The sequence below is a fragment of the uncultured Aureimonas sp. genome (genome assembly GCF_913775355.1).
Classification (GTDB): Bacteria; Pseudomonadota; Alphaproteobacteria; order Rhizobiales; family Rhizobiaceae; genus Aureimonas.
Genome location: NZ_CAJYIU010000324.1, coordinates 1 through 46713 on the forward strand (window position 1 = coordinate 1; position 46713 = coordinate 46713).

Genomic DNA, 46713 nt, shown 5'->3' on the forward strand with positions numbered 1-46713 from the left:
CTTCGGCATCGCCCTGGCACTCACCGGCGTGCGAATGGCCACGAAATAGGGCCGTCGGCCTGCCCGCAGATCAATGAGTTGCGAGCTGATAGAAAACGGGCCGGGTCTCGTGACGTCGCTCTGAGCGCATGCGTGAGGGTGACCACGTCCAGGATGTTCCGCGAGCGCGGAGTGTCTCCGCATATCGGATCCCCGAAGCTGGAAGTGCGTCCGAACTGGTAGGAAGGATAAACGAAACCACCGAGGCGGCGGCAGCTTCCGGCGCTGTTCGCCCGTAGAAATTGGGGTGGCGGAGAAGATGGGATACGCCCTTCCGCCAACTACTCATTAGAAACATTGACGAATTTCCGCTGAAAATCGCCTGTGCCCAAGCCTTGTACCCTTCCTGTACCCTTCTGGAAAGGGCGATTTATGATCTGTCGACGTTCATCGATTCTGTCGCGCGAAGTTGTGTCGAAGGACGGTGGACCTTGGTTGCACGCGAGCTTTTAAGACCGGCGAGGATTTCGGCAGTCTTTGCCACATCTAGTTGAGCCTTCGACTTCTTCGCAAGGAGATCGATACTCCGCTCTTCATCTTCCCGCGCTGATGGACCACCGTACATGAGAGCAATAAAAAGCTCACGGTCGAAATCTTCGGCCGATTTGTTCATTAAACATTTAGTAGAAGGAGCTTCAGAAATTGTTCTACAACCGGCAAATTCAATGTATCTCATTCTTTATTTAACCAATAAACGCAATATTAAATTACGATTAAGGTATATAGTCATCAAGGACAAAAGACTGTTCCCTGAAATTGGCAGGCATCGGCTCAAGGATTGGGGGGCGTGCTAGATTTCCCGAAATCGTCATATAACGATTGGGGAGGCGGTTACACTCAAAGGATGGATGAATATTGCTGTATCGACGTGCTGCTTTGTACTGAGATTTTCCGGTTCATGATTGATAGCGGACGGTTATAAGCGGATCAGTATCGATCCGAAATCTGGTCCCGACATCGTGTCTCTATCGCTGAAGAAAACAAGAGAACAGGCGGAATTGATTAGCGTCTCTTGCGTCCGAATGAACTCGAAAATACCCTTCCGTTCGATCCATTCCTTAAAATGCTCAGGAATGCCGGGGATCAGGTCGCCAATGTCGTGACTCACTAAGTCGCCTTGGCGGATAGCAGAACAATCAGAAAGCTTTGCAAATGTTTCCGCCTCTTCACTGGTCCAAACCGTGTTGTAGGGACGGAGATCATCGTCCAACGGATCGTACTCGTGTCTCATGAAATCACCGGGTATGACGTGTTGGTCTAGTAGCTTTCCAATTGCAATAAGGTCCATGGTGTCTCCTGTTCGTCCCACGGTATTTAGTGGGAATGATTAGGAGCGGACGGCTTACGGTTTAAAATGATCGACGTCAGAATGTTTTTCGCCTTATGAACTCCGGCCTCGCGAGTCTGAACTGTATGTTGTAACCATCTATTTTCATTCTGTATGCCTTGATATCAGCGTCGAGTTCGTCAATTACCCGCCGAATGTGTAGGGCTACCGACGAATCAACTTTAACGCCAATGTACACTGATGAGATGGCTGCGGGATAACGGTAAGTAACCCTTCCTTGCTTATTTGAGAATAGCCGCCACTCCCGTTCTGATAGCCATCTAGGGTTTTTCGTTGAAAGTGTAGTTTTGGCAGCTTTAGTGAAATCAGTTGTTTTTGCCATTAAAAGCGGAGCTTGATCCGAATAATTCATTCTGACAAAAGAGCTTCCTTTCGAAAGACATTTCATTAATGTGCGAAACTTGTATGAAATACAAATCCCATTGAATTTGTTGGCATAGTGCGCCCACATTGTATCGTTTTTATGCGACTCGGAAAACGACGCTACTCCCAGCTTTCCCATAGATTGAAACAGTTTGTCATCGTATTTTTCATATAGCTCTTCATCGTCTGAAAGAAGCGACGACGGGCGTACAAGCCCTTCCATTGCATCATTAAGTGCGTTGAAGTTTCCGCACCAAATATAATTACGCTGAAGGGCATCAATTTCCTGCTTCACAATATCGCTATTGATATCGGAATCTAGCGGACGATACCTGTAAAGCCTGCTTGGTACGGAAGGCGTCTCAATCTCAGCGGCCATAGGTGATCATCCCTATCGTAGGTCATAGTAGCGTAGTTGGGCAGCTAGAGAACTGTCCACCCCTTAGTTAGCAATCCGAGCGCAGCGGTCACGAACGCCAGTAATCCAGTCGCCTTCTGTATCGGTTTCTGTACCGGCTCTGGCGTCGGTGCATGGTAGTGTTTATGAATAATGTTGATGGTATGAGCAGTGTAGTTCGTTGTCGTCGTCATCGGTTCTCCTAATGGCGGTTTTATACCATATAGGGAGCGTCTAGCCGGGCGATGGCGCTGGCGCTGGTTCATTACGGCATCCCCTCTAGAGTGACGTTAGTTCATAGACGTACTAAATGCGGCGTTTCGATCCAACTACCAATGCTAGGGGACAGATATCCACATCTGGGAAATCTGTTACTTTATCAGCGTCGGCGTTTTGGGCTGTAACGTTCAATAGATCGCGGAAATGCAGGGTTCTGCATTGGACGAGATATCCACAGGATCGTTCCCAAGGTAAGAACATCCAATCGTCTTGAGGCTGGATCATCGGCTCGCGAGCCTGACCCACTCGCGCATGTCGGGGAGGTCCGTCTTGAAGACGATGGCCAAAGCGATGGCGAGCGCAGCCAGAACAGGCACAAGCCCTCGTGCGCGGATACGCATTCCGAACAGGCTTAGTTCAAACTCGTTGGGATCATCTGGCGTCATGACGGCTGCCCTTCAAAATCGGGCCGTCTTCGAACAAGAAGCATTGGGGAAGCTTGGATACACCCGGACTGAAATTGGCTGCGGATAGCCGGGGAAGCTGGGGATCGCGGCAGGGCGAGCATGGACGGCGCTCCAATTGGAATTTAGGCCGTCTCCTATGAATTACCATTTCGGCGCGGAGTCTAGTCTGATGGACTGTGTCAACACCCCGGAGCCGGTGTAGGCGACGGGGTGGGGGATCACCGGCTAGCCAACCTGATCCATTCCCGCATGTCCGGTAGGTCCGTTTTCAGGACAATGGCGAGCGCGATCACTAGCGCCACGAGGACCGCTAACCGCCCCTTGCCCCAGACCTTCGGAGGCCACAGGGAGAACTCAAATTCTGGATCGTTCGGGCTCATGACGGCTCCCCTTTAAAATCGGGCCGTCTCCCATAGAGTAGGTGAACGCCCACCTTGCAAGGACTTTTTGTTTTCGGCTGAACTGTACAAACGTTTTGCGAAAATGGACGATGGCTGCGGAGGATCAGAGGAGGGGAGGCCGTTAGGCTGTCTTTGGTCTCCCGTAGAGGACATGCGATCTCAACAGGCGAGATTTTGCATCCGACAGGAAGCGGACGATGGGGAAAACGACTAAAAGGCACTTTTTCGAGACCATCGCGCCACTCTTGCACACGGTCACAGAAAGGTTTTTTGACTATCTGTCATGGTTGGTAGTCTTGCTAGGTATTGATTACCTATACAAGCAGACGGGTAGCGTCGTACTTCATACGCTGCATCTCGTCGGCAGTACACTATGGATGTTTTCACTTATATTGCAGACCTTCTCCCTGACCTATTCCGTTAAGCTTGATGCTGACACCCCTAGTAGTCATAAACTCACAGTCGAAATCATTCAGTACCTAATTTTCATCACAATGCTGTATGGTTTTTGGGAGTACTGGAAGAACCCAATTGACCTGTCAGAGCCACTGTCCAAACTGCTGGATCGACAAGGCTAGGCCGTTTTCTCAAATGCATAAGAATTTCCGAGCCAACCTCATCAAGATAGCGATCCGAGAAGGGGGGGGAGGGCACCCCTCGGACCCTGCCCGGTCGGTCGAGCGGGATCGTCGGCTTAACGGTCGGGCTGACCGTGCCGGGACGATGGGGCGGATGATCGGGGATGATGGCCGAGGCTCTTCGCCTTCATGCTGATCATGTTGTCTCACAATCCGAACTGTCTTGCAAGGGTAAACCGTAGCGAGACAACATGATGAGGCAGATATAGCGTCTCATATAAGTCTCTTGACGATATACGAGACACATGCGATACACGGTCTAGAACCTAACGAGACAGTGTGCCATGAAGACCTATGGATATGCTCGCGTATCGTCCACGGACCAAGACCTTACCATTCAGCGTGAGGCCCTGATCAAAGCTGGATGCGATATGGTCAGGGAAGAGAAGGCGTCAGGAACGTCCCGCAACGGTCGGGCTGAGCTAGAGGCCCTTCTGACGTTCATGCGCTCTGGCGATACCCTGATGGTCACGAGAATAGACCGTCTCGCACGTTCCATCGCGGACCTTGCCGGGATCGTCCGAGAGCTAGAGACGATGGGCGTGGCTCTCAAGGCTACGGAACAGCCTATCGATACCAGCACACCGGCAGGGCGTGCCTTCCTACAGATGCTTGGCGTCTTCGCTGAATTCGAAACGGCCATCCGTCGAGAGCGTCAGCTTGAAGGTATTGCGAAGGCCAAGGCAGAGGGTGCCTACAAAGGTCGGAAGCCAACGATCCAGACTAACGAGGTTCGGAAGCTATCGGCCGAAGGGCTGGGAGGGACTGAGATCGCAAAGCGTCTGGGGATCGGTCGAGCCAGTGTCTACCGCATCCTTGGCCAGACTGCCGGTTGATGGTCGGCTAAAGGGTATCGCAATAATCAATCGCAGGAAAAACGAAACGCGTTTTCCCCGAAGGCGGCTCCTGGCGCGCTAAAAGTGGGCAGCTAGCAATCTAGCTATGCAACTGAAGCAATGGTTAGAATGCTGATTTATTTGGAAAGCTGACCTTCAACCGGGAATTGTAGTCCTTTTTGAGCGACATGGAATCGCTTGGGAGAACACAATGCATCGCACGCTTGCCGACCTGTTGGCTGGACTCACTTCAATCTCTGCATTCGTCATGATCGTTGTGGCTATGGCGTTCGGCTATGCAACAATGGATATTCCGGGACTCATAATGGGTCTGCTTGGTGGCCTTGTCGTCGCCGCCGTGATGTGCGGAACCATAAGCCTCCTCGTTCTCATCGAGCGTCATCTTCGTGAGCTTGCCGAAGGTATCCGCCCGGAGGCTGCAAGGTCTGCACCTGTTAGCCGGGCTCGCATGGATTCGGCGGCAGGGCGTATCGAGCCCGCGTTGCGCTGATCTAGCCGACCTTCATTCCTTACCGTAAGCTCACGGAAGTTGCCCTGAATGGACGATCTCCCGTGAAGCCGCTCATCGCTCTTTCTGCCTTCCTGCTTTCGGTAACGCCGGGCTTCGCTCAGACAGCCGAAGAGACCGTTGCATTCATGCTCGACCGCATGGAAGACGGTGCAGTTCTCGACGAGAACATGACTGCCCCTGTTAAAATCGTTTCCACATCGCCAGCAAAGTATGAGCTTGCGTTCAAGCAAGGTGTGGCAACCATCGAATACAAAAAACTCGATGATTGCAGATACGATCTCCAGTTCGAAGGCGGCGGTCACCAAACTGCTATACGGGTAGACTTCACCCGTATGACTGAGCCGAAGTACGAATACAGTTATGATATTCGGAAGCTTAAGCTGATGAAAAGGAAGCCGTCTGGCATTAAATGCGAAACCTTGAAAGGTGATACGCCTTGCGGACAAGATCAAGAGGTATGGTATACAGAGGATAAGGTTGAATTTGCGAGAATCAAGAAGGCTTTTGCGTACTTCTCTCAGAACTTTTGCAAGCCGCGAGCCTTCTAGTCCCCCGGATGACGCCACATGATCCGAGCACCTTCCATCATGAGCATACGGCGCTCTGGATAGAGTTCCTTGGCCACGTCGAAGGCGTGTTCCGCGATGTAGATATCATTGAAGGTGGCCATGATCCGGCTGATCCCGATCATCAGTCGTAGCTCATCGATATCATCCCATTCGAGCCGATACCGGCCCATGCCATCGAACAGCTTAACCGGCGCTCTCTCTGGCGGCATGACATGCGTTCCCATTTCGTTCTCACGAGCGATCTAGCGTGAGTCGGCAGGAACGGAGAGAGATTGCGCCTGCGGCATTTGAGAGCCGGGAAGGGGATCAGAACTTCGAGCAGTTTCCGATTGATGTTCTCACACTGTCGTTCTGCCCGTTCACAAAGCCGAACGATTGGTTTTTAATGAAACGCCCCGTATTCCGGTTCGCCGTAAAGTAATATCCATTTCGGTCACTACAGGTTATAACATCACCGTTAAACGGACTGACGTTGCATCCGTAATATTCTTTCGTCCCTCTTTGATTGACAATTGCGCCAGCCTCGGTGAACTGTAGCGTGAACTTCCCCGATGCGAAGGTTGAACGACTATACGTGCTTCCTTCAGCGTCAAACCCATTGGCACTCTCTTCTACACAATACAGAACGCTTTCCTGAGCGTCTGATCCATTGTTAATCTTAGAATCTTGCGCCTGTGCGTGGATCGTCCCAGCCACCATCACCAACGCTACCCAAGCCAGTCTCATGGTCTCTTCCTACGATCCCGCGTCATGTTTGCGTCATGGCTAGCATATGGCGAGGAAATTGTAAGACGGCGCATTTTAGGGCTTACGCTTCTCGGATTATTGAAGGCACAACTATCTAGTTGATGATCAGCGGATATGGCTTGAGATATGAGTTGAGGATGACTTGCGATATCGAGTCCTAATGAATGGCGAAGCAAGAGACGAGTTGAGGAACTAAGACACGAGCTTGCGAGTGGTCGTTCCGATAACGAGTCAATGACCGACACGGAATGAACGGAATGAGGCGAATGAGGCGAAGCCGAATGAAAGTGAGTGAAACGAACGCAGCCGAATGGAGTGGTAGAGCGAAGCGAGATGACGTGATTGGTCTACGTCTTCTCTGTTGTGATAACGCTGTAGCGTTTGTGTCATAGAAAGAGAGGCGGCAACTCCTTTCACTTCGCTCATTCAGCTTCGCCTCATTCGTTTCGTTCTCAGTCGTGCCTTCTGAGCTTAAGGCTTCGCCACACATGGCGTGGCTGCGCCTATCGCTCGGATTTGGGTTGATTTCGTTTTGTGAATGGAATCCATGTCTTTGTCAGTTGATGCCATTTCACAGCAATTAATTGTAAGACTGCATTTATCTAATAAAGATACGAGGTCTTAGAATTAAATGTAAGACAGAGTATATATGATAATAATGCGCCGTCTTACATTTAATATTTCGAAATTACACTTTCTTGGGTCTGCCTCGGCTGCGAGTGCTGCCGCGCTCTGCCTTTGTTTTCGCGTAATAGTCGGCGTTTATCTCGGATCGGGTCTTAGCCGTACCTGTCACCTTCGGCCCTGACTTCTGTCTGTTCGTGCGCTGATTGGTGCCGATATCGACATGGTTCAGCGTCACGAGACCGGCGCAACCGTAGCCGCTACGCTCAAGGAAATCCTTCAGGAATGTGGCCTGCGTCTTGTCGTAGACGGTGACTGTCACGTCCTGCGTGTTGATGGGATCACGCAGCGAAGACCGCAAAACGATTTGAACGAGGTCTTCCCGTTCCCGATCACGAGCTACGATCTCGCGCGCCTCTTCCGTGTGCAGGCCGGTGAGCTTGCTGATGGTGCCGACTTCCTCATTCGAGCCCTTGGCCGTGTACAGGATCGAGACCTTATCGCAGTGACGAAGGCTGTTGAGCCCGGCCACCTTTGGGGAATGGCGCTCCCCGTCGATCTTGACCTTCGGCGTGAACTTCACGTTCGCAACCCAATAGTGATGGGTCTTGCTGCCCATGTTGTAAGCGATCCAAGCCGCTGCCGCGTCCCGGTATGCCTTCCCTTCGTCGGTGGCGAAGAATGCGCTTGTGGCCTGATGCTCGTCCGTAAAGAAATTGATCGTCACCTTGCGGGGAAGCCATACGGGAGTCTGTCCCGCGAGGCGCATCGAGACGAATTGGATTTGGGGGAAAAGTTCGGTGTGGATGCGGTGGTTTAGACGCTCGTCAAAGGCGTTCGCCACGATCCGCACCCGCTTGTAGGCGCTCAGTGCGAGTAGGTTCCACTGATCGAACCACGTCCACCGTTTCCCGGCCTTCACGCCTTCCCAATCCGGTTCCGTCGTGAGGACCGTGGAATGTTCGGTGAGGCGGCGAAACTCAGCCATGTCGCTTATCTGCGTGTCGGCGCGATAGTCGTTTACCGAAGGCGCACCTGGGTAGGGCTGGATACGGGAAAGCTCGCCTTCGAATGGGCTGAGGCTGTAGAATTCGCGGAAGTGCCCGACTGAGGCGCGGCTGTTCCACGTCTCGGACGTGAACATCACCGGGTCTTCATCGATGACGATTTCCCAGCCGTCGAAAGCTGAATGATCCGAGAGCATCATCCCCTTGTGCGTGATGATCGCGACCACGTGGTCAACGTTGGCGTAGAGCTTGGGAAGCTCGGCTATTTGGGTCGAGACTGAGGACGTGGCGTGCTTCGCCTGCTTGGCGTCTGAGACGATGGCGACAACGATAGGGGCGGGGAGACCGGCATTCTGTGCCGCGTCGAGGATCAGACGCTTGCGGTCTTTGATTACCTCCCTGCGATCCACGGCGTAAACGTAGCGCCCACGGTTCTCGCCAATGTCTTTGGTCATTTGTGTGGTCTTACCGGCTCCACACTGTGCGGCGGAATATTCTACCTTCATGCTACCCGCGAGTGTATTTTCGATTCTGGCGTTCAGAAACCGTCTCTTCCAAACCTCAATAAAGAATAAGAAGTGCCTTCACTATCAAAGGTCCTTATCCTGAGTTCGTCGATACCCGTTCGTTTATAGGCAAGTATACCATATATGCGCCGTAGTTCTATAAAATCTGAAACGTCATCTTCGTTTTCGATTAAAGCTACGAAGTCATGGGTCGATACTGCATCGAGGCAACTGTTGTGAACGTCAAGCCGCCAACAAACCTCTAGCACCGAGATGTGTGCGCTGAGTCGTTCGATCTGCGTCGTTCTCGATGCTGCTCCAAATGCTCCTAATATTATCGACATAGACTCTATTCCATCCCGTCTTGTACATTCTTTCGCTCATATGCTTCAGGGGAAGCTATGTCAAACAAAAAAGTTCTAGTAAAAATAATTTAGATGCTGTAAAACCGCTTAATGACGCTCACTGATGTGGTAGATTTTCTTCTGCAGATTTGCAATCTCAAATAAAAGAGAGATTCCTATCTACAAATTTTGATGTTATTGGTTTTATTAAGTGATCGCGTGATTATCTCGCCAATCGGGATCGTCGGATAAACGATGGAATCAACGATGCCCTTCCATCGTTCCTGTATGTCGTGAGAGCCATAATCTTCGTGAGTGTCATTCACTCCCGCCGAATGCCCTGTGAGTCGCCGTTGATCGTAATCGCTAGCGTTCTGCGCTCTCATCATATCAACGAACGAGTGACGAGTTGAATGGAAAACGAGCGTCGGATCGGACAGGCCGATATAGGTTAGGTGCTTCCCAATATCTTTTGAAAGCTGATGCGTCAGCTTGTGCTTCTTATTAATCTTCAATTCGGCGAAAAGCTGACCAGATGCGTTATCGATCTGCCGTCTTGCGAAGTCTAGAAAGCCAAGGTTGATCAGCGTTTGACTGATGGGAATTTGACGCTTCGTAGGATTGTTTTTCAGTCTGCGGCGTCGAACGCCATCCTTCCATTCGCGAATATCAATGTACGGAATCGGTGCATCAGCTTTAATGTCGCTTGGCCTGAGCGCGCCGATTTCTTCCAGCCGCATCCCCGTGTAAACGCCGAGAACGAAGCTCCAATAGAGCGCATCTTGAACGACGATATCACCGGCAGTGGCGCGGGGCAGGGGCTTGAGCCCTGCGCATCCCATATAGATCGGACCACTGAACAACGTGGCCAATTCGTCTGGGGTGAAAGGCCGTCTTACCTCTTCGTCATCTTCGATGTGATCAAACACCGGTTCAGCACCATCGAACGGATTGAACGGTATCTGACGAAGCTTTGCAGCTTGACCGAACACCGGTCTCAAGATCGCGTAATGTTTCGATATGGTCTTCCCGTGAAATGGCTTGAAGTCAGTTCCTTCCCGGCTCTTCACCACTTGCGGTATGGTCATGAGCTTTTCGGCGTTGGTCACACGAGCCGGGTACTTCGCTAGAAGGTCGAAGAAATTGAGAACGTGATCGCGCTTCACCTGTATGATCGGGATATCCCCGACACATTCCACAAACCGTTTCAGGTATAGCTCAACGTCGGCACGCGAGCCCTCATCGCCACGGTAGGTCCGAAGATAGTCCGTCCGCAGTTCGGTGATGGTCGGCCCAACGTCCTCTATCGATTCAACGGGTGAGGGGAGGGCCGCGACAACGGCAGGCTGACTGACCGTGGCGAACGGATCGGCAGGAGGCTGATAAGCCGTCTTCGCGTCCGACACATGCCCGACCAAGGCCGTCCATGGTCGAGTGGGATCGATGATGATGGCTTCCCGTTCCGCGATGCTCGCGCGTTCCAGCCGGGCGAACGTCTTCCAGTGTCGGTCGATATGCGGGGACTCAGGATCAATGTGCAGTCCTGACCGCCTCAGGGCGTCCACCATGCGCTTCCGTGTAAAATCCGGTGCGGGAGCCCAATGGTCCACATATGCGCTTCCTAGGTCTTCCTTGAGCCTAGAAACGGTGTTCCCATCGGTGACGGCAATGAGTCGCATCCTCTGATCCGCAGAGGATCGAATCGGCGCGACTCCAAGCTCGGATGTGAAATCGCGTGCCACCGTCTCGTGGTAGGTTACGAGCCCGGCGACAAAGACGGCTTCGGGGACCGTAACGAACGTGTGGAGCGGCTTGGTATCGCGAACGGCCACATAATCGCGCCACGTCTTGTAGCCCTCATCCATGGCGCGGATGCCTTCCGCGATCATTTCGCGGTGCTCAGCCAACATTTTGTCGCGAATTTTCACGGCTAACCGGTCTTCGGTCGTGCCGGTCTGCACGTGCCATTGCTGACATTCGAAGAATTCAGTCAGTCCCGCTGGCCGCTTCGGAACGCGCATCTGGAAGCGGTAATAGCCGCTCGAAAGCCGCTCAAGGTAGTTCGGGGATTTTGCCATCTGTACCCGTCCTGTACCCCATTTTGGGTACATCAAAAGCCTTGTATCTCAGGGCTTTCAGCGGTTTCAATGGCTTGAAGGGTACTGGCGGAGAAGATGGGATTCGAACCCACGATACCGTTCCCGGTATACTCCCTTAGCAGGGGAGCGCCTTCGACCACTCGGCCACCTCTCCGACGCGGTTGGGAGTATCGGAAGCCCGGGCAATGTTCAAGGGGCTAACGTCCGTCCGCATCGGAGCGGATCGTTCGGCCCAAGCGCTGGTTACCATACGGCAACTTCCGAGCCATCCCGTTCGAATTGCACAGGTAATCGCATTGTGGGGCGGCAGCGCCCGCGATAGGTATGCCTGAACTGAACCTTGTCCCGAAAGGATGCGTGTCGCGATGATCAGACGGAAAGGGCCGATCTTGGCGGTCGCTGTGATCGCTGCTTTTGCCCTCGGCTGGTATCGTGGCCTATTCGGCGTCGAGCCCGTGCCGCAGACGGAGGCGCCGCGATCGGTCATCCCGAATGGAGCGACGCCGAGCAGCCCAGCGCCGGAGGTATCGGCCTCCAACGCGGAAGGCACCCTTGCGGCATCCGGAAATGACTCGCAGGCGACCCGCGAGACGGCGAGCGGAGCGGCAATCGCTCCCAACGCTCCTGCAGGCGTGCATTCGACTGATTCCCAGCCGCAGCCGCCGAGCACCGCGAACGGTCCGTCCTCCGCCGCCACCGCGCCAGGATTCGACGTCGTGCGCGTCGAGCCGGACGGCTCGACGGTCGTAGCCGGCAAGGGGAAGGCGAACGAGGCCATCGCGCTGACGGATGGGACGCGCACGCTCGGCGAAGCCCGGACGGATGCCAACGGCGATTTCGTCATGTCGCTGTCACTGCCGCAGGGAAGCCACCGGCTCCAGCTCGCGCAGCGCGACGACACGGTTTCGGACGACGCGGCCGTGGTCAACGTGCCGCCGACCGGGAAGCCGGACGAACTCCTCGTCATGATGCAGCGTCCCGGCGAGGCCAGCGAGATCATCCAGCGTCCGTCGGAGCAGGCCGCCGCGCCGGCGACGCCGGAAGCCGCCTCTCCGGCCGTGAAAACGCCTGCTGATACCCAAGAGCCCGCGGACACCCTCGTGGCTCCGGCTCCGGCCCCCTCGAAGGTCGCCGGCAAGCCGGACACCGCAGTGCAGAAGCTTGGGGTCGATGCGGTCGAGATCGAGGGTGATCGGCTGTTCGTTGCCGGCTCGGCCAAGGAGCGGACGACGGTTCGCGTCTACCTCGACGATCAGCCGATCGCCGAGGCCACGAGCGGGGCCGGCGAGCGCTACATCGCCGATGCCCGAGCCGACGTCGCCGTCGGCGAACACACGATCCGCGTCGACGCCCTCGATGCGACGGGCCGTGTTGTCGGTCGCGTGGAGGTCCCGTTCCAGCGGCCAGAAGGGAACGCGATGGCCGCGATCGCGGCGGCGCCGAAGCCCGAAGGCGCGGACACCGCTGCGCCGGGCTCGAACGCGGCGGATGCTCCGGCTTCGCCGTCGTCCGGCATCGCACCGGGCGGAATGGCGTCGGTGAAGCCGACCCCGACGTCTCCGAGCGCGACGGAATCGACCAGTCAGCTGTCTTCATCGAATTCGCCTGCCGCTCCGCCGGCGGCGCCGTCCGCGCCCTCGATCGAGTCGAGTCAGCAGGCCGATGGTATGCCCCCGAATGGCGCGGCAGCGCCGACCGGCCAAGCGGCAAGGGGTTCGGAACCTCCGACCGTTCGTCAGGCGCCGCTGGAGGCCGCGGCGTCGCGCGTCATCATCCGTCGCGGCGATACGCTCTGGGGCATTTCGCGCGAGACCTACGGCCGCGGCAGCCGATACACGGTGATCTACCTCGCCAACGGCGACCAAATCCGCGACCCCGACCGCATCTATCCAGGACAGGTGTTCCGCGTTCCTGATGCCGCCAGTACCGCCGAGCCGCCGCGGGGCTGACGGACCGTCTCCGCCGGACCGCGTCTTCGACAGGTACGTTGGGGTGGTCCTGCGGCGGGAGGAGGGATAGAAGCGTTCCAAAACGGCGGCCGCCTCCGGCCGGTCGCCTACCGCGATGGAACGCCACGATCTTGTCCCAGACATCCAAGCCCGCCGCCACCGGCGAAGGTCGCGTCATGTGGCGCACGCTGAAAAGCCTCTGGCCTTACATGTGGCCGGAAGGTCGGCCCGATCTTCGCGCCCGCGTCGTCTGGGCGAGCTTCTATCTGGTGCTCGCCAAGCTTCTGACGGTCGGCATCCCGTACTTCTTCAAGTGGGCGACCGACGCCCTCGACGGCAGCCATACGGCGCAGGACTGGCTGCCGCTCGTGCTGACCGGGGCGGTGACGCTGGTCGTCGCCTACAACGTCGCGCGCGTCGTGTCGGTGGCGCTCAACCAGCTGCGCGATTCGCTCTTTGCCAGCGTCGGGCAGCATGCGGTCCGCGTCCTCGCCTTCAAGACCTTCGTCCACATGCACCAGCTGTCGCTGCGCTTTCATCTGGAGCGGCGGACGGGCGGCTTGAGCCGCATCATCGAGCGCGGCACCAAGGGCATCGAGACGATCGTGCGCTTCACGATCCTCAACACGGTGCCGACGATCCTCGAATTCGCGCTGACGGCGGCGATCTTCGGTTTCAGCTACGGGTGGCGCTACCTCGTCGTCGTCGCGCTGACGGTGTTCGCCTACGGCTGGTTCACGATCAAGGCGAGCGACTGGCGCATCGCGATCCGCCGCGAGATGAACGACTCCGACACCGAGGCGAACACCAAGGCGATCGACTCCCTCCTGAACTTCGAAACGGTGAAGTATTTCGGGAACGAGACCATGGAGGCCGAGCGGTTTGACCGCTCCATTGCGCGCTACGAGAAGGCGGCGACGCAGACCTGGACCTCGCTCGGCTGGCTGAACTTCGGGCAGGGCGTCATCTTTTCCGCCGGCATGGGCGTCACGATGGTCATGTCCGCCCTGGAGGTGCGGGCGGGCACGCAGACGCTCGGCGACTTCGTCTTCATCAACGCGATGCTGATGCAGCTCTCGGTGCCGCTCAACTTCATCGGCTTCGTCTACCGCGAGATCCGGCAGGGTCTCACCGACATGGAGGAGATGTTCCGTCTCCTGCGAATCCGCGAGGAGGTTCGCGACCGGGACGGCGCGCCGGACCTTATGGTCGGCGAGGGGGCGATCCGCTTCGAGGATGTGCACTTCAGCTATGATCCCGAGCGGCCGATCCTGAAGGGTGTGAGCTTCGAGGTGCCGGCCGGCAAGTCGGTGGCGATCGTCGGCCCGTCGGGTGCCGGCAAGTCGACGATCTCGCGGCTCCTATTCCGCTTCTACGACGTCCAGTCCGGCCGCATCACGATCGACGGGCAGGACATCGCGGCGGTCCGGCAGGCGAGCGTGCGCGCCGCGATCGGCATCGTCCCCCAGGATACCGTCCTCTTCAACGACACGATCGCCTACAATATCCGCTATGGCCGAACGGAAGCGGCCGAGGACGAGGTGAAGCAGGCCGCGGCGCTGGCGCAGGTCGCCCACTTCATCGAGGCGCTGCCGGACGGTTACGGCACGATGGTGGGCGAGCGCGGGCTCAAGCTGTCGGGCGGCGAGAAGCAGCGTGTCGCGATCGCCCGCACGATCCTGAAGAGCCCGCCGATCCTCGTCCTCGACGAGGCGACGTCCGCGCTCGACACCCATACCGAGCAGGAAATCCAGAGCGCGCTTCAGCTCGTGTCGCGCCAGCGCACGACACTGACCATCGCCCATCGGCTGTCGACGATCATCGATGCGGATGAAATCATCGTGCTCCGGTCCGGCGTGATCGTGGAGCGTGGGTCGCATCGCGCGCTCCTGGCGGCTGGCGGGCTCTACGCCGAGATGTGGACGATGCAGCGCGAGGCGAGCGAGGCAGAGGAGGCGTTGCGCCGCGCCCGCGAGGCGGATGCACTCGGCGTCATCGAGCGTCGCCGCCCGGCCGGGGTCGAGTAGGGCGCGCCATGCGGCGTTGAGACCCAAGCGGTTTACCCCTATGTGTCGGGGCCGGCCGCATTTTCGGCACTGAAAAGGATTCCCGTCTCGATGGATATGATCGCCTCGATCCGAAACGTCTTCGTTCCGATCCATCGGGCCGGCTATCCGTTCATCGCCGGCTTCTTCGTCGCCTCCGTGCTCCTCGGCCTTCTCTGGGAGCCGCTGCTCTGGATCGGCTTCATCCTCACCGTCTGGTGCACCTACTTCTTCCGCGATCCGCCGCGCACGACGCCGGTCGGCGAGGACCTCGTCGTCAGCCCCGCGGATGGCAAGGTGTCGCTCGTCGGGCTGGTGCGTCCGCCGGCCGATCTCGGCCTCGGCGACGAGCCGTTGCTGCGCATCTCGATCTTCATGAACGTGTTCGACTGCCACGTGAACCGCGCGCCGGTTCGCGGACGCATCGACCGGATCATCTACAAGGAAGGCCTCTTCAAGAACGCCGAGCTCGACAAGGCGAGCGAAGTCAACGAGCGTTCGGGGATGGTCATCGCCAACTCGCACGGCGAGGTCGGCGTCGTGCAGATCGCCGGCGCCGTCGCCCGTCGCATCGTCGTATTCTCGCGGGCCGGCGAGCATCTGGAGACGGGCGAGCGCTTCGGGCTCATCCGCTTCGGCTCGCGCCTCGACATCTACCTGCCGGACGGTGCCGTGCCGCGCGTCGCCGAAGGACAGAAGGCGGTGGCTGGCGAGACGGTGATCGCCGAATACGGGGCCGGCCACCCGGCCTGGACCTTCCGGCGGGACTAAGGCGATGGCCGAGCCGATCGCACCGCCGCCCGCCGCGTCCTCGCGCATCACCATCCGGCAGATCCTGCCGAACCTCGTCACCATCCTGTCGATCTGCGCCGGGGTGACCGGCATCCGCTTCGCCTTCGAGGGCCGCTTCGAACTCGCCGTCGGGCTGGTGTTGGGGGCGGCGTTCCTCGACGGCATCGACGGGCGCATCGCGCGTCTCGTGAACGGCCAGAGCCGGTTCGGCGCCGAGATGGACTCGCTCGCCGACATCGTCAATTTCGGGGTCGCGCCGGCTCTCCTCCTCTACGCCTACACGCTGCACGATGTCGGATCGTTCGGCTGGATCTGCGCGCTCCTCTACATCTCGGGCTGCGCGCTCCGCCTCGCGCGCTTCAACACGATGCTGGACGAGCCCAACAAGCCGGCCTGGAAAAGCGCCTACTTCACCGGCATCCCGTCGCCGGCCGGGGCCGGCCTCGCGCTGTTTCCGGTCTATCTCGGGTTCACCTCGAACGTCGCCCTGCCGGACATCACACCGGCCGCCGCGGCGATCTACCTCGTCGTCGTCGGCGTGCTGATGGCGAGCCACATCCCTACCTACTCCGGCAAGACGATCAGCATCCCGCTTCGCCGCGAATACGTCGCGCCCGCGGTGCTGGTCGTCGTCCTCTATATCGGGCTTCTCCTCAGCTTCTTCTGGGAGACGCTGACCTTTACGGCGATCGCCTACTACGCGACGATCCCGTTCTCCATCCGCTCCTATCGCGCGCAGGCGCGGCGGACGAGCGTCTAGAGGCCCTGACGAGATGGCCAAGCAGTTCGAACGCATTGAGCCCGCGCACCGCGAGATGATGGGTCGCCAGGCGATCTTCTTCGTCGGATCGGCGGCGGGGGACAGCCGCGTCAACATCTCGCCGCGCTCGACTACCCACTTCCATGTGCTGGATGACCGGTCGGTCGCCTATCTCGACCTGACCGGCAGCGGCAGCGAGACGGCGGCGCATGCGAAGGCCGGCGGGCGCGCCACGGTGATGTTCTGCAATTTCGACGGTGCGCCGCAGATCCTGCGTCTCTATGGGCGGCCGCGGATCGATTTTCGCGGCTCCGAGTCGTATGCAGCCTTTCTCGCCGAGCACTATCCGCACGGGGAGCCGGTCGGGGCCCGGCAAGTCGTGACGATCGATCTCGATCTTGTCCAGACCTCGTGCGGCTTCGCCGTTCCGCTCTTCCAGCATGTCGGCGAGCGCCCCGTCCTCGACCGCTGGGCCGAGGCGAAGGGCGAGGAAGGGCTCGTCGCCTATCGCCGCGAGAAGAACACGGTCAGCATCGACGGTCTGCCGACAGGCCTCGACGAGGCCTGACCCAAGTCAGTCGGGCATGTGATAGGTCATGAACCGGTTCTGCCTGACGTCGAACAGCCGGCCGGTCTCGGTGCAGGACGGATAGGCGAGCGGCAGGATGCGCGCGGCGACGTCGGACGGCGTCGGCAGCGTGTCCGGGTCCTCGCCGGGCATCGCGAGCGCGCGCATCGCCGTGCGTGTGCCGCCGGGGTTCACCAGATTGACGCGGAGCGCAAGGTTCTGCGTCTCGGCGGCCCAGGAGCGACCGAGAGCTTCAAGCGCCGCCTTCGTGGCTGCGTAGAGTCCCCAATACGCCTTGCAGGAATGCGCCGCCCCCGAGGACAGGAGGATCGCCCGTCCGGCATCGGCAGCACGCAGGAGCGGGTCGACCGTGCGGATCAGGCGCCAGGCGGACGTGACGTTGATCGCCATCGTGCGGTCGAACGTCTTCGCCTCAATGTGACCGATCGGGCTCAGCGTCCCGAGTGCGCCGGCATTGACGACGAGCACGTCGAGCTTGCCCCAGCGCTCGTGGATTGCAGCTCCCAGCCGGTCGACGCCGGGACCGTCGGTCAGATCGAGCGGGACGAGAGTGGCCAATCCGCCGGCCTTCCGGATCTCGTCATCCAGTTCCTCGAGCCCTCCGACGGTGCGAGCGACGGCGACGACATGCGCACCCTCGGCCGCCAACTGCTTGGCCAGATGATAGCCGATACCGCGCGAGGCACCGGAGACGAGCGCGACGCGCCCTTCGAGCTGGCCGGACATGCTGGGAACTCCTGACACGGGAAAAGGGCGGGCGGGCAGGCGGCTCAGCCGCTCGCCATCACCGCGAGACGGTGGACGTTGCTCGCCGCTTCCTTGTCCTGGAGGCGGGTCGGGTAGTCGCCCGTGAAATAGTGGTCGGTGAACTGCGGCCGGGCCGCGTCGCGATCCACGCCGCCGACGGCGCGGTAGAGACCGTCGAGCGACAGGAAGGCGAGCGAGTCCGCTCCGATGAAGCGGCACATCGCGCCGAGCGAATCGTGCTGGTTCGCCAGCAGCTTCTCGGCGTCGGGCGTATCGATGCCGTAGAAATCGGGGAAGTAGATCATCGGGCTGGCGACCCGAATGTGGACCTCGCGCGCGCCGGCATCGCGGATCATCTGGACGATTTTCACCGACGTCGTTCCACGGACGATGGAATCGTCGACGAGCACGACACGCTTGCCCTCGATCATCGCGCGGTTCGCCGAGTGCTTCAGTTTCACACCAAAGGCGCGGATCTGCTGGGTCGGCTCGATGAAGGTGCGGCCGACATAGTGGTTGCGGATGATGCCGTATTCGAACGGGATGCCGCTCGCCTGCGCGAAGCCGAGGGCGGCGGGCGTCCCACCGTCCGGCACCGGCACGACCACGTCGGCCTCGACCGGCGCCTCGGTCGCGAGGTTCACGCCCATGTTCTTGCGCGCGACATAGACGCTGCGACCGCCCACGACCGAGTCGGGCCGGGCGAAATAGACGTATTCGAAGAGGCACAGGCGCTCGGGCGGCGGGGAGGGCGCCTTGCGCGCGTCGATCGTGATCGAGCCGTCGGGCTGAATCTCGCAGATCACGACCTCGCCGTTCTCGACGTCGCGCACGTATTTCGCGCCGATGATATCGAGCGCGCAGGTCTCGGAGCAGAAGATCGGCTTGCCGTCGAGTTCGCCCATCACGAGCGGGCGGATGCCGATCGGATCGCGCGCGGCAATCAGCTTCGTGCGGGTCAGCGCCAGCATCGAGTAGCCGCCCTCGACCTTTCGGATCGCATCAATGAAGCGGTCGGAAGAGGACGAGTGCTTGGAACGGGCGATGAGATGAAGCACCACCTCGGTATCGGACGTCGACTGGCAGATGGCGCCGTCGGCGATGAGCTGGCGGCGCAGCGTCAGGCCGTTGGTGAAGTTCCCGTTGTGGGCGACGGCGATGCCGCCGACCTCAAGCTCGGCGAACAGTGGCTGGACGTTGCGCAGCGCGACTTCGCCGGTCGTGGAGTAACGCGTGTGACCGATGGCGACGAAGCCCGGCAGTTTCGCCAGCGTCGCGGGATCGGTGTAATGGTCCCCGACGAGGCCCATGCGCTTTTCGGTGTGGAACTGCTGCCCGTCGAACGTGACGATACCGGCCGCTTCCTGACCGCGATGCTGCAGCGCGTGGAGCCCGAGGGCCGTCAGCGTCGCCGCGTCCGGGTGTCCGAGAATGCCGAACACGCCGCACTCCTCGTGCAGCGTGTCGCCGTCGAGTTCGTCGAAGGAGAGCTTGGTCATCTCACACCCGTTCTGGCCGCTTCCGGCCCGCTGCCCGGTTCCGCCCGGCATATGGGAACGGCGACCGGATTTCGCGAACAAAAATGCGATCGGCGCGATCGCATCGCGCCGACCCCGCTGTTCTCCCTCCCGACCGGCGGCGTCGGCCGCCGGCCATCAGTTCGCCGGTGCTTCCGCCGGCTGGTCTTCGCTGTCACGGATCGCATCTTCGATCGATCCGGGCTGCTCGGCTGCCGGATTCTCGCCGGCCGGAGCGCCGTCGACCGCCGGGGCCGGGGTGCCGAAGCGATCGCGGATCGTCTCCTGCGGATCGTCGGGCAGAGCGCTCACGAGGCGGTTGCCGAGTTCGTCGAGGAACGGCTTGGAGCGGGCCTGTGCCACCCAGGGCGGCTGGTTGCCGGACTGCGGCGGCGTCAGCCAGTTGAAGAACACCATGGCGACCACGACGAGCAGCAGGCCGCGCGCCGCGCCGAAAAGGAAGCCGAGCGTACGGTCGATCGCGCCGATACGCGAATCGATGATGAAATCGGCGATCTTCAGCGTAATGAAGGACACGACGATCAGCGTGCCGAAGAAGATGGCCGCGGCCGAGGCCACCAGTGCGATCTTCTCATTGTGGATGTATTTCGACATGAACGGCGTCAGCCGCTCGTAGAAGGCGTAGGCGGCCGCGGCAGCCGCGACCCAGCTCAGAACCGACAGGATCTCGCGCGAGAACCCGCGGACCATCGCCAGAAGCCCGGATACGAGCATGATGGCGATCAGGATCGCATCCAGCAGGGTGACGGTCATTCGTTTTCCGGTCTGGCTTCCATCGGGCGGCACGGCCGACGCCCGTTACCCGTGTCTTACACTGCGAAGACAGTGGAAAATCAAGTCTCCGATTGAAGCTGGCGTCCAGCCACCCGTGCCACGAGGTGCGGCAGGCTCTCGATCTCGTGCGCCGCGACCTCCCGGTTCCGAGGAAGATCGGCGCTCGCCGAGGGGAGGACCGACTGGCGGAACCCGAGCTTCTCCGCTTCCTTCAAACGCTGTCCCGCATGGGCGACCGGACGCACGGACCCGGACAGGCTGATCTCGCCGAAATAGACGCAGTCGGTCGGAAGCGGCTGGCCGGACAGCGACGATACGAGCGCCGCCGCAACCGCGAGATCGGCCGCCGGTTCCTGAATGCGATAACCGCCGGCGACGTTGAGGTAGACGTCGTGCTGCCCGAGGCGGACGCCGCAATGCGCCTCCAGAACCGCCAGCACCATCGCGAGCCGCGGCTGGTCCCATCCGAGGACCGAGCGGCGGGGCGTGCCGAGCGTCGAGGGTGCGACGAGCGCCTGGATCTCGACGAGCACCGGGCGTGTGCCTTCCATGCCGGCGAAGACGGCGGCGCCCGGCGCCTGCTCGTTTCGCTCTCCGAGGAAGAGTTCGGACGGGTTCTGGACCTCGCGCAGGCCGATGTCGCTCATCTCGAAGACGCCGATCTCGTCGGTCGGTCCGAAGCGGTTCTTGACGGTGCGCAGGATGCGGTAGTGATGGCCCCCTTCGCCCTCGAAGTAGAGAACGGCGTCCACCATGTGCTCGACGACGCGGGGCCCCGCGATCTGGCCCTCCTTCGTCACGTGACCGACGAGGATCACCGCCGCGCCGCTCGACTTAGCGTAGCGGATCAACGCCTGGCTACCGGCGCGCACCTGCGTCACGGTTCCGGGGGCCGATTCCGCCATGTCGGTCCAGACCGTCTGGATCGAGTCGATGATCACGAGATCGGGGCGCTTGTCCTGCGCGAGCGTCGCGAGAATGTCCTCGATGTTGGTCTCGGCCATGAGCTGGACGCTGGTGTCGGCGGCCTTCAGACGCTGGGCGCGCAGGCGCACCTGCGCCACCGCCTCTTCGCCAGAGACGTAGATCACCTTGTGCCCGCCGCGCGCGAGCGCCGCGGCCGCCTGCATCAGAAGCGTCGACTTGCCGATACCGGGATCGCCACCGACGAGGAGGGCGGAGCCGCGAACGAAGCCGCCGCCCGTCACACGGTCCAGTTCCGCGATGCCCGACACGATCCGCGGCGCCTCCTCGGTCTCGCCCGACAGCGGCATGAGGGCCGCCGGGCGCCCCTTGCGCTTGGAGCGCAGCGGCCCGCCGCCGATCCCGTTGGTGTCGCTCTCCTCGACGATCGTGTTCCATTCGCCGCAAGCTTCGCACTTGCCCTGCCAGCGGGTGAACACCGAACCGCAGTTCTGGCAGATGAAGGTGGTCTTGTTCTTGGCCATGGGCACCGCGACGTAATCGATGCCCCGTAGATGGCATGAGAACAAACGGGAAACAAGCGTCAGCGCACGGTCGGCAGCGTGTCGTGCGCCTCGTTCGAAACGCATGGCTGCATCGCTGCTTGCGCAGGGAACGGTCTCTGGAAGGTGTCGTTCTGGCACGGTCAACGGAAGAGCCGCAGCCGGCGCCGGAGTATGTGATGACCACGATCTCTCAACTGATGATCCAGACCCTCGCCGAGGCCGGCGTCAAACGCATCTGGGGGGTGACCGGCGACAGTCTGAACGCGCTGACCGCCGCGCAGGCGAAGGACGGCCGTATCGACTTCCTCCACGTGCGGCACGAGGAGGCCGCCGCCTTCGCTGCGGGAGCCGATGCGACCGCGACGGGCAACCTCGCGGTCTGCGCCGGCAGCTGCGGGCCCGGCAATCTTCACCTCATCAACGGCCTCTACGACTGCCAGCGCAATCACGTGCCGGTCCTTGCCATCGCGGCCCAGATCCCGTCGAGCGAGATCGGCCTAGGCTACTTCCAGGAGACCCATCCGACCGAGCTGTTCCGAGAGTGCAGCCATTTCTGCGAGCTGGTGAGCAACCCCCGCCAGATGCCGGAAGTGCTGCACCGCGCGATGCGCACGGCGATCGCGCGCAAGGGCGTGGCGGTGATCGTCCTGCCCGGCGACGTTTCGATGCTGGACATCGAAGGCGAGGTGCCTCCGTTCGCCGCCCCCATACCCGCACGCCGCCTGCCCGACGAGGCGGCGCTGGCGCAAGCGGCCGCACTCATCAACCTGTCGGAGCGGGTGACGATCCTGGCGGGCGCCGGAACGGCCGGGGCGCACGACGCGGTCGTCGCCCTGGCCGATCGGCTGGCCGCGCCGATCGTCCATGCCTATCGCGGCAAGGAGCACATGGAATGGGACAACCCGTTCGATGTCGGGATGACCGGGCTCATCGGTTTCTCGTCGGGCTATCATGCCCTGATGGAGTGCGACGTGCTCCTGATGCTCGGCACCGACTTTCCCTATCGCAACTTCTATCCCAAAGGCGCCAAAGTCATTCAGGTCGACACGGACCCATCGGCGCTGGGCCGTCGCGTCCCGCTCGATCTGGCTGTCGAGGCCGATGCGGGTGAATTCGCTTCCGCGCTGGCCGGCAGGATCGCAATGGGCCGCGACCGGGCGTTCCTCGACGCCGCGCTCGCCCACTATCGAAAGGCGCGCGAAGGACTGGACGATCTCGCGACGCCGCGCGGAGATTACAAGCCGCTGCATCCCCAATATGTCGCGCGGCTCGTCAGCGACCTCGCCAGCGAGGATGCGATCGTCACCGCCGACGTCGGAACGCCCTCGGTCTGGGCTGCGCGCTACCTCAGGATGAACGGACGCCGCCGCCTGATCGGCTCCTTCAACCATGGCTCGATGGCCAACGCCTTGCCGCAGGCCCTTGGCGCGCAGGCGGCCTTTCCGGATCGGCAGGTCGTATCCCTCTCGGGTGATGGCGGACTCGCGATGCTGATGGGCGAACTCCTGACGGCGGTCCAGATGAAGCTGCCGGTCAAGATCGTCGTCTTCAACAACGGCTCGCTCGGGTTCGTCGAGATGGAGCAGAAGGCGGCGGGTTACCTGCCGACCTATGTCGATCTCCAGAACCCGGATTTCGCAGCGATGGCGCAGACGATCGGCCTGTACGGCATCCGCGTGTCGGACTCGGATGCGCTGGAACCGGCGCTCCGCGAAGCCTTCGCGTATGACGGGCCCGCGCTCGTCGACGTCGTGACGGCGCGGCAGGAGCTCTCGCTTCCGCCGAAGATCCAAGCGGAGCAGGCGAAGGGCTTCAGCCTCTACATGCTTCGCGCCATCATGTCCGGGCGCGGCGACGAGGTCGTCGAACTCGCCACGACGAACCTTCTTCGCTGACCGATCAAGCCGCCTGCGACGAGTGTCGCGGGCGGCCCGCCTACTCGTAGCGCTCGGGCAGGTGGCTTTCCTCGGCGAGATCAGTGAAGCGCGTGAACTCGGCCTGGAAAGCCAGCTGTGCGGCGCCCGTCGGTCCGTGGCGCTGCTTGGCGATGATCACTTCCGCCTTGCCGCGGGCTTCGTTCATCTCCTGCTGCCACTTCATGTGCTCGTCGGTGCCGAGCTTCGGCTCCTTCGCCTGCAGGTAGTATTCCTCGCGATAGACGAACATCACGACGTCCGCGTCCTGCTCGATCGAGCCGGATTCGCGAAGGTCGGACAGCTGCGGGCGCTTGTCGTCGCGGTTCTCGACCTGGCGCGACAGCTGCGAGAGGGCGATGATCGGGACGTGCAGTTCCTTCGCCAGCGCCTTCAGCCCGGTCGTGATCTCGGTGATCTCCTGCACGCGGTTGCCGGCGGTCTTGGCCGAGCCCTGCATCAGCTGAACGTAGTCGATGACCATCACGTCGAGGCCGCGCTGACGCTTGAGGCGCCGGGCGCGCGCCGCGAGCTGGGCGATCGAGATGCCGCCCGTCTGGTCGATGTAGAGCGGCGCCTTCTGCATCATCTCGGTGCAGGCGACGAGCTTGGAGTATTCGGCGTCGGTGATCGAGCCGCGACGGATCTTCGAGGACGAGACCTCCGACTGCTCGGAGATAATACGCGTCGCCAGCTGTTCGGCCGACATTTCCAGCGAGAAGAATCCGACGACGCCGCCGTTTGCCGCCTTGAACGAGCCGTCCGCCTGCTCGGCGGGCTCGTAGGCGGCCGCGATGTTGAAGGCGATGTTGGTCACCAGCGACGTCTTGCCCATCGCGGGACGCCCGGCGAGGATGATGAGATCGGAATGCTGGAGGCCGCCGAGACGGCGGTCCAGCTCGCGGATGCCGGTCGAGATGCCCGACAGGCCGCCGTCGCGGTCCTTGGCGGCGCCCGCCATTTCGATGGCCAGCGCCATCGCGTCCTCGAACGACTGGAAGCCGCCGTCGTAGCGGCCCGTCTCAGCCAGCGAGAAGAGGGCCTTTTCGGCGTCCTCAATCTGCTCCTTCGGCTCGGCGTCCACCGGCGCGTCGAAGGCGGCGTTGACCATGTCCTCGCCGATGCGGATCAGCGAGCGGCGCAGCGCCATGTCGTAGACGGCGCGGCCGTAGTCGTTGGTGTTGATGATCGTCGTCGCCTCGGCCGCGAGCCGGGCGAGATACTGCGCGACCGTCATGTCGCCGATGCGGTCGTTCGCCGGAAGAAACGTCTTCAGCGTCACGGGCGTCGCGATCTTGCCCATGCGGATCATTGCCGAGCCCTTGGAGAAGATCTCCCGGTGGATCGGCTCGTAGAAGTGCTCGGGCTTCAGGTAGTCGTGGACGATGTAATAGGCGTCGTTGTTCACCAGGATGGCGCCGAGAAGCGCCTGTTCGGCTTCGATGTTGGCCGGCGCCTCGCGGTAGAGCGGCGCCTCCTCCTCGAATTTGCGTGCGGCTTCCGCCATCGCTCGACCTCGTCGGATTGGGTAAACATTCCTCTTATCCGAGTTGGGCGTTCCGGGCCAACGGTTCGAGAGCGAGGACCGGAAAAAGCACGGCGCGCAGTGGATGGCCTCGGGAAAGCCGGTGGACAAGCTGTGGATGAGCTCGCCCGCTAAACGGCCTCAGGAACGAGAAAGGGGCCTCCGGCCAAAGCCGGAAACCCCTCTTTTTGCAACGAGCTGCAGTGGGCCGTTCGCCCGCCGCTTGAGACTTATCAGCCGCGGTCGTCCTCGTCCTCGGCGCCTTCCTCGAAGAACTCGCCACCGCCGGGAACCACGGCATCCTCGTTCTCGCCGTAGATCGCGTCGGCCGAGTTGAGCTTCTCGCCCTTGGCCTGGCGCTCAGCCTCTTCCTGCGAACGGGCGACGTTGACCTCGATCGTGACCTGCACCTCGGCGTGGAGGTTGAGCTTCACGGTGTGGAGGCCGATCGCCTTGATCGGAACATTCAGCTCCACCGAGTTGCGGTTCACGTTGTAGCCCTGCTCCTTCAGGATGTCGGCGATGTCACGCGCCGAGACAGAACCGTAGAGCTGACCGGTCTCGCCGGCCGAGCGGACGATCACGAGGCGCAGGCCGTCGAGCTGATCGGCAACGCTCTGGGCTTCCGAACGACGCTCGTCGTTGCGGGCGATGAGCGAGGCCTTCTGCGACTCGAACTTGGCGCGGTTCGCCTCGTTGGCGCGGAGCGCGCGACCGGTCGGGAGGAGGTAGTTGCGGGCAAAGCCGTCGCGCACGCGCACGGTGTCGCCAAGGCCGCCGAGGCGGGCGATACGCTCGAGAAGGATGACTTCCATGGTCTTTTTCCTTTGGTAAGTGGTCAGGTTTGCGAAAAATTGGGCCGCCGGTGCCGGGCCGTGTCGAACAGGCCGAGGACCAGGAAGGCCAGAAGCGGGAAGGTCAGAAGAAAGATCGCGCCGTAGGCCGAGAACAGGATCAGGCCGCGCGCGGGCTTCTCGCGCGTCCGGCGATGCATCGCGGCAAGACCGACCAGCGTGAACCCGGTCCCGAAGGCACCCGCCACCACGGCTCCCAGCACACCGGGCGTGCCCGAGAGAAACGAGGCGGCGAGCCCCACGGCGAAGATCGGCAGCGCCGCGCGAGGCAGCGACGTCGTTGCCGGAATGTCGTCCTTCGGACGCGGCAGACGGCCGCTGAGGCGAGTGACGGCGGCCGCGACGTAGAGGCAGGCGACCAGGGCGAGGACCGTGATCAGGGGTTGCAGGAACGGGATCGCCGACACGACGAAGCGGACGAAGGCCCGCAGCTGCTGCGGATCGCTGATCGGGCTGTCAGGCTGCGACGACAGCGCCTCCGTGACGGCGGTCTCCAGGCCGGCAGCATCATAATTCAGGAGCAGGCCGAGGATGACGCAGGTCACCGCGGCGATGGCGAGAATGGCGAAGAGCAGGCGCGGAAGCGGATACCAGTCGAGCCCCTTGCCGTCGTCGCGGGGGCGCGCGAGGCCCGCCATATGCCCGATCGCGGCTGCCGGCAGAGCCGAGCCGAGAAGCATCGTGAGGCCGGACAGGAACGTGCCCATGAACGCCGCGATCGCGACCGCCGAAGTCGCGGCTGCGATGAAGCCGGCGCGGCTGCCCCAGCCGAGGCTTGCGATGAAAATGGGGATGGGAGCCGCGAGAGCCAGCACCACGGCGCCCGGCGACTGGGTGACCAGTCCGGCGAACAGAAGAGCCGCGGCAACGCCGGCGACCAATCCGATGGGGAGGGCTGTGAATGGCATGGGCTCGTTTCGCTGTCCTGCCTGCGGCAGTTAGGGGACCGATCGCCCCAACTCGGCTCTTGGAATCCCATCGATTCCACCGGTGCCGAACGCGGTGAAACAGGGAAGGCGACGGGCCTGAAGGTCCGCCGCCCGATCTCTGATGAGGGCGCCTGCGAGAAGGCGCCCCGCCGTCCTTATTTCAGGACGTAGGGCAGGAGCCCGAGGAAGCGGGCGCGCTTGATCGCCTGGGCGAGGGCGCGCTGGTTCTTCTGCGAAACCGCCGTGATGCGCGACGGAACGATCTTGCCGCGCTCGGAGATGTAGCGCTGCAGGAGACGGACGTCCTTGTAGTCGATCTTCGGCGAGTCGCCCGACGCGAACGGGTCGGACTTGCGACGACGATGGAATGGACGGCGCGTGGGGAGCTGGGCGATGTCGACCATTACGCGGCCTCCTCGTTGCGCGGACGGCGCGGACGATCATCGTCCTCACGACGCGGGCGATCCTCGCGGCGGGGGCGATCGCCACCGTCACGGTCGCCGCGACGCGGACGGTCGTCGCGCTTCTGCATCATCGCGGACTGACCCTCGTCGTGCTCTTCGACGCGGATCGTCATGTAACGCAGGATGTCCTCGTTGAAGCGCATCTGGCGCTCCATTTCGTCGACGGCCGCGGACGGCGCATCGATGTTCATCAGCGTGTAGTACGCCTTCCGGTTCTTCTTGATCCGGTAGGTGAGGGTCTTCAGACCCCAATTCTCGACCTTGCCGACCTTGCCGCCATTGGCCTCGATCACGCCGCGGTACTGATCCACGAGCGCCTCGACCTGCTGGCCGCTGATGTCCTGTCGGGCAAGGAAAACGTGCTCGTAAAGAGCCATGGCGTTTGCCTTTCCATCGGTTGCGCATTTGCCCGGCGACAGCGGCTAAGCCTCTGCGACTCTCCTGGTGGCCGTAACGGCCGAAGGCGGAAAGGCGCGTCGATAGAGACGGTCGAGAGCGGGAACACGGGAAGTCGGACAGGGTACGAACCCGAACCAGCGGTTCCGATACGAACCGCCTTCCGTTCAGCCCCCGGCTAACGCACGGGCAATGACGGTGCACGCCATAGACGAGGACGGCCCGGATGGCAAGCCGCAACCGGCGCGGATCAACCGAGGCCCGCGTCGGCGCAGGGGTTGACGGTCGCCGAGGTCGGCTCTGCGCTGCCGGCGAAGTAGGGCCCCTGCGCTCGCATGCGTCCGAAGCGTCGCAGGGCGCGCCATTGACGATCGGTCTCGATCCCGTCGGCCGACATCTCGATCCCGAGGCGCTGGCAGAGCGTCCAGACCGCTCCCATCATCGCCTCGGCGTCCGCGTCGCCGAGAATGCGCGCCGCAAGGTTGCGGTCGAGCTTCAGCCGCGCGACGCCCAGCGAGCGGAGATAGCCGAGGTCGGGCCGCCCGGCGCCGAAGCCGATGATGACGATCCGCACGCCCGTTTCCGTCAGGCGCCGGATCGCGGGCGTCAGCGCATCGCAGGACGCCAGGACGGCGCTTTCCACGACCTGCAGTTCGAGCCGATCCGGCGACAGTCCGCAGTCCGCCAAGACCCGTAGGGCGGCCTCGACGAGGTCGGGATTCTTCAACGTCGCGGCGTCGACCGTCACCGCCACGTGGCGACAGGTGCTGCCCGCCGGGTGGCGCTCGACGAACCGCGAGACCGCATGGCGAACCGACCAGAGATCCAAGAGATACGACAGGCCGGCTTCCCCGGCCAGCGCCCTCAGATCCTCGGCAGCGAGCGTCTGGCCGGTCCTTGCGTTCGTCCAGCTCAGGTCGGCTTCGACGCTCTCGTTCTCACCGGATACGCTGTCGTGCTGCGCCTCGAAGCGCAGTTCGATGGCATCGTTCGCCATCGCGACGATCAGATCCGCCTGCAGAAGGCGCTGGTCGAGCATGGATTGCTCGCGGAGGGGGTCGAAGCAGGCGACATCGCCGCGCCCCTGATGCTTGACGTCGTAGAGGGCGATGTCGGAGGCGCGATGGAGTGCGTCCCGGCGGGTGCCGTCGAGCGGCGCAGAGGCGATGCCGACCGAGCAGCCGATCGTGATCCGGTGACCGAGAACGGACATCGGCTCGCCGACCGTCTCGACGATCTGGCGTCCCACCTCGACGGCCGTCTCTCGGGACAGTCCGTCCAGCATCACGAAGAACTCGTCGCCCCCGAAGCGGAAGACCTGGCCGGCATCGCCGACCGCCATGCGGATGCGCTCGGCCGCCTGCCGCAACACCAGATCGCCCATCGCGTGGCCGTGCTGATCGTTGACCTCCTTGAAGCGGTCGAGATCAAGGGCCAGCGCGTGGATATAGGCTTCCCCCGCGGAGAGCCGCTCCTCCACCGCATCCCATACGGACTGGAGAAGGGTACGGTTGCCGAGCCGTGTCAAAGGGTCGTGATGCGCCAGAAACTCCGCATGTTCGGTGGCGCGCTTCAGTTCGGTGATGTCGGTTAGGCTGACGACGAAGTCGGGCTCGTCGGCTCTCGCCAGTTCCGCGACGCTCACCATCACCTGTCGATGGCTGTCCATGCCCGCGACGATGGCCTCGAAGCGATGCCCTTGGCGCAGGTTGTCCTCCAGGTCCGTGCCGTCCGTCGGGCAGAACGTCTCGGCGAGGCAGGACAGCGCAGCGGTTCCGCCGAACAGGCTCGCAGCGGCTTCGTTGGCGAAGAGAAAGGATGCGTCGCGACGCAGGACGAGCACGCCAACCGGAACGGTGGAAAGGATTTCGAAGTCGCGGTGAGTGGTCGGGGCCGATACAAGACCGCGACCATCCCGCCCGGTGTGATCCGTGCGTTCCGTCACTCGATTCGCTCCCTGCTTCATGTTTGTCGCGCCGAGGGACTGCGCCCTCGGTCCGGTCACTAAAGGTCTCGGCGACCGGTTTTGTGCCAACGACTGCCGCAGCGTAAGGGTGCCAGGGTTTCCGAGGTCTTAACGCCGCGACGAGCGTTCCGTGCGCAGCCAAGCGTGAATGCGCCCCGCGACGGGGCGCATCGCCTTGACAGGCCGCGCCCGTCTCCTCACTACGCGACATTCGAACGAAGTGGGAGAAAGCGATGACGCTCGCGGTTGTTTTTCCGGGACAGGGAAGCCAGGCCGTCGGAATGGGCCGTGAACTCGCGGATGCCTTTCCCGAAAGCCGTCGCGTCTTCGAGGAAGTGGACGAGGCGCTCGGCGAGAAGCTGAGCGATGTCATCTGGAACGGCCCGGAAGACAAGCTGACCCTCACCGCCAACGCCCAGCCGGCGCTGATGGCCGTATCGCTTGCGGCTATGCGGGCGATGGAGGCCCGCGGGTTCGATCTGGGTCGCTCCGCCGAGTTCGTCGCCGGCCATTCGCTCGGAGAATACTCTGCGCTCGCCGCCGCAGGTTCGCTGTCGATCGCCGACGCCGCGCGACTCCTGCGGATCCGCGGTGATGCGATGCAGGCCGCCGTCGCCCCCGGCGAAGGAGCGATGGCCGCCATTCTCGGACTGGACCACGAGACGCTGCAGTCCGTCTGCGCGGAGGCCGGGCAGGGCGGCGTCTGCCAGATCGCCAACGACAACGGCGGGGGACAGATCGTCATCTCCGGCACGAAGGCGGCGGTCGAGCGCGCGATGGAGGCTGCGCAGGCCGCCGGCGCCAAGCGCGCGATCGCCCTGTCGGTGTCGGCCCCGTTCCACTCGATGCTCATGCAGCCGGCCGCCGACAAGATGCGGGAGGCGCTCGCCACGGCGACGCTCGTCTCGCCGCGGGTTCCGCTCGTCGCCAACGTCCTCGCCTCGGCGATCTCCGACCCGGAGGAAATCCGGACGCATCTCGTCGAGCAGGTGACGGGTCAGGTGCGGTGGCGCGAAAGCATGACCTATGTCGCCGACGGCGGCGTCGATCTCCTGTTCGAGGTCGGCAGCGGCAAGGTCCTGTCGGGTCTCGCCAAGCGCATCGATTCGCGTCTGTCGGCCGTCAGCGTCGGCAAGCCGGCCGACATCGAGCCGGCGCTGTCGCGCCTCGCCTGACATTCTCCAACGCAAGGAAGCGGCACATGTTCGATCTTTCCGGCCGCAAGGCCCTCGTCACGGGCGCCAGCGGCGGCATCGGCGAATCCATCGCGCGCACGCTCCATCAGGCCGGCGCGACCGTCGGGCTTCACGGCACGCGTCGTGAGAAGCTCGATGAACTCGCTGGCTCGCTCGGCGAGCGCGTCCATGTGTTTCCGGCGGACCTCGGCAGTCGCGAAGGGCAGAGCGGTCTTGCCGAAGCCGCCGACAAGGAACTCGGCGGTGTCGACATCCTCGTCAACAATGCCGGCATCACCAAGGACGGGCTGTTCGTCCGTATGTCGGACGACGACTGGGACCGCGTCCTCGAGGTCGACCTGACGGCCGTCTTCCGTCTCACACGCGCGCTGACCCATCAGATGATGCGTCGCCGCTACGGCCGGATCGTCAACATCACCTCGATCGTCGGCGTCACCGGCAACCCGGGCCAGACCAACTACTGCGCGGCGAAGGCCGGCATGATCGGCTTCTCGAAGTCGCTCGCCCAGGAAATCGCGTCGCGCAACGTGACCGTGAACTGTATCGCGCCGGGCTTCATCGAAAGCGCCATGACCGGCAAGCTCAACGAGAAGCAGACGGAAGCGATCATGGGGGCGATCCCCATGCGCCGCATGGGCCAGCCGTCCGAGATCGCGGCGGCGGCGCTCTATCTCGCGTCGGAGCAGGCGGCCTACGTGACGGGCCAGACGCTGCACGTCAACGGCGGCATGGCGATGATCTGAACCCGGCTTGGCCAGCGCGCTTTCGCCATGCTAAGCCGCAGGTCTCGCCGATCTACCGAATCCGCCCACATCTGGCAGATGGGGCTCGGATCAGCACTGGCGGGGTAACGCTTGATTAACGGGACCCCGGCGGCTAACGAAACGGCGAAAGCCATCTCAACAGAGGAATGACCATGAGCGATACCGCTGAACGGGTGAAGAAGATCGTCGTCGAGCACCTGGGCGTCGAGCAGGAGAAGGTCACCGAGAACGCTTCGTTCATCGACGACCTCGGTGCCGACAGCCTCGACACGGTCGAGCTCGTCATGGCGTTCGAAGAAGAGTTCGGCGTCGAGATTCCGGACGATGCGGCCGAGACGATCCTCACGGTCGGCGACGCCGTGAAGTTCATCGAGAAGAACCAGGCCTGAGATCGGCGGGCGGGCTAAGCCCGCCCTTCATTTTAAGAGTTCGGAATGAGACGAGTCGTCATCACCGGCGTCGGAATGGTCAGCCCTCTCGGGGCGGGCGTCGATGTGACATGGAAGCGTCTGCTGGAGGGCCGCAGCGCGGCTCGCCGGGTCGAGAGTTTCGACGTCTCGGACTTGCCCTGTCAGATCGCATGCCAGATCCCGCGCGGTGACGGCTCCGACGGCACGTTCAACGCCGATCTCTGGATGGAGCCGAAGGAGCAGCGCAAGGTTGACGATTTCATCGTCTACGCCGTAGCCGCTGCTGCCGAAGCCCTCGACGATGCCGACTGGCATCCCGAAAGCTACGACGACCAGTGCGCCACCGGCGTTCTGATCGGATCGGGCATCGGCGGTCTCGAAGGCATCGAGCGCCATTCGCTGATCCTGGCCGAGAAGGGCCCGCGACGGATCAGCCCCTTCTTCATTCCGGGCAGCCTCATCAACCTCGCGTCGGGCCACGTCTCGATCCGCAACGGGTTGAAGGGTCCGAACCATTCCGTCGTCACCGCCTGCTCGACCGGCGCTCATGCGATCGGCGACGCAGCGCGCCTCGTGATGCTCGGCGACGCGGATGTGATGGTCGCTGGCGGAGCCGAATCCCCGGTCGGGCGCCTGTCGCTCGCGGGTTTCGCGGCCTGCCGCGCCCTCTCCACCAGCTACAACGACGACCCGACGGCCGCTTCGCGCCCCTACGACAAGGGCCGCGACGGGTTCGTCATGGGCGAGGGTGCCGGTATCGTCGTTCTCGAGGAACTCGAGCACGCCCGCGCGCGCGGTGCCCGCATCTATGCCGAGGTCATCGGTTACGGCCTCTCCGGTGACGCGCACCACATCACGGCACCGGCCGAAGACGGTGACGGCGCCTATCGCTGCATGAAGGCCGCGCTGAAGCGCGCCGGCATCACCGCCGATCAGATCGACTACATCAATGCGCATGGCACCTCGACGCCGCTCGGCGACGAGATCGAGCTACGCGCGATCGAGCGCCTCGTCGGCGACGCCGCGTCGACGATCGCCATGTCCTCGACGAAGTCCGCGATCGGGCATCTTCTCGGCGCCGCGGGCGCCGTGGAGGCGATCTTCGCCACGCTCGCGATCCGCGACAACGTCGCTCCGCCGACTCTCAACCTCGCCGATCCGTCGGTCGAGACCAAGATCGATCTCGTCCCGCTGAAGAAGCGCGAGAAGCAGATCGATATCGCCCTGTCGAACTCGTTCGGGTTCGGCGGCACCAACGCATCGGTGGTCCTGCGGCGCTTCGAAAGCTGAAGCCTACGGGCTTTCGCCACATTCGAATGTTGCTACCTGCTGAGTGATACCGGCAGTCGGGCGGCTGCGTCCGCCGGTGGTCTGGCCGGGCGGGCGCGAAGGACGGGCGCTCACCTGCAACTGGTACAGGGAGGTCCGCCGTGACCCATGGTTTCGACGAACAGCTTCCGCCAGCCGGCGAGGAGCCGACCCGCCGCACCAAACCGAAGCGCCGATCGCGCCATGCGCGGAACGGCTTCGTCATCCTGATGAACTTCGGGTTCAGCCTCGCGCTGCTGGCGGCGATTGCGGGCGGACTGGTCTTCTACTGGGGCAAGCAGACCTTCGACAGCACAGGGCCACTGAAGACCGAGGCGACCTATCTCGTCAATCGCGGGGCAGGGCTGGAGAGCATTGCGGCCGGCTTGGAGCGCGCCGGCATCGTCAGCGACGCCCAGGTCTTCGAGTACGGCGTGCGCGTCGCCTCCATGGAGGGCTTAAGCGGTCGCGGCGATACCGGCATTCGAGCCGGCGAGTACGCCTTCGCCCCCGGCTCCAGCATGCGCGACGTGATGGACACCCTTCGCAGCGGCAATTCCATCCAGCACGCCGTGACGATCCCAGAGGGCTGGACGATCCAGCAGATCTACGCCCGCCTCGAGTCCGATCCGGTGCTGGTGGGCGACATGCCTCCGATGGTCGCCGAGGGAACGCTCCTGCCGGAGACCTACACGTTCACGCGCGGCATGACCCGCGCCGCGATGGTCGATCGCATGAAGGAAGCGCAGTCGGAACTCGTCGAAGAGATCTGGAAGGGCCGTCAGGATGACCTTCCGGTCAAGGACATCGGCGAGTTCGTAACGCTGGCCTCCATCGTCGAGAAGGAAACCGGCATCGCGTCAGAGCGTCCGCATGTGGCCTCGGTGTTCATCAATCGTCTGCGCGAAGGCATGCGGCTGCAATCCGATCCGACGATCATCTACGGGGTCTGGGGCGGGGCCGGCAAACCGTCGGACGAGCCGATCCGCCAGTCGCACATCGCCAGCAACAGCCCCTACAACACCTATGTGATCCGCGGCCTTCCGCCCGGCCCGATCGCCAATCCCGGGCGGGCGTCGCTGGAAGCGGTCGCGCATCCGCTGGACACCAAGGACCTGTATTTCGTGGCGGACGGCACAGGCGGCCATGCCTTCGCCCGCACGCTGAACGAGCACAACGCCAACGTTCGGCGCTACCGCGACATCGAGCGCGCCGCCGCGGCGGGGCGGGCCGACGCCGCCTCGCCGGACGACCCTGCCGTTGCACAGTGAAGCCGCAGTGAGCCGGACCCGGCGGATCGAGGAGCGTTGTTGAGCGGATGCCGGTGAACAGCATGACCGGGTTCGCCCGTGTGGAGGGCGCGACCGCGGGAGCGGACTTCGTTTGGGAACTGCGCTCCGTCAACGGCAAGACGCTGGAAGTCCGTCTGCGTCTCCCGCCGGGGTTCGAGGGGATCGAGGCGGAGGTCCGCCGCATCGTGGGCAGCCGTCTCGGCCGAGGCAATGTTCAGGTTTCGCTCAGTGTCCGCCGGGCAGCCGACGAAGCGCTGCCGTTCGTCATCCATCGCGAGATGCTGGACGCCGTGCTGCGGCTATCGGGGGAGCTCGTCCGGGACGGGCACGCGACGCTGCCGTCCGCCGACGGCCTGCTGGCTCTGCGCGGCGTCATCGACGTGGCCGAGCGCGTGCCCAGTCCCGAGGACGACGCACTGCGCCAGCGCGATATCCTTGCAGCCCTCGAAGACGCCGTGGAGCGTCTCGTCGTGTCCCGCGCTGGAGAAGGGCGGCAGCTGCAGTCGATCCTGGAAGATCGCCTTCGCGAAATCGGGCGCCTCGTTGAAGACGCCGAGAATGATCCGAGCCGTCGGATGGACGTCATCCGCGATCGCCTCGCCCGTCAGGTGGCCGAACTGACGGAGGCCGCCGGCTCGCTCGATCCGGCGCGGCTTCATGCCGAAGCCGCCTTGATCGCCACGAGAGCCGATATCCGCGAGGAACTCGACCGATTGAGGGCCCATCTGCACGCGGCGCACGAGCTTTTGGCGCAGGACGCGCCGATCGGCCGCCGCTTCGACTTCCTGGCGCAGGAATTTAACCGGGAATCGAATACGGTGTGCTCCAAGTCCAATGCGGCTTCGTTGACCGCCATCGGCCTTCAGTTGAAGGTCGTCGTCGACCAGTTGCGCGAACAGGTTCAGAACATCGAATGAAACTTCAGGCCGACATCGAGTCCCCCATCCGGATCGCCAGGCGCGGGCTCATGCTCGTCATTTCGTCGCCGTCCGGAGCCGGGAAGTCGACCATCGCCCGCAGCCTTCTCGAGCAGGACACCCGCTTCTCCCTGTCCGTCAGCGTGACGACCCGCACGCGCCGCCCGAGCGAGATCGACGGCGTGCATTATCACTTCATCTCGCGTGACGAGTTCTTCCGCCTTCGCGATGGCGACGCGTTGCTCGAGTGGGCCGAGGTCCACGGCAATCTCTACGGAACCCCGCGCGAGGCCGCCGAGAGGGCAATGCGGGACGGGCGCGACATGTTGTTCGACATCGATTGGCAGGGCGCGCTTCAGCTGCAGGAAAAGGCGAAGGCCGATATCGTGTCGATCTTCATCCTGCCGCCGTCGATGGAAGAGTTGAAGTCGCGCCTTCTGCGTCGCGCCGAAGACTCGAGCGAGACGATCGCCATGCGCCTGCGCAACGCGAAGGTCGAGATCGAGCGGTGGCGGGACTACGAATATGTCGTGATCAACGACGATCTCAACCGTGCCTTCTCCGCCGTGCAGTCGATCGTCAACGCCGAGCGTCTGCGCCGGGACCGGCGCCCGGGCCTCTTCGACTTCACCTCGGTTCTTCTCGAACAGGCGTCCGCCGATATCGGCAAACTCGACGGGATCTGATCCCGTCAGCCGGCCAGTGCGTTGGCGAGGCGAACGAACTCCTCGACCGACAGCGTTTCGGCCCGCCGCGTCGGGTCGATGCCCGCGCGGTTCAAAAGCGCCTCTCCGCCGATCGGCTTGACGCTCTGCCGGAGCATCTTCCGGCGCTGGCCGAAGGCGGCGGCCGTGACACGCTCGATGTCGGCAAGACGGGCGGAAAGCGGAGCCGCTTTCGGTACGATGCGGACGATCGCCGACGTCACCTTCGGGGGCGGCGTGAACGCCTCGCGCGAGACATCGAAGAGAATCTCCGCGTTGCAACGCCATCCGCACAGGACGCCGAGGCGCCCGTAGTGATCGTCGTCCGGCCCGGCCACGATCCGCTCGGCGACCTCCTTCTGGAACATCAGCGTCAGGTCGGTCCAGCGCGGGGGCCAGGCGGGACCCGTGATCCAGTTCAAGAGGAGCTGCGTGCCGACATTGTAGGGCAGGTTGGCGACGATCTTGAACGGACCGTCGGTCAGGTCCGCCGGATCGATCGCCAGCGCATCGCCTTCGATGACGTGAAGGCGACCGGGGTAGTGGGCAGCAATCGCCTCCAGCGCCGGGATGCAGCGCGGGTCCTTCTCGATCGCGATGACCTTGCCCGCGCCGTGCGCGAGGAGCGCGCGCGTCAGCCCACCGGGACCCGGCCCCACCTCCACCACGGTCGTGCCTTCCAGCGGCGCGGCCTGCCGGGCAATGCGCCCGGTCAGATTGAGATCGAGGAGAAAGTTCTGGCCGAGCGCCTTACGCGGATCGAGCCCGTGCGCCTCCAGCACCTCGCGGAGCGGCGGCAAACCGTCGAACGCGACGCTCAAGCTGCCGCGTCCTCGACCGCAGCGCCATTTCCCGCCATTCGGCCCGCGAGACGAAGGGCCGCGATGAAGCTGTTCGGCCGCGCCGTGCCGGTCCCCGCCAGATCGGCTGCCGTTCCGTGGTCGGGCGACGTCCGGATGATGGGAAGTCCGAGGGTCACGTTGACGGTCTCGTCGAAGGCGAGGGTCTTGGCGGGGATGAGGGCCTGGTCGTGATACATGCAGACGGCGACGTCGTAACGCGCGCGGGCTTCCGGGTGGAACATCGTATCGCCCGGCAACGGGCCGACGACGTCGAACCCTTCCGTGCGCAGGATCTCGACCGCAGGGCGAATGACGTTCTCGTCCTCGCGACCGATCGCACCCCGCTCGCCCGCGTGCGGATTGAGGCCTGACAACGCGAGGCGCGGACGCTCCAGTCCGAAGCGGACGCTGAGGTCACGGGCCACGATGCGGGCGGTCGACAGGATGAGTTCAGAGGTCAGCGTCGCCGGCACGTCGGCCAGCGGGATATGGATCGTGACTGGCACGCAGGAGAGGTCCGGGCCCGTCAGGAGCATGACGGGCTGGCACGCCCGGCCTGTCAGGCTCGTGCAGAGATCGGCCAGGTATTCCGTATGGCCCGGATGGCGGAAGCCGGCGTCGTAGAGCGCCTTCTTGTCGATCGGGTTGGTGACGATGGCCGCAGCGGCGCCGTCGAGAACGAGTCGCGTCGCCCGGTCGATCGCCTCGATCGTGCCGGCCGCGTTGGCGGGATCGGGGCGGCCCGGCGCTTCGGAATGCGGGTTGACGAGCGGCAGGATGTCGAGGAACCCCCCGTCGGCGCCGCACTCGGCCGGGCTGCCGATGGTCCGCACCTGAACGTCGAGGGCGAGGCGCTCCGCGCGTCGCGCGACCATCTCGGGATCGGCGATTAGAAAGAAGCGGGGGAGGCCGAGGGACTGGCGGCGCTGAAAGGCCGCCAGCGTGATGTCGACGCCGACACCGGAGGGCTCGCCGACCGATACGGCCAGCGGAAGGGAAGCGAGCGCGGAGGACACGTCAGCGACGGACGATCGTCGCCTTGTCCTTCAGCTTGTTCAGGTAGTCCTTGTCGGGCTCCTTCTTGCCCATGGCAGCGAGGTCCTTCTCCTGGAACACCATCGCAGCCACCTGATCGTCGGACACGGTCCGCGTGTCGCAGACGCCGATCAGTTCGACGCCGCGCTCGGTCGCCTGCGGCTTGGTCGCGCGGCCGCGGCTCGTGTTCATGATGTCGTCCTTCCAGCGCGGCGGAAGCTCCGGCTCGGCGACACGGCCGAGATCGCGAACGGTCACGTCGCGCAGGCCGCGCGCGGTCTCGTAGGTCGCCTGGCAATTGGTGAAGCGCTGGCGAAGGTTATTAGCCTCCGACATGCGACGGTCAAGCTGCGCGCCGCGCTTGTCGTTGGGGACGACGAAGATCACCTGCTGGAGCGAGTATTCGGTGACCTTGGGCTTCGCGCCGCCTTCCTTCAGCATGCGCGCGACGACATCCTGCTCGGACAGCCGCTCGGTCTGGCGGACATTGGCGATCACCGCCTGGCCCCAGCCCATCTGGACGCGGATATAGTCCTTGAAGCCCTTGGCGGAGAAGCCCGCGCGCGACAGGACTTCAGCCAGCTGGGCTTCGGTGAGCTTGTTGTCCTTGGCGAAGCGGCCGAAGGCCTCGTCGATCGCCGCGTCGGGAATGTTGATGCGGCGTCGTGCGATTTCCTGACGCTTGATCGCCTCGTCGATCAGCTCGTTCGTGGCCGCCTCGGTCCCGCCCGGCGCCCGGCGCAGCTTGAGGAACGCCGCGCGCTGCTGGATCTGGTAGGTGGTGATCGGCTGCTTGTTGACCACCACCTTGATCTCGGACTCGGCCATGCTGGGCGAGGAGAACGTGGCGGTCGCGGCCAGCGCGAGGGGCGAGGCGAGCAGCGAACAGACCGCAAGTCGGACGGTGAAGTTGCGTGCGATCATGGTCTCTCGTGTCTCCCGATTCCCGCCAGCGTGCCCAACGGCCTTCGCGCTCGACGCATGGCTAGCGTCGAGCTTTGGCGAAACGATGGTCTTCTAGCCGCAATCAGCCGCCGCTTCCAAGCCCGAAACCGAAATCTGCGTCGACAAGCGTGCGCAGCGCAAGCTTGAACATCAGCTTCGACTCCGACGACTGGAGGTTGTAGCGGTCGTTCGTGTTCTGGTACTCGGCGATGAGGCTAAAGCACTCGTCGGCATAGCCGACGCCGAAGGACCGGTTGATCACCGCCTTGTTCTCGATGTCGTAGGAGAACGAGCCGAACGTACGGATCTGATCGGTGACCTTCAGCGACGCGGACGTCGTGACCTGATGACGATCCTGCGGGAAGCTGTAGATCGGCTGGGCACCGATCAGCGAGTAGGTCACCGCAGTGTCGAGGCGGCCGACGGTGACGCCGGCCATCACATCGGCACGGTTCACGTCGAGCGTCTTCTCGTCGAAGCGGCCCTGCGCGCCGAGGCTGACGCCGTAGGGCGTCGAGAGCGCGACGGCCGACACGTAGTCCGAGCGGTCGGTCTCAAGGCCGGATTCGAAGCCGACGAGCGCGTAGTCGATCTGCGCGTAGGGGTTGTCGCCGGCGATGTGGAACGACTGGCCGATCAGGGCATCGAGCGAGTAGCCGGCGCCGAAGACGCCACTGTACTGGACGCCGACATTGGCGCGCGTGCCGCCCTCGATGCGGTCGTAGCCCGAGAACTTGTCCTCGTCGAAGAGATTGGCCGCATTGAAGACGAGGCTCTGGGCGTCCTCGTTGGGCAGTCGGCCCGCGTCCATCTCGTTCGGGCGGACAAGCAGCTGCGCGATCGGGGTAATGACGTGCTGCGTGTTCGCGGTTTCGATCAGGTAGGGGTAGCGGGCTTCCAGCCCGGCCGTCGCCATCGCGCGGCCACCGGCCTCGTCCACTTCTACGCCGCCGAGACCGAACGCCGTGCCGTTGGCGTAGCCGATCTGGCTCATGTCGGCGCGGTAGAGATCGCCGCGGCCGGAAAGCGAGGGGGTGATCTGTAGACCACCGTCGGTCGTGTAAGTCCGGCGCCAGCGGGCGTCGAAGGTCGCGCGCGAATAGTCGCCTTCCAGCCCGTTGCGCCGAAAATAGTCGGTGCGGAACGGGAAGCCGTTGCCCTGCTCGCAGATGCCCGAGACGGTGAACTCGCTCTGGCAGATCAGAAGGAAACCGGGGCTCGACGCGTTCCGCGTGAGGTTCGTGACGTTGACGTTGTACTCGAGCTGGCCGCCGAGAACCGGGTTCTCCTCGATCCGCTGATAGTCGAGCGTCGGCCAGACATAGGGCTGGACGCGGTCGGTCAGCGTGTTCTCGGTCTGGACGTCGAATTTCTGGCCGCGCAGGTCGAAGAAGCTCTGGTCGCCGAGCCCGGTCAGATAGACCTCGGACGTGCGATAGATCTGCGAAAAGTTCTGGATCTCATAAACGTTCGAGAAGTTCGGGTCGGTTTGGGCGAGAATGTCCCAGCCGAACGTCCAGCGATCGTTGAGGGCGAAGCGCCCGGTCGTGCCGACCATGCCACGGGCATCGTCCACCGGATCGGCGAAGCTCGTGACGTTGTCCGACCGGAAATCGCCGAAGCGCTCGGGGTTGGCCTGGCTGATGCCGGCCGTTTGCAGGGTGATGTAGCCGTTCTCGAAGGCCTTGCGGTATTCGGCCTCGGCGAGGAAGCCCTGCTTGGTGAAGTAGGTGCCGGCGATCGTGGCGTCGGACGAATCGTCGATCGCGAAATAGTAGGGTATGCGAACGCCGAAGCCGGTCTTGTCGGAGGACTTGAACGCGGGGGCAAGAAGGCCGCTCTGCCGCTTCACGGTGGGGTCCGGCGAGGCGAAGTAGGGGAGGTAGGCAAGCGGCTTTCCGAACAGCTCGAAGCGCGCGCCGTAGTATCGGATGACCTTGGCGTTCTGATCCCAGACGATGCGACGCGCCTTCACCTGCCACAGGGGCGGGCGATCGGGGTGCTTCTCGCAGGCTTCGCAGGCCGTGTAGACGCCGCGCTCGAACGTCGTCACCGCGCCGTCGCGGCGGACCGCCTGGCCGGCAGCGAAGCGGGTGTTGTCCGGCGTCTCGATGCGGAGCGCCTGAACGAATCCGTTCGCGAAGTCGTCGGTCACGTCGATGGAGTCGGCATAGATCCGGTTGCCGGTCGGCTCGATCAGTTCGACGTCGCCCGAGGCCACGAGCCTCCGGCTAGCCTGATCGTAGACGATGTCCTTCGCCACGAGCTTGTAGGGGCCGTAGTCGATTTGGACGCCACCGGCGGCCCGAACGACCTGGCGGTCGCTGTCGTAGGTGACGGTGTCGGCTTCCAGGAACAGCTGCGTTCCCTCGGGCACCGACACGGAGCCGCCGAGCTGCCCGAGCGAAGCCTGCGCCAGCGCAGGCGAAGCTGAGGCGAGGGCGGCCACGGCCACACCCGCCAACAGAGCGCCCTTCGCCTTCGACCAGCCCCCGGTCTCGGCACGGCGCGGGTTCCCCCTCGCTGTCATACTAACCATCCTCCTGATGGAGCAGGATCGTCGTCCCGAACAATCCTGCCGCCACGACCGGGAACCACGCCGCGATGACGGGCGGAACCACGGAATTGCTTCCCAGCGCCTGCGCGAGGAAAGTAACGACGTAAAGCACGAAGCCGGCCGCGATACCACTGACGATCATGCGTCCGGACTGGCCGATGCGCGTGTAACGCACAGCCACTGTTGCGGCGACCAGCACCATCGCGACGAACAGCGCAGGCCTTGCGATCAAGGCGTTCAGCCGCATCGCGAAGGCATCCGCATTGTAGCCGAGACTGCGGGCGACCTCGATCTTGGGCGCAAGTTCCCAGATGGAGATCGTCTCGGGATCGGCGAGCCGCTGCTCGATGTATTCGGGCAGGAGTGTCGTCGGGATCACACGCTCGCCTTCGTTGACGGGCGGCGATCCGATTCGGGTCACGCTGGCGTCCTCGATGTGCCAGGCGCCGTCCCGCAGGTGGGCGACCGGCGCGTCGATGCGCTCGCGCACCACGCCCTCGCCATCGAGCAGGAACGCCGTCACGCTGCCGAGGGTCGCGCCGCGATCGGCCACGACCTTCGCGCCGATGATCGATTCGACGCCTTTGCCGCTCTGGCGCAGCCAGGGTGCGCGCTCGGTCGTCGTCTGCATCGAGCCGGCGTTCTCGGTCTGAAGCTGCGCGGCCTTGCCCTGCGCGAAGGAGGCGAGGGGGTTGTAGATCGCGACCGACACGACGCCGATAAGGAAGGCGCCGGCGATGAACGGCGCCAGCATCTGCCAGACCGACACGCCCGCCGCACGGGCGACCACGAGCTCCATCTTCCGGTTCAGCGACACCAGCGTGAAGATCGCCGAGAACAGGACGATGAACGGGAACGCCTGCTCGATGAAGGCGGGAACGCGCAGCGCCGAGATCGTCGCGATCGTGTCGAAGCCGACGTCGCCGGGAAGACCGCGGCGACTGACCTCGATCATGTCGACGAGGTAGACGAGCGCGAACACGGCCACGAAGGTCGACAGGAAGCTGACCAGGAAGCGGCGGAGGAAATAGAGGTTCAGCGTCCACCGCGTCATGCGCCGGCCGCCTTTCCGGTCCGGCTGCTTGGGACGAGGCGCCGGAGGTGGGCACCGATCCAGAGCATGGCCTCGCTCACGGCCCGCACGGCCCGTGTCTCGCTGACGTTGACGTTGCGCCACAGGAGCACGAGGTCGAGCGCGATCGCGCCGAGCGGCAGGCCGTAGGCCAGCGCCACGTAGCGCGGGTCGTCGCTGACCAGCGAGAGAGCGACGAAGCCACCAGCCTTGAGAAGAAGCGATCCGCCGAGCCCGAGCGCCATCGCCGGGCCCGGACCCTGACGGTTGGTACGCGGGTGCCCCGCGACGATCAGCGCCCAGAGTGCGAAGGCAATGGGATAGAGCCAGTCCGTGCGGCGTTGCGCGAGTTCTTCGGTGAAGCGGTTCGGATGGAGCTGGTAGACCCGATCGTTGGGGTCGGGGTTGAGAAGTTCGCGCGTCGAGCGCTCGGACATGCGCACCCAGTCGCGCGTTTCGACCGGACGCAGATTGGCGAGGTCGAAGGCGTAGGTCTGGAACTCGATGATCGAGACCGAGCCGTCGCCGTTGCGCTTGCGATGGAGCTGTCCGTCGTCGAGGACGAGATAGGACTGCCCCTCGCGCTCCACGATCGACGCTTCGCGAGCGAAATAGGTGAGGTCGAGCGTCGGGTCGCGCGTGTCGGCGAGGAAGAGGCCGCGCACGTTCGGGCCGCGGGCCTCGTCGATGCTCATGATCAGCCCGTCCTGCACCTGCTCGAAGCGTCCGGGCTGGAGGAAGAGGCTGATCGCGTCGGCGTTGATGGAGCGGATGCCGTTCTGGAACGCGCTGGAGGCGGCGGGGCCGACGACGTGGGAATTGAACAGGATCAGCCCGGCCGCGGCAGCCGCGAGAATCAGGATCGGCTTGGTGATGACGCTCCGCGAGCCGCCGGACGCCGCGATCACCGCGCGCTCGGAGTCGGCGTTCAGCGAATTCAGCGTTTGCACCGCGCCGATCAGCAGCGCGAAGGGCAGGACCCCGGCTGCGAGATCCGGCATCAGCATCAGCGCAATCCAGAAGATGTCGCCCGCAGCCGTCGCCGTCGTGCGCACGATGTCGAGACGCTGCAGGACCTGCACGATCCAGACGATCAGAACGAGCGCCGTGAGCGAGCCGGCCGTGTAGGCCAGAGCTCTGCGGAAGATGTATCGTTCGATCAGCTTCATGCCGTGGTCGTCTCGACAGTCCCGTTCAAACCGCCGTTCTCCGGCGCGGTACCGAACCGCTCGGTTCGACATACTAGGCCGCCGTAGACTGAGCCAGCTTGGCTAAAGAAGGGCGAACAAACATGGTTAACGCTTTGTCGCTCCCAGCACGACCCTTGCAATGCAACACTCCGTCACCAGAATGACGACCGAATCCCCTAGCGCCGGGGCACAGGTCTTGGCGCCTCGATAGCGCATCGGAGACCGCATGTCCGTCCAGCCCACCATCGCCTTCGCACCGCTCCAGATGCCCGGGACGGGCACGCTCGTCATCCTCGCGGGAAGCGAGGGCACCCTGCCGTCCGACGTCGCGCCGGATGTGGCGGACGCCGTGCAGAAGGCGATCGGCGTCGCGAAGTTCAAGGGCAAGGAGCTTTCCACCGTCGAGGCCATCGCGCCGGCCGGCTCGTCGCTGGAGCGCATCGTCGTGGTCGGCACCGCTGGCGACAAGCCGTTCGGCGAGGAGGAGTGGCTGCGGCTCGGCGGCACGATCGCGGGCGGCACGAAGGGCGAGGGACCGGTCACGGTGTGGGGCGACGGAGGCGCGACGACCGCGACGCCGCGCGACCTTGCGACGATCGGTCTCGGCATTCTCCTGCGCGCCTACAAGTTCGACCGCTACAAGTCGAAGAAGTCGACACCGGGCGAGGAGGCGGAGGCCGAGACCTCCCGCACCTACACCATCGCCTCGGCGACCCCTGACGAGGCGCGCGAGGCCTTCGCGGCCGCACAGGCGCTGGCCGAGGGTGTCATGCTCGCGCGCGATCTCGTCAACGAGCCCGCCAATGTCCTGACCACGACCGAATACGCATCCCGCATCGAGGCGCTCACCGCAGACGGGCTCGAGATCGAGGTGCTGGACGAGGCGCGAATGGCGGAATTGAAGATGCGCGCGCTGCTCGGCGTGGCGCAGGGTTCGCCGATGCCGCCGCGCCTCTGCATCATGCGCTGGAACGGCGGCGCGGACGGCGAGGCGCCGGTCGCCTTCGTCGGCAAGGGCGTGATCTTCGACACGGGCGGTGTCTCGATCAAGCCGGCGGCCGGCATGGACGAGATGAAGGGCGACATGGGCGGCTCGGCCGCCGTCGTCGGCTTGATGCGGGCGCTCGCGGGCCGCAAGGCCAAGGTCAACGCCATCGGCGTGGTCGGCCTCGTCGAGAACGCTGTCGACGGAAACGCGCAGCGCCCGGGCGATATCGTGACGGCCATGTCGGGCACCACCATCGAGGTGCTGAACACGGACGCCGAGGGTCGCCTCGTGCTGGCCGACGCGCTCTGGTACACGCAGGAGCGCTTCAAGCCGAAGTTCATCGTCAACCTCGCGACCCTGACCGGCGCGATCATCGTGGCGCTCGGCAACCATCACGCCGGCCTCTTCTCAAACAACGACGAACTGGCCGACCGGCTTTTGGCCGCGGGGCTGGAGACCGGCGAGAAGGTCTGGCGGATGCCGCTCGGCAAGGAGTACGACAAGATGATCGAGGGCAAGTTCGCCGACATCAAGAACGTCGGCAACGGCCGCGCCGCGGGCGCTACCACCGCCGCTCAGTTCCTGCAGCGCTTCGTCAACGATGTGCCCTGGGCGCATCTCGACGTCGCCGGCACCGCGATGAGCTCGCCCGCGAACGAGTACAACCAGTCCTGGGCCTCGGGCTTCGGGGTTCGGCTCCTCAACAAGCTCGTGGAAGATCACTACGAGGCGCGCTGAGCCGCATGGCCGAGGTGCTGTTCTATCACCTGACCGAAAGCCGGATGGAGGACGCGCTGCCCGACCTCCTCGAGAAGTCGGTCGCGCGCGGCTGGCGCGTCGTGGTGCAGGCGGTGACGCCCGAGCGCCGCGACGCGCTCGACCAGCACCTCTGGACCTACAAGGACGACAGCTTCCTTCCCCACGGCTCCGATGCCGACGGGGGAGGCGCGCTCCAGCCGATCCTCTTGACGATCGAGCCCGAGCAGCGCGCCAACGACCCGCATGTCCGCTTCATGGTGGAAGGAGCCGTACCGGTCGATCTCACGCCCTACCAGCGCGGCGTCTACCTTTTCGACGGTGACGACCCCGACCAGCTCTCAACCGCGCGCGAGCGCTGGAAGGCCGAGAAGTCCGCTGGGCACGCCGTGACCTACTGGCAGCAGACCGAAGGCGGGCGCTGGGCGAAGAAGGCATGAGCGGCGATCAAGTCGTCGTCCCGTCCACGAAGCTGAGGACGGCGGAGGCGTAGCCGTCCGGGTCTTCCAGCGGAGCGGAATGGCCGACTGCGGGCAGGATCAGAAGCTTGGCGCCGGGGATGGTAGAGGCGAGATACTCCGTGTGCTCGCGGCTGATCGCCTCGTCGTGCTCGCCGATCGCGATCTCGGTCGGCACCGGAATCGTTTCGAGTTCGGCCTGCGAGAAGTTCGGCTCGTTGGCCCAGAGCGCTTCGATCTCGTCCTTGATGTTGTCGTAGTGCTTCAGCTCCGGCCGGTTCGGATCGTCGGGCTTGAAGCCGAGGAAGCCGTCCGGCGTCGCGTTCGCCGCCTGCACGAAAAGGCGAGAGAGGCGCTCCGGATGGCGGATCGCGATGTCGAGGCCGATGATGCCGCCGTCGCTCCAGCCGACCAGCGCGACCTGCGAAATGTG

41 protein-coding genes and 1 tRNA gene are annotated in these 46713 nt (G+C 63.4%); 18 read left to right on the top strand and 24 right to left on the bottom strand.

Annotated elements, in window-relative coordinates; all coding sequences use genetic code 11:
• Positions 1-955: 955 nt before the first annotated feature.
• A complete protein-coding gene (locus QZ753_RS19800; RefSeq protein WP_294646270.1) occupies positions 956-1327 on the bottom strand; it encodes a hypothetical protein in 372 nt (123 codons plus the stop codon).
• Positions 1328-1403: 76 nt separating this feature from the next.
• Positions 1404-2129 (bottom strand): DUF2971 domain-containing protein, encoded by a 726-nt coding sequence (locus QZ753_RS19805; RefSeq protein ID WP_294646271.1) that lies wholly within the window; start codon positions 2127-2129, stop codon positions 1404-1406.
• A gap of 2027 nt (positions 2130-4156) precedes the next feature.
• On the opposite strand from QZ753_RS19805, the gene QZ753_RS19810 reads away from it, so the two are divergent.
• The 3 genes from QZ753_RS19810 (at position 4157) to QZ753_RS19820 (ending at position 5788) form a co-directional block, all read left to right on the top strand.
• Entirely contained in the window at positions 4157-4708 is a 552-nt protein-coding gene (locus QZ753_RS19810) for a recombinase family protein (RefSeq protein WP_294646272.1), read from the top strand.
• A 211-nt stretch (positions 4709-4919) separates the two neighbouring features.
• Positions 4920-5219 carry a hypothetical protein gene (locus QZ753_RS19815; protein ID WP_294646273.1) on the top strand — a complete coding sequence of 100 codons (300 nt, stop codon included), beginning with the start codon at positions 4920-4922 and terminating at the stop codon, positions 5217-5219.
• Positions 5220-5281: 62 nt separating this feature from the next.
• Positions 5282-5788 (top strand): hypothetical protein, encoded by a 507-nt coding sequence (locus tag QZ753_RS19820; RefSeq protein ID WP_294646274.1) that lies wholly within the window; start codon positions 5282-5284, stop codon positions 5786-5788.
• On the opposite strand, the gene QZ753_RS19825 is transcribed toward QZ753_RS19820, so the two are convergent.
• The 5 genes from QZ753_RS19825 to QZ753_RS19845 form a co-directional block, all read right to left on the bottom strand.
• Entirely contained in the window at positions 5785-6018 is a 234-nt protein-coding gene (locus QZ753_RS19825) for a hypothetical protein (RefSeq protein ID WP_294646275.1), read from the bottom strand. The genes QZ753_RS19820 and QZ753_RS19825 overlap by 4 nt on opposite strands.
• Before the next feature lie 97 nt (positions 6019-6115).
• Entirely contained in the window at positions 6116-6535 is a 420-nt protein-coding gene (locus QZ753_RS19830; protein ID WP_294646276.1) for a hypothetical protein, read from the bottom strand.
• 709 nt (positions 6536-7244) lie between these two features.
• A complete protein-coding gene (locus tag QZ753_RS19835; protein WP_294646277.1) occupies positions 7245-8642 on the bottom strand; it encodes a hypothetical protein in 1398 nt (465 codons plus the stop codon).
• Between the two features lie 571 nt (positions 8643-9213).
• A complete protein-coding gene (locus tag QZ753_RS19840; protein ID WP_294646278.1) occupies positions 9214-11115 on the bottom strand; it encodes a site-specific integrase in 1902 nt (633 codons plus the stop codon).
• A gap of 85 nt (positions 11116-11200) precedes the next feature.
• Positions 11201-11290: transfer RNA gene (locus tag QZ753_RS19845), tRNA-Ser, on the bottom strand.
• A 562-nt stretch (positions 11291-11852) separates the two neighbouring features.
• Between QZ753_RS19845 and QZ753_RS19850 the strand changes: the two genes are divergently transcribed.
• From QZ753_RS19850 to QZ753_RS19870, 5 genes are all read left to right on the top strand, one after another.
• The gene (locus QZ753_RS19850; protein WP_294646279.1) at positions 11853-13085 is read left to right on the top strand and encodes a LysM peptidoglycan-binding domain-containing protein; all 1233 of its coding nucleotides are present in this window, start codon (positions 11853-11855) and stop codon (positions 13083-13085) included.
• A gap of 176 nt (positions 13086-13261) precedes the next feature.
• Complete coding sequence (locus QZ753_RS19855) at positions 13262-15112, top strand: ABC transporter ATP-binding protein/permease (protein WP_294646308.1); 1851 nt, start codon at positions 13262-13264, stop codon at positions 15110-15112.
• Positions 15113-15202: 90 nt separating this feature from the next.
• A complete protein-coding gene (locus QZ753_RS19860) occupies positions 15203-15901 on the top strand; it encodes a phosphatidylserine decarboxylase (protein WP_294646280.1) in 699 nt (232 codons plus the stop codon).
• Positions 15902-15905: 4 nt separating this feature from the next.
• Entirely contained in the window at positions 15906-16682 is a 777-nt protein-coding gene (pssA, locus tag QZ753_RS19865; protein ID WP_294646281.1) for a CDP-diacylglycerol--serine O-phosphatidyltransferase, read from the top strand.
• Positions 16683-16695: 13 nt separating this feature from the next.
• Positions 16696-17250, top strand: a complete 555-nt coding sequence (locus tag QZ753_RS19870) for a pyridoxamine 5'-phosphate oxidase family protein (protein WP_294646282.1) — start codon at positions 16696-16698, stop codon at positions 17248-17250.
• A gap of 6 nt (positions 17251-17256) precedes the next feature.
• On the opposite strand, the gene QZ753_RS19875 is transcribed toward QZ753_RS19870, so the two are convergent.
• The 4 genes from QZ753_RS19875 to radA all read right to left on the bottom strand — a co-directional run bounded on the left by QZ753_RS19875 (position 17257) and on the right by radA (position 21778).
• On the bottom strand, positions 17257-17997 hold the full coding sequence (locus tag QZ753_RS19875) for an SDR family NAD(P)-dependent oxidoreductase (RefSeq protein ID WP_294646283.1): 741 nt from the start codon (positions 17995-17997) through the stop codon (positions 17257-17259).
• 44 nt (positions 17998-18041) lie between these two features.
• Positions 18042-19517: an amidophosphoribosyltransferase gene (gene purF / locus QZ753_RS19880; RefSeq protein WP_294646284.1), complete on the bottom strand. Its 1476-nt coding sequence runs from the start codon at positions 19515-19517 to the stop codon at positions 18042-18044.
• Positions 19518-19673: 156 nt separating this feature from the next.
• Complete coding sequence (locus QZ753_RS19885) at positions 19674-20309, bottom strand: CvpA family protein (RefSeq protein WP_294646285.1); 636 nt, start codon at positions 20307-20309, stop codon at positions 19674-19676.
• 80 nt (positions 20310-20389) lie between these two features.
• On the bottom strand, positions 20390-21778 hold the full coding sequence (gene radA, locus QZ753_RS19890) for a DNA repair protein RadA (protein WP_294646286.1): 1389 nt from the start codon (positions 21776-21778) through the stop codon (positions 20390-20392).
• A 194-nt stretch (positions 21779-21972) separates the two neighbouring features.
• Between radA and poxB the strand changes: the two genes are divergently transcribed.
• On the top strand, positions 21973-23694 hold the full coding sequence (gene poxB / locus QZ753_RS19895; protein WP_294646287.1) for a ubiquinone-dependent pyruvate dehydrogenase: 1722 nt from the start codon (positions 21973-21975) through the stop codon (positions 23692-23694).
• Positions 23695-23734: 40 nt separating this feature from the next.
• On the opposite strand, the gene QZ753_RS19900 is transcribed toward poxB, so the two are convergent.
• From QZ753_RS19900 to QZ753_RS19925, 6 genes are all read right to left on the bottom strand, one after another.
• Positions 23735-25219, bottom strand: coding sequence for a replicative DNA helicase (locus tag QZ753_RS19900; RefSeq protein ID WP_090959883.1), 1485 nt, complete (start codon positions 25217-25219; stop codon positions 23735-23737).
• Between the two features lie 251 nt (positions 25220-25470).
• Positions 25471-26052: a 50S ribosomal protein L9 gene (gene rplI, locus QZ753_RS19905; protein ID WP_294646288.1), complete on the bottom strand. Its 582-nt coding sequence runs from the start codon at positions 26050-26052 to the stop codon at positions 25471-25473.
• Between the two features lie 23 nt (positions 26053-26075).
• Positions 26076-26999 carry a DUF2232 domain-containing protein gene (locus QZ753_RS19910; RefSeq protein WP_294646289.1) on the bottom strand — a complete coding sequence of 308 codons (924 nt, stop codon included), beginning with the start codon at positions 26997-26999 and terminating at the stop codon, positions 26076-26078.
• 176 nt (positions 27000-27175) lie between these two features.
• A complete protein-coding gene (gene rpsR / locus QZ753_RS19915) occupies positions 27176-27424 on the bottom strand; it encodes a 30S ribosomal protein S18 (protein ID WP_055884193.1) in 249 nt (82 codons plus the stop codon).
• A complete protein-coding gene (gene rpsF / locus QZ753_RS19920; protein WP_055884195.1) occupies positions 27424-27861 on the bottom strand; it encodes a 30S ribosomal protein S6 in 438 nt (145 codons plus the stop codon). The genes rpsR and rpsF overlap by 1 nt, the downstream gene beginning before the upstream one ends.
• Positions 27862-28130: 269 nt before the next feature.
• Positions 28131-29825 (bottom strand): EAL domain-containing protein, encoded by a 1695-nt coding sequence (locus tag QZ753_RS19925; RefSeq protein WP_294646290.1) that lies wholly within the window; start codon positions 29823-29825, stop codon positions 28131-28133.
• A gap of 254 nt (positions 29826-30079) precedes the next feature.
• On the opposite strand from QZ753_RS19925, the gene fabD reads away from it, so the two are divergent.
• The 7 genes from fabD to gmk all read left to right on the top strand — a co-directional run bounded on the left by fabD (position 30080) and on the right by gmk (position 36419).
• Positions 30080-31021, top strand: a complete 942-nt coding sequence (gene fabD / locus QZ753_RS19930; protein ID WP_294646291.1) for an ACP S-malonyltransferase — start codon at positions 30080-30082, stop codon at positions 31019-31021.
• A gap of 26 nt (positions 31022-31047) precedes the next feature.
• The gene (gene fabG, locus QZ753_RS19935) at positions 31048-31785 is read left to right on the top strand and encodes a 3-oxoacyl-[acyl-carrier-protein] reductase (protein WP_294646292.1); all 738 of its coding nucleotides are present in this window, start codon (positions 31048-31050) and stop codon (positions 31783-31785) included.
• Between the two features lie 173 nt (positions 31786-31958).
• The gene (locus QZ753_RS19940; RefSeq protein WP_026358398.1) at positions 31959-32195 is read left to right on the top strand and encodes an acyl carrier protein; all 237 of its coding nucleotides are present in this window, start codon (positions 31959-31961) and stop codon (positions 32193-32195) included.
• A 45-nt stretch (positions 32196-32240) separates the two neighbouring features.
• Positions 32241-33506, top strand: coding sequence for a beta-ketoacyl-ACP synthase II (gene fabF, locus QZ753_RS19945; RefSeq protein ID WP_294646293.1), 1266 nt, complete (start codon positions 32241-32243; stop codon positions 33504-33506).
• 140 nt (positions 33507-33646) lie between these two features.
• A complete protein-coding gene (mltG, locus tag QZ753_RS19950) occupies positions 33647-34795 on the top strand; it encodes an endolytic transglycosylase MltG (RefSeq protein WP_294646294.1) in 1149 nt (382 codons plus the stop codon).
• A gap of 47 nt (positions 34796-34842) precedes the next feature.
• The gene (locus QZ753_RS19955; RefSeq protein ID WP_294646295.1) at positions 34843-35733 is read left to right on the top strand and encodes a YicC/YloC family endoribonuclease; all 891 of its coding nucleotides are present in this window, start codon (positions 34843-34845) and stop codon (positions 35731-35733) included.
• Positions 35730-36419: a guanylate kinase gene (gene gmk / locus QZ753_RS19960; RefSeq protein ID WP_294646296.1), complete on the top strand. Its 690-nt coding sequence runs from the start codon at positions 35730-35732 to the stop codon at positions 36417-36419. The genes QZ753_RS19955 and gmk overlap by 4 nt, the downstream gene beginning before the upstream one ends.
• Positions 36420-36424: 5 nt before the next feature.
• On the opposite strand, the gene rsmA is transcribed toward gmk, so the two are convergent.
• From rsmA to QZ753_RS19990, 6 genes are all read right to left on the bottom strand, one after another.
• Positions 36425-37258: a 16S rRNA (adenine(1518)-N(6)/adenine(1519)-N(6))-dimethyltransferase RsmA gene (gene rsmA / locus QZ753_RS19965; protein WP_294646297.1), complete on the bottom strand. Its 834-nt coding sequence runs from the start codon at positions 37256-37258 to the stop codon at positions 36425-36427.
• The gene (gene pdxA, locus QZ753_RS19970) at positions 37255-38295 is read right to left on the bottom strand and encodes a 4-hydroxythreonine-4-phosphate dehydrogenase PdxA (protein ID WP_294646298.1); all 1041 of its coding nucleotides are present in this window, start codon (positions 38293-38295) and stop codon (positions 37255-37257) included. Before pdxA ends, rsmA begins: the two co-directional genes overlap by 4 nt.
• A gap of 1 nt (position 38296) precedes the next feature.
• Positions 38297-39238, bottom strand: a complete 942-nt coding sequence (locus tag QZ753_RS19975) for a peptidylprolyl isomerase (protein ID WP_294646299.1) — start codon at positions 39236-39238, stop codon at positions 38297-38299.
• Positions 39239-39341: 103 nt separating this feature from the next.
• Positions 39342-41789, bottom strand: a complete 2448-nt coding sequence (locus QZ753_RS19980; protein ID WP_294646300.1) for an LPS-assembly protein LptD — start codon at positions 41787-41789, stop codon at positions 39342-39344.
• A gap of 1 nt (position 41790) precedes the next feature.
• Positions 41791-42870: an LPS export ABC transporter permease LptG gene (lptG, locus tag QZ753_RS19985; protein ID WP_294646301.1), complete on the bottom strand. Its 1080-nt coding sequence runs from the start codon at positions 42868-42870 to the stop codon at positions 41791-41793.
• The gene (locus tag QZ753_RS19990; protein WP_294646302.1) at positions 42867-44057 is read right to left on the bottom strand and encodes an LptF/LptG family permease; all 1191 of its coding nucleotides are present in this window, start codon (positions 44055-44057) and stop codon (positions 42867-42869) included. The genes lptG and QZ753_RS19990 overlap by 4 nt, the downstream gene beginning before the upstream one ends.
• Before the next feature lie 247 nt (positions 44058-44304).
• Between QZ753_RS19990 and QZ753_RS19995 the strand changes: the two genes are divergently transcribed.
• A complete protein-coding gene (locus QZ753_RS19995) occupies positions 44305-45804 on the top strand; it encodes a leucyl aminopeptidase (protein WP_294646304.1) in 1500 nt (499 codons plus the stop codon).
• A gap of 5 nt (positions 45805-45809) precedes the next feature.
• Positions 45810-46262: a DNA polymerase III subunit chi gene (locus tag QZ753_RS20000; RefSeq protein ID WP_090959837.1), complete on the top strand. Its 453-nt coding sequence runs from the start codon at positions 45810-45812 to the stop codon at positions 46260-46262.
• A 7-nt stretch (positions 46263-46269) separates the two neighbouring features.
• Here QZ753_RS20000 and QZ753_RS20005 read toward each other — a convergent pair.
• Positions 46270-46713: alpha/beta hydrolase (locus QZ753_RS20005; RefSeq protein WP_294646306.1), on the bottom strand; the 444-nt coding region annotated here is incomplete at its 5' end.

Coding starts and splice junctions, on each gene's coding strand:
- radA (WP_294646286.1), bottom strand. CDS start 21,778: ATGGCCAAGAACAAGACCACCTTCATCTGCCAGAACTGCGGTTCGGTG.
- QZ753_RS19815 (WP_294646273.1), top strand. CDS start 4,920: ATGCATCGCACGCTTGCCGACCTGTTGGCTGGACTCACTTCAATCTCT.
- QZ753_RS19990 (WP_294646302.1), bottom strand. CDS start 44,057: ATGAAGCTGATCGAACGATACATCTTCCGCAGAGCTCTGGCCTACACG.
- purF (WP_294646284.1), bottom strand. CDS start 19,517: ATGACCAAGCTCTCCTTCGACGAACTCGACGGCGACACGCTGCACGAG.
- pssA (WP_294646281.1), top strand. CDS start 15,906: ATGGCCGAGCCGATCGCACCGCCGCCCGCCGCGTCCTCGCGCATCACC.
- QZ753_RS19810 (WP_294646272.1), top strand. CDS start 4,157: ATGAAGACCTATGGATATGCTCGCGTATCGTCCACGGACCAAGACCTT.
- rpsR (WP_055884193.1), bottom strand. CDS start 27,424: ATGGTCGACATCGCCCAGCTCCCCACGCGCCGTCCATTCCATCGTCGT.
- QZ753_RS19940 (WP_026358398.1), top strand. CDS start 31,959: ATGAGCGATACCGCTGAACGGGTGAAGAAGATCGTCGTCGAGCACCTG.
- QZ753_RS19980 (WP_294646300.1), bottom strand. CDS start 41,789: ATGACAGCGAGGGGGAACCCGCGCCGTGCCGAGACCGGGGGCTGGTCG.
- QZ753_RS19955 (WP_294646295.1), top strand. CDS start 34,843: ATGCCGGTGAACAGCATGACCGGGTTCGCCCGTGTGGAGGGCGCGACC.
- QZ753_RS19835 (WP_294646277.1), bottom strand. CDS start 8,642: ATGACCAAAGACATTGGCGAGAACCGTGGGCGCTACGTTTACGCCGTG.
- QZ753_RS19855 (WP_294646308.1), top strand. CDS start 13,262: ATGTGGCGCACGCTGAAAAGCCTCTGGCCTTACATGTGGCCGGAAGGT.
- QZ753_RS19885 (WP_294646285.1), bottom strand. CDS start 20,309: ATGACCGTCACCCTGCTGGATGCGATCCTGATCGCCATCATGCTCGTA.
- QZ753_RS19975 (WP_294646299.1), bottom strand. CDS start 39,238: ATGATCGCACGCAACTTCACCGTCCGACTTGCGGTCTGTTCGCTGCTC.
- fabD (WP_294646291.1), top strand. CDS start 30,080: ATGACGCTCGCGGTTGTTTTTCCGGGACAGGGAAGCCAGGCCGTCGGA.
- QZ753_RS19800 (WP_294646270.1), bottom strand. CDS start 1,327: ATGGACCTTATTGCAATTGGAAAGCTACTAGACCAACACGTCATACCC.
- QZ753_RS20000 (WP_090959837.1), top strand. CDS start 45,810: ATGGCCGAGGTGCTGTTCTATCACCTGACCGAAAGCCGGATGGAGGAC.
- QZ753_RS19860 (WP_294646280.1), top strand. CDS start 15,203: ATGGATATGATCGCCTCGATCCGAAACGTCTTCGTTCCGATCCATCGG.
- gmk (WP_294646296.1), top strand. CDS start 35,730: ATGAAACTTCAGGCCGACATCGAGTCCCCCATCCGGATCGCCAGGCGC.
- fabG (WP_294646292.1), top strand. CDS start 31,048: ATGTTCGATCTTTCCGGCCGCAAGGCCCTCGTCACGGGCGCCAGCGGC.
- lptG (WP_294646301.1), bottom strand. CDS start 42,870: ATGACGCGGTGGACGCTGAACCTCTATTTCCTCCGCCGCTTCCTGGTC.
- rpsF (WP_055884195.1), bottom strand. CDS start 27,861: ATGGCTCTTTACGAGCACGTTTTCCTTGCCCGACAGGACATCAGCGGC.
- fabF (WP_294646293.1), top strand. CDS start 32,241: ATGAGACGAGTCGTCATCACCGGCGTCGGAATGGTCAGCCCTCTCGGG.
- QZ753_RS19830 (WP_294646276.1), bottom strand. CDS start 6,535: ATGAGACTGGCTTGGGTAGCGTTGGTGATGGTGGCTGGGACGATCCAC.
- QZ753_RS19900 (WP_090959883.1), bottom strand. CDS start 25,219: ATGGCGGAAGCCGCACGCAAATTCGAGGAGGAGGCGCCGCTCTACCGC.
- QZ753_RS19825 (WP_294646275.1), bottom strand. CDS start 6,018: ATGCCGCCAGAGAGAGCGCCGGTTAAGCTGTTCGATGGCATGGGCCGG.
- QZ753_RS19840 (WP_294646278.1), bottom strand. CDS start 11,115: ATGGCAAAATCCCCGAACTACCTTGAGCGGCTTTCGAGCGGCTATTAC.
- QZ753_RS19910 (WP_294646289.1), bottom strand. CDS start 26,999: ATGCCATTCACAGCCCTCCCCATCGGATTGGTCGCCGGCGTTGCCGCG.
- QZ753_RS19870 (WP_294646282.1), top strand. CDS start 16,696: ATGGCCAAGCAGTTCGAACGCATTGAGCCCGCGCACCGCGAGATGATG.
- QZ753_RS19875 (WP_294646283.1), bottom strand. CDS start 17,997: ATGTCCGGCCAGCTCGAAGGGCGCGTCGCGCTCGTCTCCGGTGCCTCG.
- QZ753_RS19995 (WP_294646304.1), top strand. CDS start 44,305: ATGTCCGTCCAGCCCACCATCGCCTTCGCACCGCTCCAGATGCCCGGG.
- rplI (WP_294646288.1), bottom strand. CDS start 26,052: ATGGAAGTCATCCTTCTCGAGCGTATCGCCCGCCTCGGCGGCCTTGGC.
- QZ753_RS19805 (WP_294646271.1), bottom strand. CDS start 2,129: ATGGCCGCTGAGATTGAGACGCCTTCCGTACCAAGCAGGCTTTACAGG.